General features: G+C 73.1%; 57 protein-coding genes (1 of these 57 cut by a window edge). 29 read left to right on the plus strand and 28 right to left on the minus strand.

The window, feature by feature from the left end; translation table 11 throughout:
* Positions 1–101: 101 nt before the first annotated feature.
* A complete protein-coding gene (locus ASG41_RS12440; protein WP_056295082.1) occupies positions 102–797 on the minus strand; it encodes a DsbA family oxidoreductase in 696 nt (231 codons plus the stop codon).
* A 78-nt stretch (positions 798–875) separates the two neighbouring features.
* On the opposite strand from ASG41_RS12440, the gene ASG41_RS12445 reads away from it, so the two are divergent.
* Positions 876–1,259 carry a VOC family protein gene (locus ASG41_RS12445; protein ID WP_056295086.1) on the plus strand — a complete coding sequence of 128 codons (384 nt, stop codon included), beginning with the start codon at positions 876–878 and terminating at the stop codon, positions 1,257–1,259.
* Here ASG41_RS12445 and ASG41_RS12450 read toward each other — a convergent pair.
* The 3 genes from ASG41_RS12450 to ASG41_RS12460 all read right to left on the minus strand — a co-directional run bounded on the left by ASG41_RS12450 (position 1,256) and on the right by ASG41_RS12460 (position 2,558).
* The gene (locus ASG41_RS12450) at positions 1,256–1,444 is read right to left on the minus strand and encodes a hypothetical protein (RefSeq protein ID WP_056295089.1); all 189 of its coding nucleotides are present in this window, start codon (positions 1,442–1,444) and stop codon (positions 1,256–1,258) included. The genes ASG41_RS12445 and ASG41_RS12450 overlap by 4 nt on opposite strands.
* A gap of 44 nt (positions 1,445–1,488) precedes the next feature.
* Entirely contained in the window at positions 1,489–1,866 is a 378-nt protein-coding gene (locus ASG41_RS12455; protein WP_056295092.1) for an FKBP-type peptidyl-prolyl cis-trans isomerase, read from the minus strand.
* A 74-nt stretch (positions 1,867–1,940) separates the two neighbouring features.
* Positions 1,941–2,558, minus strand: coding sequence for a TetR/AcrR family transcriptional regulator (locus ASG41_RS12460; RefSeq protein WP_235564767.1), 618 nt, complete (start codon positions 2,556–2,558; stop codon positions 1,941–1,943).
* A 188-nt stretch (positions 2,559–2,746) separates the two neighbouring features.
* Here ASG41_RS12460 and ASG41_RS12465 point away from each other — a divergent pair, with 188 nt between their 5' ends.
* From ASG41_RS12465 to ASG41_RS12485, 5 genes are all read left to right on the plus strand, one after another.
* Positions 2,747–3,553 carry an SDR family NAD(P)-dependent oxidoreductase gene (locus ASG41_RS12465; RefSeq protein WP_056295098.1) on the plus strand — a complete coding sequence of 269 codons (807 nt, stop codon included), beginning with the start codon at positions 2,747–2,749 and terminating at the stop codon, positions 3,551–3,553.
* On the plus strand, positions 3,550–4,689 hold the full coding sequence (locus ASG41_RS12470; RefSeq protein ID WP_056295101.1) for a DUF5938 domain-containing protein: 1,140 nt from the start codon (positions 3,550–3,552) through the stop codon (positions 4,687–4,689). Before ASG41_RS12465 ends, ASG41_RS12470 begins: the two co-directional genes overlap by 4 nt.
* The gene (locus tag ASG41_RS12475) at positions 4,689–6,236 is read left to right on the plus strand and encodes an AMP-binding protein (protein WP_056295104.1); all 1,548 of its coding nucleotides are present in this window, start codon (positions 4,689–4,691) and stop codon (positions 6,234–6,236) included. The genes ASG41_RS12470 and ASG41_RS12475 overlap by 1 nt, the downstream gene beginning before the upstream one ends.
* A gap of 210 nt (positions 6,237–6,446) precedes the next feature.
* Positions 6,447–7,442, plus strand: a complete 996-nt coding sequence (locus tag ASG41_RS12480) for a 2-oxoglutarate and iron-dependent oxygenase domain-containing protein (RefSeq protein ID WP_056295107.1) — start codon at positions 6,447–6,449, stop codon at positions 7,440–7,442.
* A gap of 44 nt (positions 7,443–7,486) precedes the next feature.
* Positions 7,487–8,056 carry a hypothetical protein gene (locus ASG41_RS12485; RefSeq protein WP_056295110.1) on the plus strand — a complete coding sequence of 190 codons (570 nt, stop codon included), beginning with the start codon at positions 7,487–7,489 and terminating at the stop codon, positions 8,054–8,056.
* A gap of 28 nt (positions 8,057–8,084) precedes the next feature.
* Here ASG41_RS12485 and ASG41_RS12490 read toward each other — a convergent pair whose 3' ends face one another.
* Positions 8,085–8,954: a LysR family transcriptional regulator ArgP gene (locus tag ASG41_RS12490; RefSeq protein WP_235564768.1), complete on the minus strand. Its 870-nt coding sequence runs from the start codon at positions 8,952–8,954 to the stop codon at positions 8,085–8,087.
* A 70-nt stretch (positions 8,955–9,024) separates the two neighbouring features.
* Between ASG41_RS12490 and ASG41_RS12495 the strand changes: the two genes are divergently transcribed.
* Complete coding sequence (locus ASG41_RS12495) at positions 9,025–9,648, plus strand: LysE/ArgO family amino acid transporter (RefSeq protein WP_056295113.1); 624 nt, start codon at positions 9,025–9,027, stop codon at positions 9,646–9,648.
* On the plus strand, positions 9,645–10,178 hold the full coding sequence (locus ASG41_RS12500; RefSeq protein WP_056295116.1) for a GNAT family N-acetyltransferase: 534 nt from the start codon (positions 9,645–9,647) through the stop codon (positions 10,176–10,178). Before ASG41_RS12495 ends, ASG41_RS12500 begins: the two co-directional genes overlap by 4 nt.
* Here the strand turns inward: ASG41_RS12500 and ASG41_RS12505 are convergent.
* On the minus strand, positions 10,159–11,157 hold the full coding sequence (locus ASG41_RS12505; protein ID WP_157519398.1) for a YafY family protein: 999 nt from the start codon (positions 11,155–11,157) through the stop codon (positions 10,159–10,161). The genes ASG41_RS12500 and ASG41_RS12505 overlap by 20 nt on opposite strands.
* Before the next feature lie 86 nt (positions 11,158–11,243).
* Between ASG41_RS12505 and ASG41_RS12510 the strand changes: the two genes are divergently transcribed.
* Positions 11,244–11,669 carry a VOC family protein gene (locus tag ASG41_RS12510; protein ID WP_056295118.1) on the plus strand — a complete coding sequence of 142 codons (426 nt, stop codon included), beginning with the start codon at positions 11,244–11,246 and terminating at the stop codon, positions 11,667–11,669.
* 170 nt (positions 11,670–11,839) lie between these two features.
* On the opposite strand, the gene ASG41_RS12515 is transcribed toward ASG41_RS12510, so the two are convergent.
* Positions 11,840–13,102: an acyl-CoA dehydrogenase family protein gene (locus tag ASG41_RS12515; protein WP_235564769.1), complete on the minus strand. Its 1,263-nt coding sequence runs from the start codon at positions 13,100–13,102 to the stop codon at positions 11,840–11,842.
* Positions 13,103–13,256: 154 nt separating this feature from the next.
* Complete coding sequence (locus tag ASG41_RS12520) at positions 13,257–15,230, minus strand: acetoacetate--CoA ligase (protein WP_056295123.1); 1,974 nt, start codon at positions 15,228–15,230, stop codon at positions 13,257–13,259.
* 94 nt (positions 15,231–15,324) lie between these two features.
* On the opposite strand from ASG41_RS12520, the gene ASG41_RS12525 reads away from it, so the two are divergent.
* From ASG41_RS12525 to ASG41_RS12545, 5 genes are all read left to right on the plus strand, one after another.
* The gene (locus ASG41_RS12525; protein ID WP_056295126.1) at positions 15,325–17,178 is read left to right on the plus strand and encodes a glycoside hydrolase family 15 protein; all 1,854 of its coding nucleotides are present in this window, start codon (positions 15,325–15,327) and stop codon (positions 17,176–17,178) included.
* Complete coding sequence (locus ASG41_RS12530; RefSeq protein WP_056295130.1) at positions 17,175–18,518, plus strand: glucose-6-phosphate dehydrogenase; 1,344 nt, start codon at positions 17,175–17,177, stop codon at positions 18,516–18,518. Before ASG41_RS12525 ends, ASG41_RS12530 begins: the two co-directional genes overlap by 4 nt.
* On the plus strand, positions 18,515–18,943 hold the full coding sequence (locus tag ASG41_RS12535; protein ID WP_056295133.1) for a DUF2237 family protein: 429 nt from the start codon (positions 18,515–18,517) through the stop codon (positions 18,941–18,943). The genes ASG41_RS12530 and ASG41_RS12535 overlap by 4 nt, the downstream gene beginning before the upstream one ends.
* Positions 18,940–19,437, plus strand: coding sequence for a glutathione peroxidase (locus tag ASG41_RS12540; RefSeq protein WP_056296479.1), 498 nt, complete (start codon positions 18,940–18,942; stop codon positions 19,435–19,437). The genes ASG41_RS12535 and ASG41_RS12540 overlap by 4 nt, the downstream gene beginning before the upstream one ends.
* A gap of 98 nt (positions 19,438–19,535) precedes the next feature.
* Positions 19,536–19,895, plus strand: coding sequence for a PRC-barrel domain-containing protein (locus ASG41_RS12545; protein ID WP_056295137.1), 360 nt, complete (start codon positions 19,536–19,538; stop codon positions 19,893–19,895).
* 28 nt (positions 19,896–19,923) lie between these two features.
* Here ASG41_RS12545 and ASG41_RS12550 read toward each other — a convergent pair whose 3' ends face one another.
* Together ASG41_RS12550 and ASG41_RS12555 are read right to left on the minus strand one after the other, a co-directional pair.
* Positions 19,924–20,325 carry a VOC family protein gene (locus tag ASG41_RS12550; RefSeq protein ID WP_235564828.1) on the minus strand — a complete coding sequence of 134 codons (402 nt, stop codon included), beginning with the start codon at positions 20,323–20,325 and terminating at the stop codon, positions 19,924–19,926.
* Between the two features lie 281 nt (positions 20,326–20,606).
* The gene (locus tag ASG41_RS12555; RefSeq protein WP_056295143.1) at positions 20,607–21,977 is read right to left on the minus strand and encodes an NAD-dependent succinate-semialdehyde dehydrogenase; all 1,371 of its coding nucleotides are present in this window, start codon (positions 21,975–21,977) and stop codon (positions 20,607–20,609) included.
* Positions 21,978–22,145: 168 nt separating this feature from the next.
* Here ASG41_RS12555 and speB point away from each other — a divergent pair, with 168 nt between their 5' ends.
* Both speB and ASG41_RS12565 read left to right on the plus strand, forming a co-directional pair.
* The gene (gene speB / locus ASG41_RS12560; protein WP_056295146.1) at positions 22,146–23,186 is read left to right on the plus strand and encodes an agmatinase; all 1,041 of its coding nucleotides are present in this window, start codon (positions 22,146–22,148) and stop codon (positions 23,184–23,186) included.
* Positions 23,183–25,078, plus strand: a complete 1,896-nt coding sequence (locus tag ASG41_RS12565; RefSeq protein ID WP_056295149.1) for a primary-amine oxidase — start codon at positions 23,183–23,185, stop codon at positions 25,076–25,078. The genes speB and ASG41_RS12565 overlap by 4 nt, the downstream gene beginning before the upstream one ends.
* A gap of 9 nt (positions 25,079–25,087) precedes the next feature.
* Here ASG41_RS12565 and ASG41_RS12570 read toward each other — a convergent pair whose 3' ends face one another.
* Both ASG41_RS12570 and ASG41_RS12575 read right to left on the minus strand, forming a co-directional pair.
* Positions 25,088–25,549 (minus strand): GGDEF domain-containing protein, encoded by a 462-nt coding sequence (locus ASG41_RS12570; protein WP_056295151.1) that lies wholly within the window; start codon positions 25,547–25,549, stop codon positions 25,088–25,090.
* A gap of 81 nt (positions 25,550–25,630) precedes the next feature.
* Positions 25,631–26,500, minus strand: a complete 870-nt coding sequence (locus ASG41_RS12575) for a PP2C family serine/threonine-protein phosphatase (protein ID WP_162245562.1) — start codon at positions 26,498–26,500, stop codon at positions 25,631–25,633.
* A 303-nt stretch (positions 26,501–26,803) separates the two neighbouring features.
* Here ASG41_RS12575 and ASG41_RS12580 point away from each other — a divergent pair, with 303 nt between their 5' ends.
* On the plus strand, positions 26,804–27,217 hold the full coding sequence (locus tag ASG41_RS12580) for a hypothetical protein (RefSeq protein WP_157519399.1): 414 nt from the start codon (positions 26,804–26,806) through the stop codon (positions 27,215–27,217).
* A gap of 59 nt (positions 27,218–27,276) precedes the next feature.
* Here the strand turns inward: ASG41_RS12580 and ASG41_RS12585 are convergent, their stop codons facing one another.
* The 5 genes from ASG41_RS12585 to ASG41_RS12605 form a co-directional block, all read right to left on the minus strand.
* On the minus strand, positions 27,277–28,233 hold the full coding sequence (locus tag ASG41_RS12585; protein ID WP_056295160.1) for a DUF2332 domain-containing protein: 957 nt from the start codon (positions 28,231–28,233) through the stop codon (positions 27,277–27,279).
* Between the two features lies 1 nt (position 28,234).
* Entirely contained in the window at positions 28,235–28,969 is a 735-nt protein-coding gene (locus tag ASG41_RS12590; protein WP_056295163.1) for a VIT family protein, read from the minus strand.
* A gap of 53 nt (positions 28,970–29,022) precedes the next feature.
* Complete coding sequence (locus tag ASG41_RS12595) at positions 29,023–29,499, minus strand: DUF2231 domain-containing protein (protein ID WP_056295165.1); 477 nt, start codon at positions 29,497–29,499, stop codon at positions 29,023–29,025.
* 73 nt (positions 29,500–29,572) lie between these two features.
* Positions 29,573–30,070 carry an Lrp/AsnC family transcriptional regulator gene (locus ASG41_RS12600; RefSeq protein ID WP_056295167.1) on the minus strand — a complete coding sequence of 166 codons (498 nt, stop codon included), beginning with the start codon at positions 30,068–30,070 and terminating at the stop codon, positions 29,573–29,575.
* A gap of 82 nt (positions 30,071–30,152) precedes the next feature.
* Positions 30,153–31,556 carry a threonine/serine exporter ThrE family protein gene (locus ASG41_RS12605; protein ID WP_056295170.1) on the minus strand — a complete coding sequence of 468 codons (1,404 nt, stop codon included), beginning with the start codon at positions 31,554–31,556 and terminating at the stop codon, positions 30,153–30,155.
* A gap of 69 nt (positions 31,557–31,625) precedes the next feature.
* On the opposite strand from ASG41_RS12605, the gene ASG41_RS12610 reads away from it, so the two are divergent.
* Positions 31,626–31,961 (plus strand): hypothetical protein, encoded by a 336-nt coding sequence (locus ASG41_RS12610; RefSeq protein ID WP_157519400.1) that lies wholly within the window; start codon positions 31,626–31,628, stop codon positions 31,959–31,961.
* A gap of 4 nt (positions 31,962–31,965) precedes the next feature.
* Here ASG41_RS12610 and ASG41_RS12615 read toward each other — a convergent pair whose 3' ends face one another.
* From ASG41_RS12615 to ASG41_RS12630, 4 genes are read right to left on the minus strand one after another with little or no spacing between them, the layout of a single operon-like run.
* Entirely contained in the window at positions 31,966–32,802 is an 837-nt protein-coding gene (locus ASG41_RS12615; RefSeq protein ID WP_056295175.1) for a CoA ester lyase, read from the minus strand.
* Positions 32,799–33,962, minus strand: a complete 1,164-nt coding sequence (locus tag ASG41_RS12620; protein ID WP_056295179.1) for an acyl-CoA dehydrogenase family protein — start codon at positions 33,960–33,962, stop codon at positions 32,799–32,801. The genes ASG41_RS12615 and ASG41_RS12620 overlap by 4 nt, the downstream gene beginning before the upstream one ends.
* A gap of 1 nt (position 33,963) precedes the next feature.
* Positions 33,964–35,169, minus strand: coding sequence for a CaiB/BaiF CoA-transferase family protein (locus ASG41_RS12625; RefSeq protein WP_056295182.1), 1,206 nt, complete (start codon positions 35,167–35,169; stop codon positions 33,964–33,966).
* The gene (locus ASG41_RS12630; RefSeq protein ID WP_056295186.1) at positions 35,166–35,690 is read right to left on the minus strand and encodes a MaoC family dehydratase; all 525 of its coding nucleotides are present in this window, start codon (positions 35,688–35,690) and stop codon (positions 35,166–35,168) included. Before ASG41_RS12630 ends, ASG41_RS12625 begins: the two co-directional genes overlap by 4 nt.
* Positions 35,691–35,766: 76 nt before the next feature.
* On the opposite strand from ASG41_RS12630, the gene ASG41_RS12635 reads away from it, so the two are divergent.
* From ASG41_RS12635 to ASG41_RS12645, 3 genes are all read left to right on the plus strand, one after another.
* A complete protein-coding gene (locus tag ASG41_RS12635; protein ID WP_200938856.1) occupies positions 35,767–36,972 on the plus strand; it encodes an amidase in 1,206 nt (401 codons plus the stop codon).
* A gap of 378 nt (positions 36,973–37,350) precedes the next feature.
* A complete protein-coding gene (locus ASG41_RS12640) occupies positions 37,351–37,602 on the plus strand; it encodes a hypothetical protein (RefSeq protein ID WP_056295189.1) in 252 nt (83 codons plus the stop codon).
* 226 nt (positions 37,603–37,828) lie between these two features.
* A complete protein-coding gene (locus ASG41_RS12645) occupies positions 37,829–38,428 on the plus strand; it encodes a hypothetical protein (RefSeq protein ID WP_056295192.1) in 600 nt (199 codons plus the stop codon).
* Between the two features lie 164 nt (positions 38,429–38,592).
* Here the strand turns inward: ASG41_RS12645 and ASG41_RS23640 are convergent, their stop codons facing one another.
* From ASG41_RS23640 to ASG41_RS12660, 4 genes are all read right to left on the minus strand, one after another.
* Positions 38,593–41,436, minus strand: a complete 2,844-nt coding sequence (locus ASG41_RS23640) for a hypothetical protein (RefSeq protein ID WP_157519401.1) — start codon at positions 41,434–41,436, stop codon at positions 38,593–38,595.
* Positions 41,437–41,846: 410 nt separating this feature from the next.
* Positions 41,847–42,176: a type II toxin-antitoxin system PemK/MazF family toxin gene (locus tag ASG41_RS12650; protein WP_056295195.1), complete on the minus strand. Its 330-nt coding sequence runs from the start codon at positions 42,174–42,176 to the stop codon at positions 41,847–41,849.
* Positions 42,163–42,435, minus strand: coding sequence for a ribbon-helix-helix protein, CopG family (locus tag ASG41_RS12655; RefSeq protein WP_056295198.1), 273 nt, complete (start codon positions 42,433–42,435; stop codon positions 42,163–42,165). The genes ASG41_RS12650 and ASG41_RS12655 overlap by 14 nt, the downstream gene beginning before the upstream one ends.
* A gap of 45 nt (positions 42,436–42,480) precedes the next feature.
* Positions 42,481–43,197 (minus strand): FadR/GntR family transcriptional regulator, encoded by a 717-nt coding sequence (locus ASG41_RS12660; RefSeq protein ID WP_056296485.1) that lies wholly within the window; start codon positions 43,195–43,197, stop codon positions 42,481–42,483.
* Between the two features lie 112 nt (positions 43,198–43,309).
* On the opposite strand from ASG41_RS12660, the gene wrbA reads away from it, so the two are divergent.
* The 5 genes from wrbA to ASG41_RS12685 all read left to right on the plus strand — a co-directional run bounded on the left by wrbA (position 43,310) and on the right by ASG41_RS12685 (position 48,039).
* Positions 43,310–43,927, plus strand: a complete 618-nt coding sequence (gene wrbA, locus ASG41_RS12665; RefSeq protein WP_235564770.1) for an NAD(P)H:quinone oxidoreductase — start codon at positions 43,310–43,312, stop codon at positions 43,925–43,927.
* Positions 43,924–44,538 carry an isochorismatase family protein gene (locus ASG41_RS12670; RefSeq protein WP_056295201.1) on the plus strand — a complete coding sequence of 205 codons (615 nt, stop codon included), beginning with the start codon at positions 43,924–43,926 and terminating at the stop codon, positions 44,536–44,538. Before wrbA ends, ASG41_RS12670 begins: the two co-directional genes overlap by 4 nt.
* Positions 44,539–44,588: 50 nt before the next feature.
* Complete coding sequence (locus ASG41_RS12675; protein ID WP_056295203.1) at positions 44,589–45,971, plus strand: MmgE/PrpD family protein; 1,383 nt, start codon at positions 44,589–44,591, stop codon at positions 45,969–45,971.
* A gap of 57 nt (positions 45,972–46,028) precedes the next feature.
* Entirely contained in the window at positions 46,029–47,081 is a 1,053-nt protein-coding gene (gene rutA, locus ASG41_RS12680) for a pyrimidine utilization protein A (RefSeq protein WP_056295206.1), read from the plus strand.
* A 73-nt stretch (positions 47,082–47,154) separates the two neighbouring features.
* The gene (locus tag ASG41_RS12685) at positions 47,155–48,039 is read left to right on the plus strand and encodes an oxaloacetate decarboxylase (protein ID WP_056295210.1); all 885 of its coding nucleotides are present in this window, start codon (positions 47,155–47,157) and stop codon (positions 48,037–48,039) included.
* Positions 48,040–48,086: 47 nt separating this feature from the next.
* Here the strand turns inward: ASG41_RS12685 and ASG41_RS12690 are convergent, their stop codons facing one another.
* Both ASG41_RS12690 and ASG41_RS12695 read right to left on the minus strand, forming a co-directional pair.
* Positions 48,087–48,299, minus strand: coding sequence for a hypothetical protein (locus tag ASG41_RS12690; protein WP_056295214.1), 213 nt, complete (start codon positions 48,297–48,299; stop codon positions 48,087–48,089).
* A 103-nt stretch (positions 48,300–48,402) separates the two neighbouring features.
* Entirely contained in the window at positions 48,403–51,777 is a 3,375-nt protein-coding gene (locus ASG41_RS12695; RefSeq protein WP_056295217.1) for a pyruvate carboxylase, read from the minus strand.
* Positions 51,778–51,841: 64 nt separating this feature from the next.
* On the opposite strand from ASG41_RS12695, the gene ASG41_RS12700 reads away from it, so the two are divergent.
* From ASG41_RS12700 to ilvA, 3 genes are all read left to right on the plus strand, one after another.
* On the plus strand, positions 51,842–52,723 hold the full coding sequence (locus ASG41_RS12700) for an SDR family oxidoreductase (protein WP_200938857.1): 882 nt from the start codon (positions 51,842–51,844) through the stop codon (positions 52,721–52,723).
* Positions 52,724–52,893: 170 nt separating this feature from the next.
* A complete protein-coding gene (locus ASG41_RS12705; RefSeq protein ID WP_056295220.1) occupies positions 52,894–53,820 on the plus strand; it encodes an oxygenase MpaB family protein in 927 nt (308 codons plus the stop codon).
* A gap of 103 nt (positions 53,821–53,923) precedes the next feature.
* Positions 53,924–55,165, plus strand: coding sequence for a threonine ammonia-lyase IlvA (gene ilvA / locus ASG41_RS12710; protein WP_056295223.1), 1,242 nt, complete (start codon positions 53,924–53,926; stop codon positions 55,163–55,165).
* A 19-nt stretch (positions 55,166–55,184) separates the two neighbouring features.
* Here the strand turns inward: ilvA and ASG41_RS12715 are convergent, their stop codons facing one another.
* Positions 55,185–56,653 carry the 3' portion of a pyruvate dehydrogenase gene (locus ASG41_RS12715; protein ID WP_056295226.1) on the minus strand. 853 nt of this gene lie beyond the right edge of the window, so 1,469 of the gene's 2,322 nt are visible here — the last part of the coding sequence; its start codon lies off the right edge, out of view — the gene reads right to left on this strand; it ends in the stop codon at positions 55,185–55,187.

Below are 56,653 nucleotides of genomic sequence, written 5' to 3' on the forward strand. Positions count from 1 at the left end.
GCCCAAGGCCTCAGCAACCTCGAGATCATCCGCTGCCTCAAGCGCTACATCGCCCGCGAGATCCACCACGTCCTGACCACTTGACGAGGCATAGGAGCATCTCAGACGGTGCAGCCGTCGTCGGTGCAGCCCTGCGCCGGCGGCACCGTGGTGAGCACCGGGTGGGTGTCGGCCCAGGCGCGCTCCAGCACGGCGAGCAGCTGCTCCGGGGGCTGGGCACCGGACGCGCCGTAGGTCCGGTCGACGACGAAGAACGGCACGCCGGTGGCGCCCAGGGCGCGGGCGGTGGCGATGTCGTCCTGGACGGCGGGCAGGTGGCGGCGGTCGGTCAGCGCGGCGCGCACCTCGTCGCCGTCCAGACCGACCTCGGTGCCGAGCTCGACCAGCGCGTCGACCTCGAAGACCGAGCGGCGCTCCTCGAAGTGCGCGTGCAGCAGCCGCTCCTTCGCCGCGTCCTGGCGGCCGTGCTCGGCGGCCAGGTGGAGGAGCTGGTGGGCCAGCAGGGTGTTGCCGCTGACGCCGTTGGCCAGGTCGTAGTCCAGGCCCTCCTCGGCGGCGAGCGCGTCGAGCTGGGTCATCTGCGTGCGCATCTCGTCCTCGCTGCGCCCGTACTTGGCGGCCAGCGCGGGCAGGGTGGGGTGCACGTCGCCCTCGGCGACGGAGGGGTCCAGCTGGAAGGACCGCCACACCACCTCGACGTCGTCGGCGTGCTCGAACCGCGACAGCGCGGTCTCGAAGCGGCGCTTGCCGATGTAACACCAGGGACAGACGACGTCGGACCAGATCTCGACCTTCACGCGCGTCGCAACGCCGGGCCACGTCGGGCTGTTCCCGGGGGTTGTCGGGCACGGGTGGGCAGGGCCACACTCGGCCGGGTGCTGGACCACCTGGGGATCCCCTGCGCCGACCCGGACGCCGCGCTGGCGTTCTACGTGACCGCCTTCGCCCCGCTGGGCTTCCGTGAGGCGATGCGCTTCGAGACCCCGGCGGGGCCGGTCATCGGCGTCGCCGACGGGCCGGGTCCCCCGCACTTCTGGCTCTCTCCGGCCGCCCCGGGCACGAGCTACGAGGCGCACGTCGCCTTCAGCGCGCCCGACCGGGCCGCGGTCGACGCGGTGCACGCCGCGGCGGTGGCCGCGGGCTACGAGGTGCTGCACGCACCGCGGGTGTTCCCGGAGTACCACCCGGGCTACTACGGGACGTTCCTGCGCGGCCCCGACGGCAACAACGTCGAGGCCGTGCACCACGCGTCCGGCTAGAGCAGGCCCGGCAGCGCCAGCACGCCGACGACGAGACCGCCCAGCACCTGGTGGGAGACGGTCTTCCGCAGCCCGTTGCGGTGCGCCAGCATCGTCCACTGAGCGTCGACGGCGTCCAGGACGACGTCGGGACCGCCCTCGGCGGGGACGACGGCGTACGGGCTGGACCCGGCCGGCTGGTGCACGCGCGAGGCGGACTGCCAGCCGGCCGGGCCCGGGGTGGGTCCGGTCAGCGGACGCCGACCAGGTCCACCACGAAGACCAGGGTGGCGCCGGGCTTGATGACGCCGCCGGCGCCACGGTCGCCGTAGGCCTTGTGCGCGGGGATGGTGAGCCGGCGGCGGCCGCCGACCTTCATCCCGGCGATGCCCTCGTCCCAGCCGGCGATGACCATGCCGACGCCGAGCTGGAACTCCAGCGGGTCGCCGCGGTCCCACGAGGCGTCGAACTGCTCGCCGCCGTCGTGGGTGACGCCGACGTAGTGGGCGCGGACGAGGCTGCCGTTGGTGGCCTCGGCGCCGTCACCGACGGTGATGTCCTCGATGACCAGGTCGGCGGGGGCCGGGCCGGTCGGCGGCTCGACGTCGGGGCGGGTGGGCTCGGCCACGGGTGCTCCTGGGGGTTCGGTGCCGGGGTGGTCCCGGCGTCCGTCCTCCACCCAACCAGAACCGCGGCGAGCTCTCAGCCCGCGACCGGCTCGCGCTCGAGCGGGACGACCTGGGCGACCACCGAGGTGACCGCGGCCTGCAGGTCGGCGGCGGCGTCGGGGTCGCCGGCGAGCTGGCGGAGCAGGGCCTGCTGGAAGAGGCCGTCGAACAGGGCGTACATCGTGGCGGAGGAGACCCGGGGCGGGGTGTCCAGCAGCTCGGCGAACCGGCTCACCACCCGCCAGACCATCCGCTCCAGGCTGGCGTCGATGGCCGCGACGTCGGCCCGGAAGGACTCCTCGAACATCGACTGGTTGCGCAGGTCGTACCAGAGCCGGTGCATGTGCGGCTCCTCGACGAGGGTCTGCGCGAGCTTGTCCAGGAAGCCGGCCTGCAGCTGGGCCGGGGTGGTGGCGGTGGCCACGACCTGGTCGTAGCGGGTCACGCAGACGGCCTTGTACTCACGCACGCAGTGCGTGATCAGGTCGACCTTGTCCCGGAAGTAGTAGTGCAGGACGCCGTGGCTGAAGTCCGAGTTCTGCGCGATCTCGCGCAGGCTCGTGCGGGCGTAGCCCAGCTCGGACAGCGTCTTCAGGGTCGCCCCGGCCAGCTCGGCACGCCGTGCCGCCGACTTGTCCACCCGCTCGTCCACGTGCCCACCTCCTGTGCCCCGGTGCACCGAGGGTAACCGCGCCGACCCCCGGGAGGTGGGACCTGGACGATCGTCAAGGAAAAGCTTGACAGTCGTCAAGACACGGGACCAGCATGACCGGCGTCACAGGGCGACCGCAGCCAACGTGGGCCGCGGAGCCGGTGACGTGACGACACGGAGGGCAGTCGATGTCCGTCTTCGACCTCGCAGGACGCAAGGCACTGGTCACGGGGGGTGCTCGCGGTCTGGGGCAGGGCATGGCCGAGGCCCTGGCCCGGCACGGCGCGTCGGTGGTCATCGCCGACCTGCTGGACTCCGACGGCAAGGCCGTCGCCGAGCAGATCGCCGAGACCCACGGCGTCACCACCGGGTTCGTGCACCTGGACGTCACCGACGAGGCCAGCTGGGAGGCCGGCACCGCCCAGGCCGCCGAGCTGCTCGGCGGGCTGGACGTGCTGGTCAACAACGCCGGCGTCGAGATCTCCGCGCTGATCAGCGAGTTCCGCCCCGAGGACCTGCGCACCATGCTCGAGGTGAACGTGCTCGGCACGGCGCTGGGCATCAAGCACGGCCTGCGCGCGATGCGCCCGGGCGGCGTCGCCGGGTCCGGCGGCTCGATCGTCAACATCTCCTCGGTCGCCGCGACCATCGCCTTCCCCGGCATCTCCGGGTACTCGGCCACCAAGTCCGCCGTCGACCGGCTCACCCGGGTCGCGGCCGCCGAGTCCGGCAAGCTCGGCTACGGGGTACGGGTCAACTGCGTGTACCCCGGCCTGGTCCCCACCACGATGGGCAACCAGCTGGCCGTGGACATGGCCGAGCTCGGGCTGTTCCCCTCGGTCGAGGAGGCCGTCGGCACCGTCGTCGCCCTGACGCCGTCCGGCCGGCTGGGCGAGGTGGGCGACATGGCCGATGCCGTGGTCTTCCTGGCGTCGGACGCCGCCCGCTTCGTCAACGGCGCGGGCCTGCCCGTGGACGGCGGGATGGGCTCGTGACCGCTCCCGCCACCACGACCACGCCGAAGCCCGTCGTCGTCTACGGCGCCTCGGGGTACACCGGGCGCCTGGTCTGCGAGTACCTGCGCGAGCTCGGCGTGCCCTTCGTCGCCGCCGGCCGGGACGCCGCCCGGGTCCGCGAGGTCGTCGAGAGGATCCCCGGCATCGAGACGGCCTCCTACGAGGTGGTCGAGGTCGAGCACACCGTCGAGGCGCTCACCGAGCTGTTCCGCGGCGCGCAGGTGGTCTGCAACATGGTCGGGCCGTTCATCAACCTGGGCCCGCAGGTGGTCGACGCCTGCCTGGCCGCCGGCGCGCACTACCTGGACACCACCGGCGAGCAGGACTGGGTGCTGGAGTGCCAGCAGCGCTGGGGCACCCGGTTCGCCGAGGCCGGGCTGCTGCTGTCCCCCGGCATCGCGCAGATGTACACGACCGGCGAGATCGCGATCAACATCGCGCTGGAGACCCCGGGCCTGGACACCCTCGACGTCCTGGTGCTGTGGAAGGGCTTCCCGACCACCGCCTCCACCGAGACGATCTTCACCATCCTCAAGGCGGACTGGTTCCACCTGCAGGAGAACTCCTACGTGCAGTTCGAGCCCACCACGACGTTCGACGTCGTCGTGCCCGGCAGCCACGAGCTGGCCCTGGCCGTGCCGTGGGGCGGCACCTCGCACCCGGTCTGGTTCAAGGACGACCCACGGGTGTCGACGGTCAAGGTCGCCGGCGGCGTCATGAACAAGCCGGTCATGGAGGCCGTCGTGGCCACCACCGCGATGGTCGAGAGCGAGATCAAGACCCTGCCCCGCGAGCAGTGGGACGAGAAGCTCGCCGAGATCGCCGCGGCGTGGAGCGCCGGGATGCCGCCGCGGGAGAACCCGCGGCTGAACACCTCGATCGACTCCGTGTACGCCTCGGGTCCGCTGGGCCGCAAGCACGTGGTCATCCACGGCAACAGCAACTACAAGCAGACCGGCCTGCTGCAGGCCTGGGCCGCGATGTCGCTGCTGCAGCAGAAGCCGCTGCGGGCCGGGTTCGCCTCGGGCTGCCAGGCGTTCGGCCACCGGCAGCTGCTCGGCGTCCTGCGCCAGTTCGGCCTCGTGCTCGACCCGGTCGTCACCGAGCACCGCTGATGACGCCGACCTCCGCGGGCCTGACGTCGTGGCTGGACAAGGGCGCCTCGCTCGGCCGGGACGCCCCGTGCCTGACCGCCGGGGACACCACCCACAGCTACGGGGAGGTCCAGGAGGTCAGCTGGCAGGTCGCCCGGGCGCTCGCGCGCTCGGGCGTCCTGCCCGGCCAGACGGTGGCGGTCCTGTCCGCCAACGACCCGGTCGCGTTCTCCTGCGTCTTCGGCATCGCCCGGGCCGGCGCGGTCTGGGCGCCGGTCAACCCGCGCAACCAGGCCGCCGAGAACCAGGAGCTGCTGGAGCTCTTCGGCTGCACCGCGCTGCTCTTCCAGGCCTCCTTCGCCCCCCTGGTGGCCGCGATCCGCGACCGGCTGCCGGCGCTGACCACCCTGGTCTGCCTGGACTCCGACGAGCACGGGGTGCCCTCGCTGGCCCAGTGGCTCGACGGCGTCCCGGCCGAGCCGCTGCAGGTCGAACCCGTGGACGACGTGGTCATGGTGGTCGGCACCGGCGGGACCACCGGGCGCCCCAAGGGCGTGCTGCTCACCGACCGCTCCATCGAGACGATGTCGGCGATCACGCTGATGAGCTACCCCTTCCCCGACCGGCCCGTCTACCTGGCGCTGGCCCCGCTGACCCACGCCGCCGGGGTGCTCTGCTTCCCGGTCATGGCGCTGGGCGGACACGTCGTGGTGCTGCGGACGCCGTCGCTGGACGACCTGCTCGACGCCGTCCCGCGGCACCGGGTGAGCCACGCGTTCCTGCCACCGACGCTGGTCTACATGCTGCTGGACCACCCCCGGCTCGACGCCACGGACCTGTCCTCGCTGCGCTGCTTCTGGTACGGCGCAGCACCGATCTCGGCCGCCCGGCTGGAGGAGGCGCTGCACCGGATCGGCCCGATGGCCCAGCTGTTCGGCCAGTCCGAGGCGCCGATGATGGTGTCCACCATGGCCCCGGCCGACCACTGGCGGGCCGACGGCACGGTCGCGGTGGAGCGGCTCACCTCGGCCGGGCGGCCCTCGCCGCTGGTGACCGTGGCGGTGATGGCCGAGGACGGCACCCTGCTGCCGGCCGGGGAGCGCGGGGAGGTCGTCGTCCGCAGCTCGCTGGTGATGGCCGGCTACCTGGGCGACCCGGCGGCCACCGCGGCGGCCGGGGAGCACGGCTGGCACCACACCGGGGACATCGGCTACCTGGACGCCGACAACTGGCTCTACGTCGTCGACCGGGCCAAGGACATGATCATCTCGGGCGGGTTCAACGTGTACTCCGCCGAGGTGGAGAACGCCCTCATGGCCCACCCCGACGTCGCCGACTGCGCCGTCGTCGGGGTGCCCGACGAGAAGTGGGGCGAGCGGGTCGTCGCCGTCGTGCAGGCCCGGGCCGGGGCGCAGGTCGACACCGCCGCGGTGACGGCGTTCGTCAAGGAGCGCATCGGCAGCGTCAAGGCGCCCAAGGAGGTGTGGGTGTGGGAGGACCTGCCGCGCTCCACCGTCGGCAAGGTGCTCAAGACCGACGTCCGGGCGCGGGTGCTCGCCGCCCGGTGACACAGACCGCCGTCCGGACCGTGGAGACCACGCCGGTCCGGACGGCCTGCCGGCTCGCGGGTCGTCGTGGGGCAGCGGCGACCCGCGACGCCGGTGTCAACACCGTGTGACGTCTGGTCGCAGGGTCTTGCCACCGTCCCGGTGGGGCCACTTGCATGGTGGGCAGAGCCGCGGCGTCTGCCGTGCGGCCTCCCCTCGGGGGACACCACGATGACCACCACCCTGACCGAACTGGACCGCGAGTCCCGGATGGGCGCCGTCGGCACCCTGACCACCGACCGGGAGGTCCGCCGGGTCTCCCTGGCCGACTTCGAGGCCCGCCGGGCCGAGGTCACCGAACAGCTGTGGCAGGCCGCCACGGACATCGGCTTCTTCCAGGTCGTCGACCACGGCATCACCGCGACGGACGTCGATGCCGCCTTCGCCGCCTCGCAGGCCTTCTTCGCCCTGCCCGCGGAGGTGAAGGCGAGGTACCCGATGAAGAAGGGCCTCAACGCCGGCTGGGAGTCCAGGAGCCAGGTGCGGCCCTCGGTCGGCACCCCGGACCAGAAGGAGTCCTGGCAGCTGACCCGGCCCTTCATGGACGGGCTGTGGCCCGCCGAGGAGGAGGTCGCCGGCTTCCGGGACACCCTGCTGGCCTTCGAGTCCCGCTGCTGGGCCGTGGCGATGCAGGTGCTGTCCTGCTTCGCCGACCGGCTCGGCATGGACCGGGACTTCTTCGCCGGCGTGCACGACCCGTCGTCCCCGCAGTACCGGTCGTGCCTGCGGCTGATCCACTACATGGCCTTCCCGGAGGACCTGCTCGACACGCCCGGGACGTGGCGGGCCGGCGCGCACACCGACTTCGACTGCCTGACCCTGCTCTTCCAGCGGGCCGGCCAGGACGGGCTGCAGGTCCTGCCCGGCGCCGAGGCCGCCCGACCCACGGACGAGGGGTACGCGTGGACCCCGGTCCCGGCCTCCGACGAGGCCATCACCTGCAACGTCGGTGACATGCTCATGCGGTGGAGCGACGACCGCCTGCCGTCGAACTTCCACCGGGTGGCAGCACCCGGTCGCGGCGACTCGCTGGCACCCCGGTACTCGATGGCCTTCTTCGCCCAGGCCGACGCCGACGCGCTGATCCAGACCCCGGCGGGCACCCACGAGCCGATGACGGCCGGGGACTTCCTGCTGCAGCGGATCCAGGCCAACTTCCGGGCCTAGCCCGCGGCCTGCTCCTCGCGGCCGCCCTGGGTGCGCTCACCGGGGTGGCCGCGAAGGCCGCCGACGCCTCCGGCGTGGGCTGGCTCGCCGACCTCGGCTCCCACCCCGCGGCCTGGGTGCTGGCCGTGGCACTGCTGGCCCGGGCCGCACCCACGGGCCGGCTGGCAGCCGTGGGCAGCGCCGTCTTCTTCGCGGTGATGAGCCTGGCCTACTACGCCTTCGCCGTCGTCGTGCTGGGGTTCGACCTCCGGGGACAGCTGGTGCTGCTGGCCGCCTGGACGGTCCTCTCGCTGACCGCCGTGCCGCTGTTCGCCGTCGTGGTCCACCTGGCGACCCGCCACCGCGGCGTGCTGCCCGGCGCCGTCCTGGCCGGTGCCGCCGCGCTCGCGCTGGCCGACCGGACGCTGTGGGAGCTCTGGCTGGCCGCCACCGGGGACGCCCCGGGCGTGCTGCACCCGGTCCAGGCGGTGGCCGGGGTCGTCGTCGCGCTGGTGGTGGCCGGGGTGCTGCCCCGGCACGGCCGGACCCGGGCGGTCGCGCTGGTGCTGCTGGCCCCGGCTGCGGTCGCCGCGACGTGGGGCGTGGACCTGCTGTACGGGCTGCTGCCCGGCTGAGGTCTGGGCGTGGTCAGCCCCGACCCGGTCACCCCAGGGCGGCGCGGGCGGCCCGGGCGACGGCGTCGGCGACCAGGTCCAGGCTCGGGGAGCGCAGCTTCCACTGCTGCCACCAGAGCACGACGTCGACCGCGCCGGCCGGGTCCAGGTCGACCAGGTCGTCGTCCGGACCGGTCTGCAGGTCGGGCAGCATGCCCCAGCCGAACCCGAGCCGGACGGCGTCCAGGTAGTCCGCCGAGGACGGCACGTGGTGCGTCGGCGGGTGGACGACGGCGTGGGTGCGGCGCCGCAGGTAGGCCGCCTGCAGGTCGTCGGTCCGGTCGAAGGCCACCAGCGGTGCACGGCGCAGCGCCGCCGCCGTCGGGCCTTCGGGGAACCAGCGCTCGGCGTGCGCGCGGCTGGCCATCGGCCGGTACCGGGCCACGCCCAGCCGGGTCGACGAGCAGCCCGGCACCGGGTCGGCGTCCGCGGTGACGGCGGCCATCACCGTGCCGGCGCGCAGCAGGGCGGCGGTGTGCTCCTGGTCGGCGACCCGGACGTCCAGGCTGACCCGGTCGGCGACCGGGGCCAGCGCGGGCAGGAACCAGGTGGCCAGCGAGTCGGCGTTGACCGCGACCGGGACCACGGGCGGCGCGCCGTCGTCGGTGCCCCCGGCCAGCGTGGCGGTGGTGTCGGCGACCAGCAGCTCGACCTGGCGGGCCAGCCGGAGCACCGCGGCGCCGGCCTCGGTGGGCACGACCGGGCGGCTGCGGACCAGCAGCACCTGCCCGGTGGCGACCTCCAGGGCGCGGATCCGCTGGCTCACCGCGGACGGCGTGACGTGCAGCCGGCCGGCGGCGGCATCGAGGGTGCCGGTCTCGACGGCGGCGACGAGGGCGCGGAGCTGGGCGAGGTCCATCGACAGCACAGCTTACGGTAGGTGCGCATCAACAACGGCGCTGTCGGTCAGGGCGCCTCAGGATGGGTCCGTGGTCCTCTCCGCCGTCCTCTCCGGCCTCGGTCTCGGTCTGTCCCTCATCGTCGCCATCGGCGCCCAGAACGCCTACGTGCTGCGCCAGGGCCTGCGCCGGGAGCACGTGGCCACCGTCGTCGCGGTCTGTGCACTGTCCGACGTGGTGCTGATCCTGGCCGGCGTGGCCGGCACCGGCGCCGTGCTGGAGCGGGTGCCGTGGCTGGTCACCGTCGTCCGGGTCGCGGGCGGGCTGTTCCTGCTCGGCTACGCGGTGCTCGCCGCGCGACGGGCGGTCCGCCCCTCCGCGATGGACACCTCCGCCGGGGGTGCCCGGGTCGGGACGGCCGCCGTCGTCGGCACCTGCCTGGCGCTGACCTGGCTGAACCCGCACGTCTACCTGGACACCGTGCTCCTGCTGGGCTCGGTCGCCGGCACCCACGGCGACCAGCGCTGGTGGTTCGCCGCCGGGGCGTGCGTGGCCAGCGTGCTGTGGTTCACCGGGCTGGGGGTGGGGGCCCGTGCACTGCGCCCGGTGTTCGCCCGGCCGGCCGCCTGGCGGGTGCTCGACGGGGTCATCGCAGTGGTGATGGCAGCCCTGGCCGCGTCGCTGCTGGCGGGAGCTGGTGGGATCGGGGCATGAGCTCCGACCTGTCACTGCGCTGGCTGACCTCCCCCGACGAGGTCACCCCGGCCATGGCCACCGAGCTCGCCACCGTCTGGCGCGAGGTCAGCAACGCCGGCGGCGCCGTCGGCTTCCCCCAGGTCCCGGTCGACGAGGCGACCGTCGCCGCGGCCGCCGACGCCGTCGTCGGTGCGCTGACCCCGGACGAGCGGCTGCTGTGGGTGACCGCCCCCGACGGGTCCCTGGCCGGCTGGCTGGTGCTGGCCCGCAACCCGCAGCCGATCTTCCGGCACTGGGCCACCCTGCGGCGGGTGCAGTCCTCGCTGGGCTCCCGGGGCACGGGCGTCGGGTCGGTGCTGCTCACCGAGGCCGCCCGCTGCGCCCGCGAGCTGGGCCTGGCCCACCTGCACCTCTACGTCCGCGCCGGACAGGGCCTGGAGCCCTTCTACCTGCGGCACGGGTACCGGGAGATCGGCCGCTGGCCGCACGCCCTGCACCTGGGCGACGGCGACTTCCGCGACGAGGTGCTCATGTTCCTGGAGCTCTGAGGCCCCCGCGCGTGGGTCGACGACCCCGGGTCGCGCCGGCTGCGCCCGCCCGCCCGGCGAGGACCGCGAACGCCTCGACCAGCTCCCGGGGCTGCACGTCGGACAGCTCGGCGTCCAGCCGCAGCAGCTCGGCCGCCAGCCCGGTCCACGACCAGGAGCCGGTGGACACCCGGCAGCGCCCCCCGTCCAGTGGCTCGACGGCGCCGTTCCCCACGAAGGGCGCCACCGTCTCCGCCGGGACGGCGAGCACCGCGCGACCCCGGCACGGCCACCCACCGCCGGGGTCCCGCGAGCCGCGGAACAGCGCGGCGACGAAGGCAGCGGGGTCACCGCCGGGCACCTCCCGGGGCGCGAACCGGGCGCCCAGCGGGGTGCGTGGGGCGATCCGGTCCAGCCGGGGAGTGCGCCAGTCGTCCCGGTCGACGTCCCAGGCCAGCAGGTACCAGCGGCCGTCCCGGGCCAGCACGGCGTGCGGCTGCACCCGGCGGGGCACCCCGTCGCCGCCCGGGGCGTCGTAGCGCAGCTCCTGCCGCGCGCGGACCGCCGCGGACACGGCCAGGAGCACCTCGGGGTCGACGTCGACGGCCGGGCGGCCGGGCACCGCCGCCACCTGGACGGCGTCCACCCGGTGCCGCAGCCGCGCGGGCAGCACCTGCCGGACCGTGGCCAGCGCGCGCTCGGCGGCGGCCCCGGTGCCCGTCCCGCCGGCGGCGGCCAGCTGCAGGGCGACGGTGAGCGCGACGGCCTGGTCGTCGTCGAAGAGCAGCGGGGGCAGGTCGGCCCCCGGGGCCAGCCGGTAGCCGCCGTCGGGGCCCATCGACGCCTGCACCGGGTAGCCCAGCTCGCGGAGCCGGTCGACGTCCCGGCGGACAGTGCGCGGGCTGACCTCCAGCCGCTCCGCCAGCAATGAGCCCGGCCAGTCGCGGCGGGACTGCAGCAACGACAGCAGGCTCAGCAACCGTCCCGGCGTCCCGCTCATGCCTCCCAGGATGGCCCACGAGTAGGTCAGGAGCTGACCGTGACCCTCGGCAGAGTGGTCCTCACCCACCGAGCAGAGGAGCCACCATGAGCGTCACCACCACCACCCACCTGAACTTCCGCGGCCAGGCCCGCGCAGCCCTGGAGCACTACGCCGACGTCTTCGGCGGCGAGGTCCAGGCCTTCACCTTCGCCCAGGGCGGCAGCGACCGGGACCGCGCCGACGGCGCCGTCGACGACCAGGTCATCTGGGGCGCGGTGCAGTCGCCCTCCGGGTTCTCGGTCATGGCCTTCGACGTCCCGCCAGGCCGGGCGTACGACCCGGGCACCGACGCGCTCTACGTCTCCGTGCGCGGGGACGACGCCGACGAGATCACCCGCTGCTTCGACGGCCTGGCCCAAGGGGGCACCGTGCGGGCGGCCCTGGGCCCGGCCGGGTTCTCCCCGCACTACGGGATGGTCACCGACCGGTTCGGCGTGACCTGGGTGCTCGACGTCGCCGTCGCCTACTGACGGGCGAGCGTGGATCAGGGTCCCTGATCAGAGTCCGTCCTCCCCCATGAGATGTGGTGTGGGAGGACGGACTCCGGTGAACGCCCCTGATCCACGCTCACGGCGGGGAGGGGCGGGCCGGGGCGGCGGGGCGGGGCGCGGCGGCGGGGCGGCGGGGCGAGGTGCGGGGCTCAGGTCAGGGGCGAGCGGGGCAGCATCCGGTCGGAGATGATCCGCTTCTGGATCTCGCTGGTGCCCTCGAAGATCGTGGTCAGCCGGGCGTCGCGCCAGTGCCGCTCGACCTGGCGCTCGGTGGTGTAGCCGTTGCCACCGTGCAGCTGCATGGCCTGGTTGGTCACCCGCACCGCCATCTCGGTGGCCTGCAGCTTGACCATCGCGGCCTCCCGCTCGCAGGGGACGCCGACGTCGAGCAGGTGCGCGACCTGCCGGTAGAACGACCGGGCCTGCTCGACGTCGGCGGCCATCTCGGCCAGGGCGAAGCGCAGCGCCTGGAAGTCGCCGATCGGGTGACCGAACTGCTCGCGCTCCTGCAGGTAGGTCGTGGTGTCCTCGACCGCGGCGCGGGCCAGGCCCACGGCGCGGGCCGCGGTGTGCACCCGGGCCGTGTTCAGGAAGGCCTGCGCCTCGGCGAACCCGGCCTTGGAACCGCCGTCCCCGTCGGCGTCGCCCGGGGCGACGATCAGGTCGTCGGCCGGGATCCGGACACCGTCGAACTGCAGGTCCCAGGTCAGGAAGCCGTGGTACCCGACCTTGTCGATCGGGTAGCCGCTCAGCCCGGCGGGGAACGAGCCGCGCTCCTTGGCCAGCAGCACGTTGCGCAGCCCGCGCGAGCGGGACTCCCCCGGCTGCGGGTCGCTGACCCGGACCAGCACCTGGATGAAGTCGGCGGCCTTGGCGTTGCCGCACCAGCGCTTGTGCCCGGTGAGCACCCACTCGTCGCCGTCCCGCACGGCGCGGGTCTGCACGTTGGCGAGGTCCGAGCCGGCGTCGGGCTCGGACAGTGCGACGGCGCCGATCCACGAGCCCGCGGCTGACCTCCGCAGCAGGTCGTCCCGGCGGGAGGCGTCGGCGACCGAGGTGCCCATGCCCTGCGAGCGGGCCAGGATCGAGGCGACGCTCATCCAGGCCCGGGCCAGCTCCTCGCTGACCATGCAGTACTCGAAGACGCCGAGGCCCATCCCGCCGTGCTCGCGGTCGATGGTGATGCCGAAGTACCCGAGCTCGCCCAGGCGCTCCAGCAGGTGCTGCGGGATCTCGCCCTTCTGCGGGTCCAGCTCGTCCGCGACCGGCAGGACCTCGTCCATCGCGAAGGCGCGCGCCTGCAGCTGCAGTGCCTCCCGCTCCGGGGTGTGCCACGGCGGCAGCAGGTCGGGACGACGGGGCTCCATCTGCACGGTGCCCGTGGTGGTCTCGTCGGTCTGCGGGGTGCTCACAGCGCTCTCCTGCACGTCGTCGGGCGGGTCGCCGTCCAAGTTACCGGCCGGTAACCGCACCCGCGCCCGGACTGCCCTCCCGCCGCTCGATGTCACATCCAGCGGCATCCCGGCCGGCCGACCCCGCTCGAGGTCACATCGAGCGGGGGGAGCCTCAGCGCACGCCGCGCTCGGCGGCCAGGTCGACGTAGTGCTGCACGACCCCGGCGTCGTCCACCGCGCCCAGGTTGAGCGCCTTCTCCGGGGCCACCCCCTGGAACAGCCGCTTGAGCGGGACCTCCAGGCGCTTGCCGGTGCGGGTGTGCGGCACCCCGGGGACGACGATCACCTCGTCGGGCACGTGCCGCGGGCTGGCGTTGCGCTTCACCGCCTCCCGGATCTCGGTGACCAGGGCGTCGGTGAGCTCGAAACCCTCGGCGAGCTGCACGAACAGCGGCATCCAGTAGCCGCCGTCGCGCTGCTCGACCCCGAGGACGACGCAGTCGGCGATGGCCGGGATGGACTCGACGGCGGCGTACAGGTCGGCGGTGCCCATCCGGACGCCGCCGCGGTTGAGGGTGGAGTCCGAGCGGCCGGTGATGATGCAGCTGCCGGTGGGGGTGATCTCCAGCCAGTCGCCGTGCCGCCACACGCCGGGCCACGGCTCGAAGTAGGCCTCCCGGTAGCGGGAGCCGTCCGGGTCGGCCCAGAAGTACAGCGGCATGGTGGGCATCGGCTCGGTGACGACGAGCTCGCCCAGGTCGCCGAGCACCGGCTGCCCGGCCTCGTCCCAGGAGGCCGCGGCGACGCCGAGCATCGGCCGTTGCAGCTCCCCGGCGACCACCGGCAGCAGCGGCGAGGAACCGATGAACCCGGTGGCGACGTCGGTGCCCCCGGACAGCGAGCCGAGGAACACGTCGGGCACGACGGCGGCGTAGACCCACTCGAACGCGGCCGCGGGCAGCGGGGAACCGGTGGACCCGATCGACCGCAGCGCCGACAGGTCGTGGTCCTCCCCGGGCCGCAGGCCGGCCTTCTCGCAGGCGGTCAGGTAGCCGGCGCTGGTGCCCAGGTAGGTGGTCCCGGTGCGGGCGGCGACGGCGAACTGGGCGTCCAGCGTCGGGTACCCGGGCGCCCCGTCGTAGACGACCAGCGTGGCGCCGGACAGCAACGAGCAGCTGGCGATGTTCCACATGATCCAGGCGGTGGAGGCGTACCAGGAGAACCGGTCGTCGGGCCCGACGTCCAGGTGCAGGCCCAGCTGCTTGAGCTGCTCGACCGCCACGCCGCCGTGCGAGTGCACGATCCCCTTGGGCAGGCCGGTGGTGCCCGAGCTGTAGACGATCCACAGCGGGTGGTCGAAGGGCAGCGGCTGGAAGACCGGCGGCTGCAGGTCCGCGACGGCGTCGGCCCAGGCGAGCGCGCCGTCGGCGACCTCACGGGGGAAGAGCCGGGGCAGCACGACCGTCGTCCGCACCGTGGGCAGCGCGCCCCGCAGCTCGGCGACGACGTCGCGGCGGTCGTGGTCGCGGCCGTTGAACCGGTACCCGTCGACGGCGACCAGCACGACGGGCTCGATCTGGGCGAAGCGGTCCAGCACGCTGCGGGTGCCGAAGTCCGGGGCGCAGGCCGACCAGACGGCGCCGATCGACGCGCAGCCCAGGAACGCCACGACCGCCTCGGGCACGTTGGGCAGGTACCCCGCCACGCGGTCGCCGGCCTGCACGCCCAGCCGGCGCAGGGTGGCGGCGAAGGCGCCGACCTCGCCGCGCAGCCGGGCCCAGGACACCTCCTCGGGCTCGGCGTCCTCGCGGACGCCGATCACCGCCGGCTGGTCCTCCCGGGCGTGCCGCAGCGCGAGCTGGGCCAGGTTGACCTGCCGTTCCGGGAACCAGGTGGCCCCGGGCATCGAGCGGTCGGTGAGCACCTCGTCGTCGCGGACCGGGTCACCGCCCTCGAACACGTCGAACCAGGTGGCGACGTCGGCCCAGAACTGGTCCAGGTGCTCGGTCGACCACGCCCACACGGCGTCGTAGTCCTGCCCCAGGGACGTGCCGCGGCGCTCGTCGACCCAGGCGGCGAAGCGCCCCAGCTGGGACGCCGCGATCGACTCGGGCGTCGGGGACCAGAGCGGGGTGTCGGCCGTCACAGGCCCACCCTGCCAGAAGTCCGCGCCCGGGGGTTCGGGGCAGGGACGAACGGGCAGGTCAGCGGGCACGACGAGCCGACACCCGAGGAGAACCGTGCCGACCCGCCCCCTGACCCGAACCCGTGGTCACCTGCCCATCGAGGACCACGGCCTGATCGGGGACGGCGCCACGTGCGCGCTCGTGGCCCGCGACGGCTCCATCCCGTGGCTGTGCCTGCCCGACTTCGACTCCCCGCCGTTCCTGGCCGGACTGCTGGACGCCGAGCGGGGCGGCGAGTTCTCGATCTCGCTGACCGGGCTGGAGTCCGCCGGGCAGCGGTACCTCGACGACACCGGCGTGCTGCTCACCGAGCTGCAGGGCCCCGACGGCACCGTGGAGATCACCGACTGCCTGACCCTGCGGGCCGGCGCCGACCTCACCGAGCTGGTGCCCGCGGGCCGCTCGGAGCTGCTCCGGCTGGCCCGGGTGGTGTCCGGTTCGGCCGAGCTCACCGTCCGGCTGCGCCCCCGGGACGACGTCCAGGTCCGCCGCGAGGGCGGTGGCTGGGCGCTGTCCTGGCCCGCGCGGCCCGAGCTGCGGCTGACCCTGTGGTCCTCGCACCCGCTCGAGGTCGGCGAGGACGGCTCGCTGGGCGGCACCGTCACCCTGCGCGTCGGCGACCCGCTCACCGTCGCGCTGCACTGGTCGGGCAACACCCGGCTGCAGGACCGCCAGGACCCGGCCGCGCTGGTGCACCAGACCGCCACCGCCTGGCGCGCCTGGGCCGGCCGGATCCGGTACGAGGGGCCGCAGCGCCGGCTGGTCCGTCGCTCGGCGATCACCCTCAAGCTGCTCGACCACGCCCCGACCGGGGCGATCATGGCCGCGGCGACGTCGTCCCTGCCCGAGGAGGTGGGCGGCGTCCGGAACTGGGACTACCGCTACACCTGGGTGCGCGACGCCTCGTTCTCGGTCTACGCGCTGCGCCGCATCGGGCTGACCACCGAGGCCGACTCGTTCCTGGCCTGGACGCTGACCAACGCCGAGCGCGACGGCGGCCCGAAGATCATGTACGCCCTGGACGGCGGGCAGCCGCCCGAGGAGTGGGAGGACCCGGGCCTGTCCGGCTGGCGGGACTCCGGCCCGGTCCGCTGGGGTAACGGCGCCGCGGGGCAGACCCAGCACGACGTCTACGGCGAGCTGATGGACGTCGCACACCAGTGGGCCTCCGACGGCGGCTCGGTCGACGAGCACCTGTGGACCGCGCTGTGCGCGCTGGCCGAGCAGGCCATCGAGATGTGGCAGACACCCGACCAGGGCATCTGGGAGATCCGCGGGGCCGGGCGGCCCTTCACCTACTCGGTGGCGATGTGCCAGGTCGCCGTCGACCGGGCGCTGCGGATCGCCGAGAACTGCTCGCTGGACCACCCGCGGGAGCGCTGGACGCAGGCGTCGCAGGAGATGCGGGCCGCCGTCCTGGAGCGGTCCTGGGACGAGGGGCGCGGCACGTTCACCGAGCACCTGGCCGAGGCCGGTGAGGCCAACGACGGCGGGCTGGACGGCTCGCTGCTGGCCCTGCCGTTGCGTGGCGTCGTCCCCTTCGACGACCCCAAGATGGTCTCCACCGTCGAGGCGGTCCGCGAGCACCTGGACGCCGGGGACGGCCTGCTCTACCGCTACCTGCACTCCGAGTCCGACGACGGTCTGCCCGGTCAGGAGGGTGCGTTCCTGCTGTGCAGCTTCTGGCTGGTGGACAACCTGACCGGCCAGGGCCGCCTCGACGAGGCCGAGGCGCTGTACGACTCGCTGTGCGCCCGGGCCACCCCGCTCGGCCTGCTCAGCGAGGAGATCGACCCCACCGACGGGTCGTTCCTCGGCAACTTCCCGCAGGCGTTCAGCCACCTGGGGGTCATAGCCTCCGGGTACAAGATCGCCCAGGCCCGACGTGCAGAGGCAGGCCGCAAGTGAAGCGTTCGTTCGTCGTCCTCGGCGGTTCCGGTGACCTCACCGGTCGCCTCCTCCTCCCCAGCCTGGCCCAGCTGTACGAGCGCGGGGTGCTCGACGGCGACGTCGAGGTGCTCGCCGTCAGCCAGCAGGACTGGGACGACGAGGCCTACCGGGACTGGGCGCGGGCGCGGCTGACCGCGCACGCCGGCGACCTGCCCGAGGACGCCCGGGAGCGGGTCGTCGCCCAGCTGGGCCACGAGCACGGCGACGTCACCTCCCCCGACGACCTGCGCCGCGCGCTGGCCCGGGTCGACGGCGTCCCGGTGGTCTACCTGGCGCTGCCCAACACCGTCTTCCTGCCCACGCTGACCGCACTGCGCGAGGTCGGGCTGCCCGAGGGCGCCCGCGTCGTGGTGGAGAAGCCCTTCGGCACCGGGATCGCCGACGCCCGCGAGCTGAACGAGGTGCTGCACGGCCTGGTCCCGGAGGAGGGCGTCTTCCGGATCGACCACTTCCTGGCCAAGCAGACCGTGCTCAACGTGCTGGGCCTGCGCTTCGCCAACCGGGTCTTCGAGCCGGTGTGGAACGCCCAGCACGTGGACGCCGTCGACATCGTCTTCGACGAGGACCTGGGGCTGGAGGGCCGGGCCGGCTACTACGACAAGGCCGGCGCACTGCGGGACATGCTGCAGAACCACCTGCTGCAACTGCTCGCCGTCGTCGCCATGGAGCCGCCGCAGTCGCTGGACGCGGCCACCCTGCAGGCCCGCAAGTCCGACGTGCTGCGGGCGGTGCAGCCGGTCGTCGCGCAGAGCGTCCGGGGCCGCTACACCGCCGGCACGATCGAGGGCCGGGAGCTGCCCGACTACGCCTCCGAGGACGGCGTGGACCCCGCGCGGATGACCGAGACCTTCGCCGAGTTCACCGTGACCATCGAGAACTGGCGCTGGTCCGGGGTGCCGTTCCGGCTGCGTACCGGCAAGGCCCTGGGCACCCGGCGCAAGGAGATCGTGGTCCGGTTCAAGCCGGTGCCCCACCTGGCCTTCGCCGACGAGCAGCCCGAGCCCGACGTGCTGCGCCTGCAGCTGTCCCCCGACGGCATCGCCCTGGAGGTCAACCTCAACGGCGCCGGCGACCCCTTCGACCTGGAGCGCGAGGTGCTGCAGACGACCTCGCCGCCGCAGGACCTGCCGGCCTACGGCCTGCTGCTGCGCGAGATGCTCTCCGGGGACCCCACGCTGTCGATCTCCGACGTCGAGGCCGAGCAGGGCTGGCGGATCGTCCAGCCGGTGCTCGACGCCTGGGCCGCCGACGAGATCCCGCTGCAGGACTACCCCGCGGGCTCGGACGGCCCGGCGTGACCGAGCCCGGCGAGCGCAACGTGCTGGGCGGTCCGCTGGAGCTGTGCGGCACCGACCCGGTCACCGGCTTCTACCGGGACGGGCACTGCTCCAGCGGCCCGGACGACGTCGGCAGCCACACCGTGTGCGCGGTGGTGTCCGCGGAGTTCCTGGCCATGCAGGCCGCCCTGGGCAACGACCTGACCACCCCGCGCCCGGAGTACGGCTTCCCCGGCCTGGTGCCCGGGGACCGGTGGTGCGTGGTCGCCGTCCGGTGGCGGCAGGCTTTCGAGGCCGGCGCCCCGGCCGGCGTGGTGCTGGCCGCCACCAACGTGCGGGCGCTGGAGGTCGTGCCGCTGGAGATGCTGCGGGCGCAGGCCGTCGACGTCCCCGACGACCTGTCCGGGTGGCCGGGACCGCCCGGCTCGGGTTCTGTCCAGACGTGAGCACCGACCTGCTGGGCCTGCCCCTGACCACGCTCGACGGGACGCCCACGACCCTGGCCGAGCTGACCGGGGGCGGGCCCGCCCTGGTGGTGAACGTGGCCAGCCGTTGCGGGCTCACCCCGCAGTACGCCCAGCTGCAGGAGCTGCAGCAGGAGTACGGCAGCCGCGGGTTCACCGTCGTCGGCGTGCCCTGCAACCAGTTCGCCGGCCAGGAGCCGGGCACGGCCGAGGAGATCGCGTCCTTCTGCTCGGCGACCTACGACGTCACGTTCCCGCTGACGGCGAAGCTCGACGTCAACGGCCCGCACGCCCACCCGCTGTTCCAGGAGCTGACCGCCGTCCCCGACGTCGCCGGCGAGGCCGGGCCGGTGGCCTGGAACTTCGAGAAGTGGCTGCTGTCGGGCACCGGGGACGTCGTCGCCCGGTTCCGGCCACAGACCCAGCCCGACTCCCCCGAGGTGCGGACGGCGATCGAGGCGCAGCTGACGTCATGAGTCACAGGCCGAGGGACGGTTGCGCACGACCGTTCGTGGGCAACCCCGCGGCGACACGCTCCGAGACCACGGAGCACTGCTCCCCTGGAGGACATCGCATGATCCCGGCAGGCAACATCCGCGACTGGCGCGGCGAGAACGTCGTCGACCCCGACGGCCACAAGATCGGCTCGCTGGAGTCGATCTACGTCGACGTCGTGTCCGACGAGCCCTCGTTCATCGGCGTCGAGGTCGGCGGCCTCATCGGCGGCAAGAGCATTGTCTTCGTGCCCCTCAAGGACGCGACCGTCGGCCCCCGCGAGGTCCGGGTGTCCTACCCCCGGGACCTGGCGAAGGCCGCCCCGAACATCGACACCGACGGCGAGCTCACCGCCGACGAGGAGCCGAAGGTCTTCGCGCACTACCAGCTGCCCTACTCCACCGGCGCCAACGGCGAACGGCAGCTCGCCCGCCGCTGAGCGCACCCGGAGGGGTGGGCCCGTGGGCTCACCCCTCCAGGGCCGACGGGTCCATCCAGACGGCTTCCCAGACGTTGCCCGACGGGTCGGCGAAGCTGGTGCCGTACATGAAGCCGTGGTCCTGCGGGTCGCTGAACCGACGTCCGCCGTGCGCGAGGGCCTTGGCCAGCAGGTCGTCGCACTCCTCGCGGCTGGCTGCCGACAGCGCGTTCATCACCGACACCTGCTGCGCCGGGTCACCGGCGCTGGCCCCGGCGGGGAGGAACCCGGTGAACTTCTCCCGGGTCATCACCATCGCCACGATGTTCTCCTCGATCATGAACGACGCGGTCTCGGCGTCGGAGAACTGCAGGTCCTGCTCGAAGCCCAGACCGGCGTAGAACGCCTTCGCGGCCTCGACGTCGGTCACGGGCAGGTTCACGAAGATCATGCGCACGGGGTGCTCCCTGGGTCTCGGGCCGGCCGTCCCGGCCCCGTCACAGCACAGGACCAGTGTCCGGCCGCAGACTCATCGGCCCCCGTCGCACCCGGTCGCCGCACCCGGCCGCCGCGCCCTCCCGCCCCCGGTGCGCGCCCACGCCGGTCCACTGTCGACGACCCCCGCCTGGGCGCGCACCCGCGCCGGGACCGCGCGCCCACGCCGGGCACCGGGCGGCTGACACGGCACCGGCGCGCACCCAGAGCGTGAGTGCGCGCCGGGGGCCGAGCTGCTCAGCCGATCCGGACCAGCTTCTTGTTGACGAACTCGTCGGCGGCCAGCAGGCCCATCTCGCGCGAGGTGCCGCTGCGCTTGACGCCGCCGAAGGGCAGCTCCGGGGAGTCGGCGAGCACCAGGTTCACGTAGACCATGCCGGCCTCGATCCGGTCGGCGACGCGCTCGCCCTGGGCCGGGTCGGTGGTGAAGACGTAGGAGCCCAGGCCGAAGCCGGTGTCGTTGGCCAGCTCCACGGCGGCGTCCTCGTCGGGCACGGAGTAGACGACGGCGACCGGGCCGAAGAACTCCTCGCCGTAGGCCGGGTTGTCCGGGGTGACGTCGGTGAGGACGGTCGGCTCGAAGAACGCGCCGGTGCGGGTGCCGCCGGCGACCAGGGTGGCGCCGTGGGCGACCGCCCGCTGCACCTGGGCGTCCAGGGTCTCGGCGGCCCGCAGCGAGGACAGCGGGCCCAGCTCCGTCTCGGCCTTCGTCGGGTCCGCCGGCACGATCGCGGTCATCGCCGCGGTCATCTTCGCCAGGAAGTCCTCGTAGAGGTCGGTGTGCACCACGAAGCGCTTGGCGGCGTTGCAGGACTGCCCGCTGTTGTCCATCCGGGCCTCGACGGCGGCGGAGACGGCGCCGTCCAGGTCGTCGGTGGACAGCAGCACGAAGGGGTCGGACCCGCCCAGCTCCAGGGCCACCTTCTTCAGGTGCCGCCCGGCGACCTCGGCGACCGCCGTCCCGGCCCGCTCGGAGCCGGTCAGCGAGACGCCCTGCACGCGGGGGTCGGCGATGATCGTCGCGGCCTGGTCGTTGCTGGCGTAGACGTTGACGTAGGCGCCCTCGGGGAAGCCGGCGTCCAGGAACACCTGCTCGATGGCCGCGGCGGACTCCGGGCACTGCGGGGCGTGCTTGAGGACGATCGTGTTGCCGACCGCCAGGTTCGGGCCGGCGAACCGGGCCACCTGGTAGTACGGGAAGTTCCAGGGCATGACGCCCAGCAGCGGGCCGAGGGAGGCCCGGCGGATCACCGCGGTGCCCTGCGAGCCCTCGACCAGGTCGATCGGCTGGTCGGCGGTCACCGTCTCGGCGTTGTCGGCGTTGTACTCGTAGATGTCGGCGGCGAAGTCGACCTCGCCCTCGGCGGCGGTGACGGTCTTGCCCATCTCGCGGACGATCAGCGCGGCCAGCTCGTCCTTGCGCTCGCGGTGCAGCTCGGCGACGCGGCGCAGCAGCGCGGCCCGCTCCTGCACCGTGGAGGACCGGGACCACCCGCGGTGCGCAGCCGACGCCGCGGCGATCGCCTGCTCGACCTGCTCGTCGGTGGCGGTGGGGTAGCTGGCGACCGTCTCCCCCGTGGCGGGGTCGACGACGGCGTACTCGGTCATGGGTGCTCCGATCTCGGGACGGCGTGTCTCGGGCTGATCATGGCCCGCCGAGCGGCTCCGTGGCGCGTCAGGGCCCACGCAGCAGGACCGGGAGGCCGGAGAGCCTCGACGGATACGGTCGTCGCGGTAGCCTCCACCGACGGATTCCGTCGCCTCAGGAGGACCAGCATGGCCCGCTACGGCGCGCAGTACGGCCCGGACGTCACCTACCTCGGCGTCGACCGGTGCGACCACACCGACCCGGCCTCGATGGCTGGCGCCGACGTCGTCGTCCTGGGGGCCCCGTTCGACGGCGGGACCAGCCACCGGCCGGGCACCCGGTTCGGGCCGCAGGCGATCCGGATGACCGACTACCTGCCGCACGACGGCTCCCGGCCCAGCCTGGCGCTGCGCACCGACGGGCTGCGCGACCTGCGGGTCCTGGACGCCGGCGACGTGGAGATGTACTCCGGGGACATCGAGGTGGCGCTGCCCGCCCTGCGTGCCGCGGTGGCCGACGTCGTCCGGGCCGGTGCGATCCCGGTCGTGCTCGGCGGGGACCACTCGATCGCCTTCGCCGACGCCGGCGGGGTCGCCGACGTGCTCGGCCACGGCCGGGTCTCGATGATCCACTTCGACGCGCACGCCGACACCGGGGACATCGAGTTCGGGTCGCTGTGGGGCCACGGCCAGCCGATGCGCCGGCTGATCGAGTCCGGGGCGCTGCGCGGGGACCGGTTCCTGCAGGTCGGGCTGCGTGGCTACTGGCCACCCCCGGAGACGCTGGACTGGATGGCGGAGCAGCGGATGCGCTCCTACGAGATGACCGAGATCGGGCACCGCGGCCTGGCCGCCTGCCTGGCCGAGGCCTCCACCATCGCCACCGACGACTGCGACGGCGTCTTCCTCTCCGTGGACATCGACGTCTGCGACCCCGGGCACGCGCCGGGCACCGGCACCCCCGAGCCCGGCGGGCTGACCGCCCGCGAGCTGCTGGACTCGGTCCGCCGGCTGTGCCTGGAGCTGCCCGTGGTGGGCATCGACGTCGTCGAGGTGTCCCCGCCCTACGACCACGCCGACATCACCGCCGCCCTGGCCAACCGGGTGGTGCTGGAGGCGCTGTCCGCGATCGCCCGGCGCCGCCGCGACGCCCGCGGGGGCACCCCCTGGGACCCCGCCCTCCCCCTGCTCGCCGATCGACCCGACCGACCCCACGGAGCGACCTCATGACCAGCACGGCCCCCACCGCCCACCCGCTGGACCCGCTGTCCGCCGAGGAGTTCCGCGCGGCCGCCGCCGTGCTGCGCCGCGACAAGGGCGTCGCCGAGGGCTGGCGCTTCGCGAACATCGAGCTCCGCGAGCCCGCCAAGGACGTCGTCCGCAGCTGGCAGCCCGGTGACCCGAACCCGCGGGAGGCGCTGGTCACCTGCTTCGACCGGGCCGCGAACGCCGCCTACAAGGCGGTCGTGTCGCTCACCGACGACGCCGTCCTGGAGTGGACGCCGGTGCCCGGCGAGCAGCCCAACATGACCGTCGACGAGTGGCACGAGGCGCACGTCGCGCTGATCGCCGAGCCCCGCGTCGTCGAGTCGCTGGCCGCTCGCGGCATCACCGACCTGGACCTGGTGCTCATCGACACCTGGGCCTACGGGCACTCGCTGATCCCGCAGCAGTTCGCCGACCGCCGGGTCGGCTGGACCGACGTCTGGGTGCGCGCCACCAAGAACGGCAACCCCTACGCCCACCCGGTCAACGGCCTGCACCACGTGGTGGACCTCAACACCATGGAGCTCCTCGACGTCGAGGACACCTTCTCGGTGGCCGCCCCGACCGGCGCGATGGGCGAGTACGTGCCCGCCCTCGTCCCCGGCCTCGTGCAGCGTCAGGACGTCAAGGCCTTCGAGGTCACCCAGCCCGAGGGCGTCTCCTTCACCCTGGAGGGCAACGAGCTGACCTGGCTGGGCTGGTCGATGCGGATCGGGTTCAACCACCGCGAGGGCCTCGTGCTGCACCGCGTGGGCATCGACGGGCGCTCGGTCGCGCACCGGATGAGCTTCGCCGAGATGGTCGTGCCCTACCGCGACCCCGGTGAGGACCACTACCGCCGCACCGCCTTCGACATCGGCGAGTGGGGCCTGGGCTTCATGACGACGAGCCTGGAGCTGGGCTGCGACTGCCTGGGCGAGATCACCTACGTCGACGCCGTGCTGCACGACAGCCACGCCGAGCCGTACACGATCAAGAACGCGATCTGCATCCACGAGGAGGACGACGGCGTCCTGTGGAAGCACGTCGACGAGAACGCCGGCGCCGAGGTCCGCCGCTCCCGCCGCCTGGTGGTCAGCTTCCACGCGACCGTCGCCAACTACGAGTACCTCGTCTACTGGCGCTTCTACCAGGACGGCCAGATCGAGTGCGAGGTCCGGGCGACCGGGATCATGGTGACCTCGGCGTTCGAGCACACCCCGCCGCCGCACGGCACCGTCGTCGACGACCACACCTACGCCCCGATCCACCAGCACTTCATCGTGGCGCGGCTGGACATGGAGGTCGACGGGCCGGCCAACACCGTCGTCCAGACGCACACCGAGGCGCTGCCGGTCGGCGAGCGGAACCCCTACGGCCTGGCGCTGACCCAGAAGTCGACGCCGATCACCACCGAGGGCGGCTTCGACCCCGACTGGGCCTCGCAGCGGGCCTGGAAGGTGACCAGTGCGGAGAAGACCAACGCCTGGGGCACGCCGACGGCCTACAAGCTGTCCCCCGGGGCGGCGATCCCCGCACTGGCGGGCCCGGAGTCACCGCTGGTGCAGCGCGCCGGTCTCGTCGAGCACGCCGTCTGGGTGACGCCCTACGACCGCGAGGAGCGCTGGCCGGCCGGGGAGTTCTGCAACCAGAGCTCGCGGGACGCCGGACTGCCGGAGTGGACGAAGGCGCAGCGGTCCACCGAGGCCACCGACGTCGTCCTGTGGCACGTGTTCGGCATCCACCACGTGCCGCGGGTGGAGGACTGGCCGGTGATGCCGGTGGACATCGTCCGGTTCGAGCTCAAGCCCAGCGGCTTCTTCGACCGCAACCCCACCCTGGACGTGCCGCCGTCGAAGGGCTCGCACTGCCACTGAGCCGGCGGCTCAGGGGTAGCGGACGGCCCGTCCGGGGGCGCCGACGCGGGCGATGGCCAGGCCGAGCGCGGCCAGCCGGAGCACCTCGACGGCGTCCCGGCCGGGGACGCCGGGGCTGACCCCGGCGGCCGCCGGGACCTCGAGGGCGCCCAGCAGCCGGGTGGCGGCGTCCTCGGGGACGTCGTCGGTGACGACGGCGAACTCGGCCGGCCCGCAGCGGGCCAGCCACTCGCCCTCGAGCAGGACGCCGGCGAGCGCGTCGGAGACGGCGACCAGGGTGCCGGCGCCCAGCGGTGCCGTGTCGCGGACCAGCCCGAGGACCACCAGCCCGGAGACGGCGGACCCGGCGACGGGTCGGCGGAGTGCGAGGACGTCGAGCAGGGCGGCCCGTCCGGGCAGCAGGGTGACGGCGTCGGTGTCGGGGGCCCCGGGCGGGGTCGACGTGCGCGGTCCGTCGAGCAGCGTGGTCACGCGCTCACTGTCGGACCGGTCGGTCCGGACCTGGAGTCGGCGCGCCGGGACCCACCCGCAGGGGTGACGGGTGGGGCGGGATCAGCTGCCGGCGGACCCCGCGGCGCCGGCGACCGGCCGGAAGGCGCCGGTCGAGGGGCCGGGCCAGAGCGCCTCGAGGGCCTCCAGGGTCTCGTCGCGCCCGCTGCCCGCGGCGCCGACGGTGCGGTGCCGGGCCGGCAGGACGGGCCCGGCGACCACGTCGGCGACCACGACGGTGACGTTGTCCGAGGCGGGGGCGGCCAGTGCCGCGCCCAGCAGGGTGGCGGCGGCCTGGTCGGGGTTCTCGGCCAGCGCGAGGTGCTCGGCGATGGTCTGCGGGGAGAGCGCGCCGGACAGGCCGTCGGAGCACACCAGCAGCCGGTCGCCGGGGACGACGTCCACCCAGTGCACCTCGAGGCCCTCGGTGTCGTCGGTGCCGCCGTGCAGGGCGGCGTAGACGGCGGAGCGCTGGGGGTGGACCAGCGCCTCCTCCTCGGTGATGCTGCCGGCGTCGATGAGCGCCTGGACCAGCGTGTGGTCGCGGGTGAGCTGCACCAGCTCGGGGGCGCGGTAGCGGTAGGCCCGGGAGTCGCCGATGTGGGCGAGCACGCCGTGGTCGCCGACGACGCCGATGGCCGACATGGTGGTGGCCATGCCCTCCAGGCGGGGGCGCTGGCCGACGGCGGCGCGGATGCGCTCGTTGGCCCCGGACACCACCTGGGCCAGGCCGCCGTCGGGCTCGTCGTCCAGGGTGCCGCGGCCCAGGGGGGCCAACCAGGACACCACCAGGGACGACGCGACGGCGCCGCCGACGTTGCCGCCGACCCCGTCGGCCACCGCGATCAGGGACGGCGCGGCGAGCCCGGAGTCCTGGTTGTCGGGGCGGGGACCGGTGTGCGAGCGCGCAGCGGCCACGAACGACAGCGCCACACCCACCTCGACCTCGTCATCTCCCTCGGGGAACCCGTGATCAGTAGAACAGCCCGGCCGCTCGTGTGCCCGCCCGAGACGCCGTGACGTGACCCGGGCGGGTGGGTGACGCCCACCTCCTGGACGAGGAGCAGCCGGCAGCCACCCGTGGGCACAGGTGTGCGGTGCAACCACCTCACCTGCACGGACGCGGTGCTCGGACCGTCACCGACTCGTGACCCACCGCGGCGATGCGCTGGTTAGATTCGTCGGGGCGATCCGAGACCGGTGGTCGCCAGAAACGATCACGGGGTGAGTGGCGGCGTGAGCGGTACGTCCTGGGTGGCGTGGGAGGTCGACTGCGCGCAGCGGTCGGGCCGGTGGTCGGCGACGGTCCGGGGGACGGGTCTGCCGGCGTCCACGGGGCACGCGGACCCGGCGGCACTGGTCTTCGCCGCCGTCGACCTGATGACCGCCCGGGCCGGTGTCCACCCGCACCGGATGCGCCTGCACCCGCCGGCCGGGACGACGTTCGGGGCCTGGTTCCCGCCCGGGCGCAGCGACCACCGCACCCGCACCGTCGACGGCCAGGACTGGTCGGACACCTGGACGGCGACGCCGGACCCCGACGCCCCGGCCGCGGTGCTGGTCAGCACCCGCAGCGTCGCAGTGCCCGTTCGCGCCGTCCCCACCCCGCGCCGTCCCGAGCAGGCGCGCAGCACCGACCCGACCCCCTGACCCCCGGCGGGTGCGTCCGGCCGGTCACGGGGCCGGCCGGACGCACCCGTCGGCGCTCGTCAGCCGAGCCAGTCGAGGGAGCCGCCGTGCGGGGCGGTCCAGGCGACCGGCGTCCCGTCGACGGCGAGCAGGAAGCGCTCGTCGGTGGCGGGGTGCGGCGGCACGGCGAGCTCGGTGAACACCTCGGGCCCCTCCTGGGACACCCAGTGCACCGGCAGCGACCGCACCAGCTCGACGAACGCCGACCGGCTGGCCGCGGGCAGGTAGGTCAGCACCGCGGTGTGGAAGACCACCGGCGTCACCCCGGCGGGCAGCGAGGCGACGGCGTCGGGCAGCACCTCGAGCAGGTCCCCAGTGACCATCCGGGCCGGCTCCCGACCGGCGACCGCCGCGGCGGCGGACAGCCGGGCGACCCGCTCGTCGTGGCCGGGACCCGGCCAGACCAGCGCGCGCAGCCAGGCGGCGTCCGCGACCGGGTCCAGCGGGTTCAGGTCGATCCCCACCCGGACGGCGACCTCGGGCAGCCGGGCGGGCAACGGCGGTGCGCCGGTCACCTCGCACCCGATGACCAGCTCGGACTCCCCCAGCCGGCCACCGGGGCGGTAGTCGTAGGCGTACCGGTCCGGGTACAGGCACAGCCCGGCGGAGGCGCCGACCTCGATCAGCGCGAGCGGTCCGGGCAGCCCCGCCAGCGCGGGCAGCAGGGCCGCGCAGCGGGCGGGCTCGTTGGTCTGGGTGGCGCGGGCGAGCACCTCGGTGCGCACCCGGTCGACGTCGTCCAGCACCCAGGCGCGGAGCTCGGCGTCGTCCGCCGGTGGCCGGTCGTGCAGCAGGGTCAGGACGCCGAGCAGCAGGTTGGGCTGGCGCTTGAGCGGAGGCAGGGCGGCCAGGAAGGCGAGCAGGTCCGGGTCGGCAGCGACCCCGGTGGCCAGGGCCGCGTAGTGCGGGGAGCGGACCGGGGCCTCGTGGTCGGCGAAGGCACGCCAGCGCCGGGCGACGGCAGCAGGGTCACCCACGTCAGAGCCCGATCCCGCCGACCAGGGCCCCGATCGCGAAGGTCACCGCCATCGCCAGCGCCCCACCGGCGACCAGCCGGACGACGGCCGGCCGGACCGGTGCACCGCCCAGCCGGGCGCTGAGCACCCCGGTCAGCGCCAGCGCGAGCAGCACGACCACGAAGGTCACCGGCACCCGGGCGCCGGCCGGGGGCAGCAGGATCGCGGCCAGCGGCAGCAGGGAGCCGACGGTGAAGGCCACCGCGGAGGCGCCCGCGGCGTGCCAGGGGTTGGTCAGCTCGTCGGGGTCGATGCCCAGCTCGGCCTCGACGTGCGCGGCGAAGGCGTCCTTGGCGGTCAGCTCCTCGGCGACCGTGCGGGCGGTCTGCGGGGACAGGCCCTTGGACTCGTAGATGGCCGCCAGCTCGGCGAGCTCCTGCTCGGGCATCTCGGCGAGCTCGACCCGCTCCTTGTCCAGCAGCGCCTGCTCGCTGTCGCGCTGGCTGCTGACCGACACGTACTCGCCCAGCGCCATGGAGACCGCCCCGGCGACCGGGCCGGCGACCCCGGCGGTGAGCACCGGCGCGTGGGCGGTGGTCGCCCCCGCGACGCCGACGACCAGCCCGGCGGTCGACACGATCCCGTCGTTGGCGCCCAGGACGCCGGCGCGCAGCCAGTTCAGCCGGGTGCCCAGCGCCCCGGCGTGCGGTTCGGCGGGGTGGGTGCCGACCGGTGCGGCGGGTTCGTCGAGGCTCACGGGGGCGAATGTAGGTCGATCCCCGGGCCCCGACCAGCATGGTCAGGCTGCGCTCAGTCGCCGTCTGCCGTCCCGCCGGAGGACACGTCGGACCAGGTGGCCTCGGCCCCCGAGTGCCCGATCCGGACCACCTGCTGGGTGACACCGACGACCGCGATGACGGCCAGCACCGCGGCGACCAGACCAACGACCCGGCGCGCTCCGGCGGGACGGCGACCGAGCAGGTGGACCACCACGGCCATGACGAACAGCGCCACCATCCAGGGCAGCAGGCCGTCGGCGAGCTCGGAGTGCGCCTCGATGAGCGAACTGCGCCCGACCATCCGCTCCAGGTCCTCCCCGCTCGCCGTCGACAACGGGGTGAGCACCAGGCCGACGAGTGCGACGAGCGGGGTCACGATCCCCAGCCGGCGCCGGGCGGCAGGCCAGAGGGCGTGCAGCAGGACGAGCAGCGCGCCGAGCGGGACGAGCACGACCGTCGCGTGCACGATCAGCGGGTGGGCGGGCAGGCCGAACAGGGTCTCGGGCACGTCGTGTCTCCTCCGGTGAGGAGGTCAGTACGTCACGCCTGCGTGTGCCGGGACTGTGCGCCGCACACCGTCCTCACAGGACGGGCGGGTCCCCACCGTCGGCCCGCCGGGTGCCCCAGGCGTAGGTCTGCTTCCGCAGGCCCAGGTACAGGAAGGTCTCGGTGGACTCGACGCCGTCGACGGCGCGGATCCGGCTGACGGTGTCCAGCAGCTGCTCGTCGTCGGCGCAGACCACCTCGACCAGCAGGTCCAGCGAGCCGGCGGAGATGACCACGTAGTCGACCTCGTCGAAGGCGGCGAGCGCGTCGGCGACGACCCGGGTGTCGCCGAGGGTGCGGATGCCGACCATGGCCTGGCGGGGGAAGCCGACCTGCCGGGGGTCGGTGACGGCGACGATCTGCATGACCCCGGCGTCCAGGAGCCGCTGCACCCGCTGCCGGACGGCGGCCTCGCTCAGCCCCACGGCCTCGGCGATCCGCGCGTAGGGACGGCGACCGTCCTGCTGGAGCTGCTCGATGATGGCCCGCGAGGTGTCGTCCAGCGCCAGCGCAGGGCGTTCCCGAGACGTCATGCGGCCCTCCCCCACGGACACCGTCGCCGGACGGCTGCCGGACGACGAGAAGCGTAGTGCGACGGCGGCCCGCCGGGAACGCTCACTCGCTGAGGGCAGCCCGGCGGCGCACCCGCCGCTCGAACCGGTCCAGCCGCCCGCCCAGCGGTCGGCCCAGGTAGCGGCCGAGCACGACCCCGGCGGCCAGGGCGAGGCCGACGGCGGCGGCACCCACGAGTCCGGAGGCGCCGCCGGCCACGTCGCCGTCCACGACGACGGCGAACAGCCCGCGGTAGATGGCCAGGCCGGGCAGCAGGGGCACGATGCCGCAGACCGCGACCAGCAGGGCCGGGACGCGGAGCCGGTCGCCGAGGGCCTCTCCGCAAAAGCCGACGACCACGGCCGCGGCGGCGCTGGTCACGGCCGCCCCGCCACCGAGCCCGGCGGCGACCGACGACGTCGTCCAGGCCAGCGCACCGGAGAGCACGGCGACGGCGATGGCCCGGGGCCGGGCGTAGGAGGCCAGCGCCCAGGCGCCGCCCATGACGGCCGCGGCGACCAGCGTGATCCCGAAGGGCACGGTCACCGTGGCCGGGTCGACCACCCGCAGCGGCACCTCCCAGCGCTGGGCCAGGTCCAGCACACCCGCGATGCCGACGACGATGCCGGTGGTCAGCGTGACCACCTCGAAGGCCCGGGCGGCCGCGGTGACCGGGAACCCGCTGATCGCGTCCTCCGCGGCGCCGACCAGCGACAGCCCGGCCAGCAGCACGACGATGCCGGCGGCGACCACCAGCGACGCCCGGACGTCGACCCCGGCGACCACGAGCAGCACCGCCGTCCCGGTGGCGATCGCGGCGCCGGCAGCCTGCTGGAAGAACACCGGCAGCCCGCGGCGGTTCAGCGCGCGGATGGTGCGCTCGACGACGGCGGTGGTGACCGCGGCGACCAGGGCCACCAGCCAGTCCCCGCCGAGCAGGAACGCGACGCAGCCGGCGACCCCGGACCAGCCGAGGGCGTGGATCTGCCGCCGGTAGGGGTGCGGGGCGGCCAGCACGTCGTCCAGGCTGCGGTGGGCCTCCTCGAGGTCCAGCCGGTCGCCGGTGACCCGGGCGGCGAGGTCGGTGATGCCCTGCAGCCGGGTGTAGTCGACGCCGCGCGGGCGGACGATGCGCATCAGCACGACCGGGGGGAGGCCGTCGGGGTCGTGCCCGATGGTCAGCGAGGTGAACGTCATGTCCACCTGGCAGTCGGTGAGCCCGTAGGCGGCGGCGACCCGCAGCACGGTGGCGGTGACGTCGGCAGCGGAGGCGCCGACGGCCATCATCGACTCCCCGATCCGCAGCGCCAGGCCCAGCGCGGAGCGCGCGGTCTCGGCGTCGACACCGCTGGGCCGGGCCCGCAGCGCCAACGGCTCGGTGGGCGGTCCGGTGCCGGAGACGGCGCGCCGGGCCTTCTCGGGCAGTCGCCCCCAGCCGTGCCGGGGGACGGCGGGCCGATCGGTCACTGACGCAGGCTACGGACCGCGGCGCCCAGGCCCTTGCTGCCCGTCGGCGCGGCGCCCTAGCCTGCGCGCGTGTCCGATACCACCGTGGCCGGCCCGCCGCAGGTCGGTGCCGCGCGGGTGGCTGCCGTCGTGACGCTGGTGCTGGCTGGTGCGGCGGCGGCCGTGTTCGGTGGCCTGGCGGTCGCCCCGGAGTCGCTGGGGGCCCTGCTGTGGCTGCTGGGCTGGGTGCTGCTGACCTGGGCGGTGCTCGTGGGCAGCGTCTGCGCGATCCAGCTGGGACGCGGGTTGCTCGCCGGTCGTCCGGCCGCCTGGCCCTCCTGGGTGCTGCTCGGCGTGGGCCTCGCGGTGGTCGCCGTGCTCGTCACGGCGCACCCGCTGTGGGGCAGCGGCTCGGGCGTCGGCTGACCGGTCAGGTCGCCAGGGCGAGGGTGCTGCGGGCCTGCCGGGCGACGGCCTCGTCCAGCAGCCTCCCGTCGGCGCCGACCGCCACCCCGGGGGACGCCGCGAGCCGGGCGAGCACGTCGCGGGCAGCGGCGACGTCGTCGGCGCTGGGCCGGCAGACCCGTTCGACGACGGCGACCTGCGCCGGGTGGATGCAGGACCGGCCGCGGAACCCGAGCGCCAGCAGCGCCCGGGTCTGCGCCTCGAAGGCGTCGAGGTCGCGGAACTCGGTGGACACCGCGGCCGGCGGCGGCGCGATGCCGGCGGCGGCCGAGGCGAGGACGACGGTGCTGCGGGCCAGCAGCAGCTCGGCGCCGTCCGGGCCGGGGGTGACGCCGAGGTCGGCGGCCAGGTCGACCTCGCCCAGCTGCAGGCAGCGCACCCGGGGGCCGGCGGCCAGCGCGGGCGCGGCGAGCACGCCGGCTGCGCTCTCCACCAGCGGGCTGACGCCCAGGCTGCACGGGGCGCGGCCGGTGGCGGCCTCGGCGGCGGACAGCTGGTCGTGCACCCGGTCCAGCAGCGCCGGGGACCCGGCCTTGGGCAGCACCACGCCGGTCAGGCGCGGGGTCCGGGCGACGGCGTCGACGTCGTCCCGGCCGCGGCCGCCGGTGTTGACCCGCACCCAGACCTCGCCGTCCCCGGCCTCGCCGCGCAGCCACTCGACGACGGCGTCGCGGGCGGCGTCCTTGCCGGCGGGCGGGACGGCGTCCTCCAGGTCCAGGACGACGGCGGCCCCGGTGCGCACGGCCTTGTCGAACCGGTCGGGCCGGTCGCCGGGCACGTAGAGCCAGCTGCGGACGCTCACCCGACGACGGTGGTGCCGGCGACCAGGGACTTGGCGATGACGGTGCGCAGCACGTCGTTGGTGCCCTCGCCGATGGCCATCAGCGGGGCATCGCGGTAGAGCCGCTCGACGACGAACTCGGTGGAGTAGCCGTAGCCGCCGTGGATCCGCATGGCCTCCAGCGACAACGCCAACGCGGTCTCCGAGGCGAACACCTTGGCCATGCCGGACTCGGCGTCCACCCGCTGGCCGGCGTCGGCCTTGGAGGCGGCCCAGTAGGTGAGCAGCCGGGCGGCCTGCAGCTGGGTGGCCATCTCGGCGAGCTTGAGCGCGATGGCCTGGAACTCCGCGATCGGGTGGCCGAACGCCTCGCGCTCGCCGGCGTACTTCAGCGCGGCGTCGTAGGCGGCCTGCGCGACGCCGACCGAGCGGCCGGCGATGTTGAGCCGGCCGATCTCCAGGCCGCTCAAGGCCTGCTTCATGCCCAGGCCCTCGACGCCGCCGAGCAGGTCGGTGGCCGGCACCCGGACGTCGACCAGGGAGATCTCGCAGGACTCGGTGCCCTTGTAGCCGAGCTTGCCCAGGTCCCGGCTGACCTCGAAGCCCTCCGACGACGTGTCCACCAGCAGCAGGGACATGCCGCGGTGCCGGGGCTCGGCCGCCGGGTCGGTCTTCACCAGGACGGGCAGCACGTCGGCGTGCCGGGCGTTGGTGATCCAGGTCTTGGTGCCGTTGACGACGTAGTGGTCGCCGTCCAGCACCGCCGTCGTCGCGATGCCCTGCAGGTCGGTGCCGGCCCCGGGCTCGGTGAGGCCGACGCCGGTGCGCCACTCGCCGGTGGCCAGCTTGGGCAGGAAGCGCTGCTTCTGCGCCGGCGTCCCGTGCTTGGCGATCATCCAGGCCGACAGGCCGTGGCTGCCGAGGATGCCGGCGATGCCCATCCAGCCGCGGCTGATCTCCTCGTAGACGAGGGTGAAGCTGACCATGTCCAGCGCCAGGCCGCCGAACTCCTCGGGCGTGGTCAGGCCGAACAGGCCCATCGCCTTGAGGTGGTCGACGATCTCGGTCGGGTAGCGGCCGGTGCGCTCCCACTCCGAGGCCACCGGCACGATCTCGCGGTCGACGAAGCGGCGCAGCGCCTGCTGGAAGTCGCGCTGCTCCTCGTTGAGGGTGAAGTCCACGTCAGCTCCTGGTCTCGCCGAAGGCGCCCGCTGCTTCGAGCGCAGCCACCTTCTCGGGTGGGTAGCCGAGCAGGTCGGCGGTGATCTCGTGCTGGTGCTCGTTGCGGTGCGGGGCGCGGCGGTGCTCGGTGTGCTGCTCGCCGAAGCGGACCGGACTGCCGACCTGCCGGACGGTGCCCCAGTGCGGGTGCTCGGTCTCCAGCAGCAGCCCGCGGGCGGCGGCCTGCGGGTCGGCCAGGGCCTGGTGGACGTCGTTGACCGGCGACGACGGCACCCCGGCGGCGGCCAGCAGCGCCAGCCAGTGGGCCACCGGGTGCTTCGCGAACTCCCCGCGCAGCTCGGGCAGCAGCACGGCGCGGTGCACGTCGCGGGCGGTGAAGCTGGCGAACCTCTCGTCGTCCCCCAGGTCGGGTCGGCCGAGGACGGCGACCAGCCGCTGCCAGAACTTCTCCTTGGCACACCCCACGACCAGCCAGCCGTCGCTGGCCGCGAAGGCCTGGAACGGGACGAGCGAGGGGTGCGCGGAGTCGACGGTGCGGACCGGTTCGTACCCGGCGTTGAGCGCCCAGGTGGCCGGGTAGGTCAGCAGCGACATGGCGGTGTCGTAGAGGGAGACGTCGCAGTCGCCACCGACGCCGTCCCGCCTGGCGGCGTGCAGGCCGGCCATCAGCGAGAGCGCGGCGACGAAGCCGCTGGAGAAGTCGACCAGGCTCAGCCCGGTCTTGGTGGGCGGGCCGCCGGGGTCACCGGTGAGGCTCATCCAGCCGGCGATGCCCTGCAGCACGTAGTCGTAGCCGGGTTCGGCGGCGCGCGGGCCGGTCATGCCGAAGCCGGTGAGGCTGCAGCACACGATGGCGGGGTTGAGGTGGGCGAGGTCGGCGTACCGGATGCCGATCTTGGCCGGCACGTCGCCGCGCAGGTTGGACCAGACGGCGTCGCTGGTGCGCACCAGGTCCTCGAACACCTCGCGGCCGGCCGGGGTGGAGATGTCGAGGCTGAGGCTCTGCTTGTTGCGGTTGAACGTCTCGAAGAACAGCGACTCCTCGCCGGCTGCGTAGGGCGGGACGTAGCGGCCGATGTCCCCGCCGGTGCGCGGGTCCTCGATCTTGATGACCTGGGCGCCGAGATCGGCCAGGTGCACGCTCCCGAACGGGCCGGCGCCGTACTGCTCCAGGGCGACGATCCGGACGTCCTCCAGCGGCCTCATGCGGTCAGCGGCCCGGTCTTGGCCTCGGGGAAGTGGCCCTGCCCGATCCCCGACTCCCTCGTGGCGACCATGACCGAGCGCGTGAACGAGATGCACTCGTCGCCCTCGGAGGTCAGCCCGCGGGTCACCATCGACACGATGCCCGCGTACGGCCGGGACTTGCTGGCCCGCAGCCCGGTGCACAGGCTCTCCGCGTAGAGGGTGTCGCCGACGTAGACCGGGTGGGTCAGCCGGACGTCGGTCATCTCCAGGTTCGCCACCGCGTTCTGGCTCATGTCCAGGACGCTCAGGCCCAGCGTCAGGGCGATCGTCAGCCCCGAGTTCACGATGACGCGGCCGCCGGTGATGGGGTTCTGGGCGGCGAGGTGCGCGTTGACGTGCTGCTGGTTGGTGTTCATCGTCAGCATCGTCAGCCAGGTGTTGTCGGCCTCGGAGATCGTGCGGCCGAGCGGGTGCTGGTAGACGTCGCCCACGACGTAGTCCTCGAAGTACCGACCCAGGACGGCTGGGTGTGTGGCCATTGGAGACCTCCCTCGACAGCCGGACGGTAAACGTCTGATGATTAGCCGCGCAAGCCCCCGAACCCGCGGAGGACCCATGGACGACGCCGGCACCAACTCCGTGATCCGCCAGGTGGACCGGCCTGTTCCCGGCCCCGGCCCGCTGTCCGGGGTGCGACTGGGGGTCAAGGACAACATCGACGTCGCCGGGGGTCCGACGACGTGCGCGTCGGCGTTCTTCGCCGATCGGGTGCCCCTCGAGGACGCCGAGGTGGTGCGCCGGCTGACCAGCGCGGGGGCCGACCTGGTGGCGACGCTGAACCTGAGTGAGTTCGCCGTCGGGGTGACCAACCAGAACTCCGCCGCCGGCCCGTGCCGGAACCCGTGGGACCCGTCCCGGGTGCCCGGCGGCTCGTCGGGCGGCTCCGGCGCGGCGGTGGCGGCCGGCATCGTCGACCTGGCGCTGGGCACCGACACCGGCGGCTCGATCCGGCTGCCCGCGTCGGCGTGCGGGGTGGTGGGGCTGCGGCCGACGCACGGCTCGATCCCACTGGACGGCGTCTTCCCGGTCTGCGACGACGTCGACACCGTGGGCCCGCTGGCCCGGGACGTCGCGCTGGTCGCCCGGGCCCAGCGGGTGCTCACCGGCTCCACCGCACCGGTGCCCGCAGCCGCACTCCCCCGCCGCATCGGCCTCCCGGTCCAGCTGCTGACCGACGTGGACCCCGGCGTGCGCGGTGTGGTGGACACGGCCCTGGAGGTCTTCGCGGTGGCCGGGTCGACGGTGGTGCCGGTGCAGGTCGAGGGCCTGCTCGACGCGCAGGACATCGTCTACACGCTGGTCTACGCCGACCTGGCTCGGACCCACGCTGCCCGTCTCGACGCGGAGCCCGAGCGCTTCCACCCGGACACGCTGGTCCGGGTCGGGCTGGGCCGGTCGATCACCGCCGACGAGCGGGCGGCCGCCGTCCTCGCCCGGCAGGCGCTGCAGGGCCGGATCTCGGCTGCGTTGGACGGTGTCGACCTGCTGCTGACGCCCACGATGCCGGTGGACGTGCCCCGCGCGGACCCGGACGACGTGGTGCGGGTGTCCCGGCGGCTCGGGCAGCTCACCTACCCGTGGTCGCTGCACGCCGGGCCGACGCTGGCCCTGCCGGTGGGGAGGCACCCGCGGTCCGGGATGCCGGTGGGGGTGCAGCTGACCGGTCCCGTGGACGGCGAGGACTCGCTCTTCGCGGCCGGGCTGTGGTTCCAGGAGCGGACGGCGTGGCACACCGCGCGGCCGCCGGTGGTCAGCGGCTGAGGCCGAGGACCAGGTCGCGCACCTCGGCGGGCCGCGACAGGAACGGGTGGTGCCCGGCGTCGATCTCCACGACCCGGCCCACCCGCCGCGCGAACCCCCGCTGCCGGTCGGCCGGCGACCTGCGTCTCGCAGCGCGATGGGGTTCTCAGGACCCCGGGCCGACAGGCGCCATGTGTCCGCTTACGACCGTCTACCGGGACACACCCCGGTGGCCTCATGGCTCGCTAATCTGGCGCTGTGGATCGAGACCCGGCACGGCTCAGGGCTGCCGCGGCGCGCGTCGAAGGGGATCTGCAGCGGACAACTGGGGCTTCGTGGGCGCTGACCCTTGGCACCGACCTACGCCTCACTATCAGGAACGGCCGACAGACCGCTCAGGTGGAACTGGACGCGGAGGTGGACGAGGCTCTAGTCGACGGAGTGTCGCCCGCATCGATGAATGCGTCGCTCGATGCCGATGCAGACGACGCAGTCGCCTACGAGGTCAGTGAAGGGCTCGCCGACCTGGGGGTGACCTGGCCGGTCTGCCCGGACCATCAACGGCCCATGGGCGTGTGCTCTGGCCTGTGGTTTTGCGAAGGGAAGCCGTACCACGACCTGGCGGACGTCGGGCACCTCGAGGCTGGGTAGCTCGCTCGCCACAAGCGCCCTATGGGACGACCTGCCCACGACGAGTTCACGCGCTAAGCGGCTTGAACTCCCTCAGCACAGCCGTCCGTGGCCGACCGTCTACCGGGACGAGAGTTCGATCCAGGCGGAGACGAAGGCCGAGCACCGCCGAGCGCGCGCTGCTCAGCCTTGCTGGTGGGCATCAAGCGCGACCCTTGCGGCGAGGACAGGGCCCGTAAGGGCTGGCATGATCGTGATCATGAGCGGGAAACGGAAGAAGCCGCCCCTCGATCAGGATGCGGTGCTGACACGTCTGGCCCGCGCACAGCAGAACCAACTGCTCGTCACCGTTCGACGCTGGGTACCAGACGCCGACCGACTCGAGGGCTTCGTGGTCGGCATCAGCCCCAAGTGGCTAGCGCTTCAGAGATTGTCGGATCGCATTGCATTTGACGGCTGGCACCTGATCCGGGTCAAGGACATCCAAGCGGTATCGCTGGACCCCGACCCTGAATGCTTCGAGGTGAAGGCACTGCAGGCCCGCTCGTTGTGGCCCCCGGCTGCGCCGGAGCTGAGCCTCGGCGATGTAGTCAGCTCCCTCAAATCGGCGTCAGCAATCACGGGCATGGTGTCGGTCTTCGACGAGTTCGCCCGGCCGGACGTCTGCTGGATCGGTGCCGTCACGTCCCTTGACGACTCCAAGCTGCACCTACGCGAGGTCAACACCCGCGGCGGCTGGGCCAGCAAGCCGCACACCTTCGATCCCGCCGATGTCACGCGCATCGACTTCGGCGGCGGATACGAAGAGGCCCTGCGCCTTGTCGCTGGTTCGCCCCCGACCGCGTAGAAAGCTGCCGTCGGCATGAACACCGAGGCTGACCCGAAAGAGGCGGCCGAAACCCGCTGTCCGCTGACGACCGTCTACTGGGACCCGGGGCGCCAGCCACGCGCAGCACCACCATATTCGGCCAGCCCGTGGCAGCTCAGTGGCGCCATGAGGTCGGCCGTCGACTAAATCGCGGACGCTACTTTCGTTGCGGGCGACTGCCGGACCGTCTTTCTCGGCTGGGTTTCCTCGACGCCGGACCCACTTCGTAGGCCACGCCGTCCGCCCTTCGCTTGGCCTGAAGCGACAGCCCAAGCAGTCAGAATTCCGGTTCGCCACGCCCACGTCTGATCGGACCAACTTGCCGACCCGTACCGAGACAGGACCTCCCGCTGCTGCTCGCTCGAAAGCGGGGTCTCTGCAGCAGCGTCCAGCAGACCACGAACATTGGGCTTTGAGAGGCAAACGACAGCGACATCTCGGTCCTGCAGTGGATTCGCCTGAGCCAGGATAGCTCGTCCTTGCGCCGTGGCTCGAACTACCGCTCCATCGTCCTCAATGAGGTCTAATGACCGCGCGTCCCGCATCACCGAACCGACCTGGCTGGGCCCCAATCGCTCCCGCGCGACTGCTCGAGGGATTCCCCCGTCGCGGAGCATCTCTAGAAGCTCCCGAACCTTTCCCGGTCGTACGCTTGGAACGAATACATTAGTTGCGAAATTTCCCAGATTGAAAGCTCGACGAAGCACAAGCTCATCGGAAGCCGACTCCCTTGGCTTAACGTGCTCTCCCTCGACATCAACCATTCCGGCATATCTGAGCCAGTTAATAAGAATACTGGCATAGCTAGTCCAGGTGTTGTCGCTAGCCTCGATGTGCGGCAGTTCCGACCGAAGCAACAACGTTACGTCGCGGAGGTCGACACTGTCTGATCGACTGATGAGGTCAAGCACACTCGACACCAGAGCGTTCGCTCTAAGCGCTTGGCGCAAGAAAGATCCCATCTGATCAGCCTCAAGCGCCGCCTCTGCTTCGGAAGACAGCCGAACCTTACCTACCTCTGGCGCAAGAATCCCGAGGAGTCGGAGTTCTCGAAGTTTGTTATAGGTGGCGGTGGCGTTGCCGCCGAGTCGGCGCGCAAACGTAGCCGTGTCCGCCCCCCCTTCCTCTACGATTGAGGTCAGGAGACCTAGAGCTGGCCCAGGCGTTACACGGAACACATACCGAGCCTGGAACGGAATTCGTCCAGTCAGAAGATAAGACTTAAAGACATCGTTATATGTGTCATAAACATCACCGCTCAAGCGGAGCAACTTTCGACCAAGGAAGTCGTTCAGTTTTACGGTAAGACGCTTAAAGCTCACCTCACCTTCGAGTCGGCGGCTCAACTCTCCGGCATTGTTCGGAAGATGTGCGGCGAGTACGCGGAGTAGCGCCTTATCTGCCTCGTCTAGGCCAGCGAGATCCTCATCGAAAAGATCTTCGGCGCGAAGTCCTCCCCGAGTCAATTCGGTTTGAGTGGCACCAACGCGCGACATGCTCAATACATGCGAACAGACTCTCTTGAGCAGCCAAGGGAAACCCGCAGAAAACGTTAGAAGAGCTTCTGCCAGCTCCTTCGATAGTTTGGCGCCCATCTCAGTTGACAACCGATCCAGGAGAGCTTGCTCCTCGGGAGGTGTGAAGTCCACGAGGTGCACGGGCAAACTCAACTCATTGAGCCGTGCCAAGTCGACGGCCGCACCTTCATCATACGTAGCTGCTAGATCGTTCTTCCGAGCAAGAACCCAAACAAGAGGAAGCGCTCTGTCTGTTGTAGCCGCGACGAGGTCCAAAAAGGTACGAAACACATCTGGACGACCCAGCAGAGCCTCAAACTGATCAATCTGCACTAGGGCAACGCGGGACCTTAGAGCGAGTTCCTGTGCCGCTTTCTCTAGCCCCGTCAAGGCATCTTCCTGACGGCTAGGCACCGGGAGTTCGACTTCGAAGGCATCCTGGACGGTTCGCAACAGCGCAGCTACGACCAGCCGAAGATCGCCGGGCGCAAGCAAGTTTCGCCCGTCCACCGTAGCGCTGACCTGAGTGGTCTCGTCGGAGGAGGCACCAATTTTGAGAAGCAGTGAGCTCTTCCCAACCCCAGACCGGCTTAATATCTGGATAGCCCTGAGGGTTGTGGCGCCCTCGGCCACGGTTTGGATGAATTTTTGTACAGCGGCGATGGCTGTGTCGCGGCCCACGAAGCAGTCGGGCGGGCTCGGGAACTTGTAGTCGAACCAGCCCGCACCCGCTAAGACACCAGGCAGCGATGGCGTGCTGATGTCTGGTGCCGGCATCTCGTCAGGCGGTAGGTAGGTCAAGTTCGAAAGGTCGACAAGCTGTCGACGGAGGCGACGCACATCGTCATTGGTCAAGACGCACCGATGGCCGGCGAGATCGAAGCCCACGAAGTGAGTGGCAGCTGAGGCAGCACTCGGCCCCGCGGACACGATAATGATGTCGCCGCGTCTGCCAAGAACAAGCCACGAGTCGTTGGGGTGCAACCGCGTGTCGGCGGCGAGCGTTCTCTTAATGGACTCTTCCGATGCGCAATGGCCGCGCTCGCTCAAGAATTGGGGAATTTTTTCACCGACGAGTGTCGTGAAAGTCATTCGGAGGCCACTCAAGACTTCAGGGGTGAGATCTCGAAGAAAATCCTCCCCGTCGGGCGTCAACCGACTGGTGCTGATGAATAAACCATCGAGCCCATTCTGGCTCGAATGCGCGAGGGGAACGAGCTTACCGAAAAATGCCGTGACCTCCTTCCCGGAGATCGCGGCCTCGTGCGCTTTGGCTTCACCGTTGAGCTGGCGACCGTTGAGGCTCGATCGCGCTTCAACGTCATACTCGAGGCTAGAACGCTTGACCCGCAAAACAACGTCGCGGTGACCCGTGTACTCGACCAAGCGCTTCGCGAATTGCTCAAAGATGTGCCCTTTTGTCTGGGGACTTATCTCGTCCTCAGTCGGATCGAAGAAGCTGATCTGCATGAGTCCCCCGCGTCATCGCCCCTGGATGCCGTCCAGCCACCCCGTCTAGCAGTGGGCTCGGCCTACCTCACACAGGACGGTAACGGATCTCGAACGTCCGACCGTGGGTCGAGCACTTCGGGTGTCCGGAGACGGCCGTCTGTCGGGACGGAAATGCCTCGCGCCGACGCGCTGACCTGCAGCGTTGTCCAGGTGTCCGATAGACCCGTCCGATTTGGTTTCCCGCAAAGGGGCGTCATACGGCACAGGTTGAGGCGCTGTTGTCAGCCCCTGCCCTCGTCGGCATGATGCAACGCCGAGCGCTTGTCGATGGTCTCGCGCTGGGTCCTGTGGATCACCGGACGGCGCCGAGATCGCCGACCCGCATGGGCTCTGCCCATCAGTCCCACCCCAGCGACGCACCTGCTTCGTCACAGCCCCAGGTACGTGCGCAGCTGGACCGCCAGCCGCTCCACCTCGCTGGGCACCAAGCGTCCGCGCTGGCGCACCAGCGCCGCCCGGTCCACGGGTTGGAGCGCCGTGACGTCCGCGTAGGACTGGTCGTAGCGGGTCAGTCCTGCGTCGGCGGTGAGGGGGATGTGGGTGGCCGGCGGACCGGGTGTGCCGGTGACCGGGACGACTGCCACGTGCCCGAGTCGGCTGTTGAGGGCGTTGACGCTCAGGATGACGGCCGGGTGCAGGCCGAAGTCCGGGAAGTCGACGTCCCAGATCTCTCCGCGAAAGGGCTCAGGAAGGGGCACCGGTGTCAACGACCTCGTCGCGCCGTAGGGCGGGGCGGACGCCGATCGGCAATGGAGCGGGCTGGTCGCCGTAGAAGTCCTCCACGCTGCGGGCCATCCGCTCCTCGGCGGCCCGCTGGTGCAGCAGTTCGAGCGCGGTCCGCACGATCTCGGTGCGCCCCTTGAGCCCCAGGACCGCAGAGTCCTCCCGGAGTGCGGCTGCGAGGTCGGAGTCGATGCGGGCCTGCCAGACCTCGGTTGGCCCCGGTGAAAGCGTCATGCGAATACAGTCTGTCGTACAGATGCCCCTGTCAAGGCGCAGGGCTCAGCCCCGACTCAACCGGTCCATCTGCCGATAGGCCCCGGTCAGGTGGTCCAGGTGCCGCCGCATGGCCACGACTGCCCCGTCCGCATCCCGCGCTGCGACGAGATCGTGCAGCTCCGCGTGGTCGTCGGCGACGCACGCCCAGAACCCGTCCGGCGCGTGATCCCGCCCGAACCGCGTCGACAGCACCCGGAACAGCGGCGCGGTGATGACCTCCAGCAGCGGGTTGCCGGTGGCGCGCAGCAGGACCAGGTGGAAGTCCTGGTTGGCCGAGTAGGTCTCCGGGCCGGACGCCCGCTGGGGGTCGAACTCGGCGCGGCGGAGGTCCTCGAGGTGCTCGTCGGTGCGGTGCAGCGCGGCCTCGCCGGCGGCGGGGACCTCCAGCAGGTGCCGGGTGGTCATCAGCTGCTCCACCGTCACCCGCTCGGCGGCCGCCATCAGCGCCACGCCGGTCTCCAGGTGGGCCGAGAGGTGCGCCGGCGTCGGCACGCTGACGAAACTCCCGCCGGACACCCCGCGCGTGGTCTCGATCAGGTGCTCGCTGGTCAGCGACCGCAGCGCCTCGCGCACCGTGCTGCGCCCGACCCCGAACTCGGCGGACAGCTCCTGCTCGTTGGGCAGCCGGTCCCCCGGGGTCAGCTCGCCCGAGACGATCCGGGCGCGGATCCGCCCGGCCAGCACGGCGTAGGCGGGCCCTGCCGGCTCGGCGCTGGTCACCGGCACAGTCTGCCAGCGGTCCCCCGGTTCACACGGTGTTGACAGCCGAGGCGTTGACGTCGGCAATCGTCTGACACTTGGATGAGGACCCCCGACCCGAGGAGTCCTCCCGGTGCCCGCCACCCCCCGCATCGCCGTCGTCTTCTACTCCTCCACCGGCAACCTGGCCGCCATGGCCGAGGCCATCGGGAAGGGCGCTGAATCCCACGGCGCCGAGGTCCGGCTGCGGATCGTCCCCGAGCTGGCTCCGCCCGCGGCCATCGCGGCCAACCCGAAGTGGCAGGCCTTCGTCGACGCCGCGCGCTACGAGACCGCCACCACCGACGACCTCGACTGGGCCACCGGCTTCGCACTCGGCAGCCCCACCCGCTTCGGCCTCCCCGCCGGTCAGCTCAAGGAGTTCCTGGACACCACCGGCGGCCTCTGGGCCCAGGGCAAGCTCGCCGACAAGGTGGGAACGGCGTTCACCAGCGCCTCCACCGGCCACGGCGGCCTCGAGTCCACGATCCTCGCGATGAACAACGTGCTCTACCACTGGGGCTCGCTGGTCCTCCCCCTCGGCTACGGCGAGCGGCACCTGATGAAGGAGTCCGGCAACCCCTACGGCGGCTCCTTCGTCTCCCGCTCCGGCGCCGAACCCGACGCCGTCGCCCTGGAGGCCTGCCGGCTGCAGGGTGTCCGGCTCGCCCGGTTCGCCGGCTTCGTCGCCGACGGGCTGGCGGGGGCATGAGCAGCGGCGAGGCGGTCCGGGTCGGGATGGGGCGCCTCGCCACCACCGAGCGGCCCGGGCTCGTGCTGGTCGACTGCCAGCGGCTCTTCACCCTGGGCGACGACCCCGCGGTCGCGGCCGCCGCGGAGGGCTGCGGCCGGGCCGCTGCGGCCGCCCGGGAGGCCGGCGTCCCGGTCGTCTGGCTCCGGGTCCTCTTCGACGACGACGACCAGCTCGGCCCGGTCTGGACGGCGAAGGCCCCCGCCCTCAAGCAGCTGCGCCCCGGCGCCGAGCTGTCCGGCTTCGACGACCGCGTCGGGTACGTCGAGGGCGAGCCCGTCGTCACCAAGACCCGTGCCTCGGGCTTCGTCCGCACCGACCTCGACGACCTGCTGCACGACCTGGACGTGCACGCCCTCGCCGTCGCCGGGTTCACCACCGCCGGCTGCGTGCGCGCCACCGTCGTGGACGCCGCCTCGCTGGACTACGCCCCCGTCGTCCTCGCCGACGCCGTCGCCGACCGGTCCGCGGCCATCCACGACGCCGCGCTGGTCGACCTCGACGCCCGGTACGCCGACGTCGTCCCCGACGGTGCTGCCTGGTTCCAGGCGCTCAGGGGTTCCCAGAGCTAAACGTCTGACCTATCGTCGCCGGTGATCGCCGTCACAGACCAGGAGGACCCGTGAGCAGCTCCCCCAGCCTCGCCCGCCAGGTCGCCGACGTGGTCACCGGCCTCGACCTCGACGACGTCCCCGACGCCGTCCAGCAGCGCGCCCGGCACCTCGTCCTGGACGCCGTCGGCCTGGCCTTCGCCGCCACCGCGCACCCCTTCCCCGACGTCGCCGCCCAGGCCCTGGGCACCCTCGGCTCCGGCGACCACCCGGTGCTGGGCACGAAGACCCGGCTCGCCCCGCGCGACGCCGCCGTCCTCAACGGGGTGCTGGTGCACGGCCTGGACTTCGACGACACCCACATCGGCGCCATCACCCACGTGTCCGCCTCCGCCCTGCCCGCCGCGATCTCCGCCGCCGTTGCCGCCGACGCCAGCACCCGCGAGCTGCTGCTGGGCTACGTGCTCGGCGTCGAGGTCGCCGCCCGCGTCGGCCTGGCCGGTGCCGGCGCCTTCCACGACCTGGGCTTCCACCCGACCGCGCTGGCCGGGGCCTTCGGGTCCGCCGTCGCCGCCGGCAGGGTCGCCGGGCTGGACGCCGACCAGCTCGCCGCCGCCCAGGGCGTCGTCGGGTCGATGGCCGCCGGCCTGCTGGAGTTCCTCGAGGACGGCTCCTGGACCAAGCGCCTGCACCCCGGCTGGGCCGCCCAGTGCGGGCTCACCGCCGCCGCGTTCGCCAAGGCCGGCTGGTCCGGGCCGGCCGCGGTCTACGAGGGCCGCTTCGGCCTCTTCAACACCCACCTCGCCGGCCGCGAGGTGCACCCCGAGCTGGTCGCCGAGGGCCTGGGCACCCGGTGGGAGACTGCGCAGACCGCGGTCAAGCCCTACCCGGTCTGCCACTTCGCGCACGCCTTCGCCGACGCCGTCCTCACCCTGCGCACCGAGCACGACCTGCGCCCGGACGACGTCGCCAGCATCCGGTGCGCCATCCACCCGGTGCCCGGCAAGGTCGTCTGCGAGCCCGCCGCCGCCAAGTGGGAACCCAGAGACGAGTACGACGCCAAGTTCTCGCTGCCCTACGTCGTGGCCACCACCCTCGCCCGCGGCCGGTTCACCCTCGCCGAGCTCTCGGACGACGCCCTGCGCGCCCCCGAGGTGCTCGCCCTGGCCCGCAAGGTCGAGGTCGTGCCGGACGACGAGAGCGCCTTCCCGAAGGCCTACTCCGGCTGGGTGCAGATCACCACGACCGACGGCCGGGTGCTCACCCACCGCGAGCAGGTCAACCGCGGGCACGCCGACCGCCCGCTCACCGACGCCGACGTCGTCACCAAGTTCCGGGGGTCCATGGCCCCCGTCGCCGACGAGAGCACGACCGAACGGGTGCTGGACGCCGTCCTCTCCCTCGGCGAGGACCGCCCCGCCCGCGCGTTCGCCGAGGCCTGCGCCGCCGGCTGACCCCCACAGACCCCCGGCAACGACGCCGGAAACCCCCTTCTAGCCACAGGAGCAGGCATGGACTTCGGCGTCTTCATCCCGATCGGCAACAACGGCTGGTTGATCAGCGAGAACGCACCGCAGTACATGCCGAGCTTCGAGCTGAACAAGCGGATCGTCCAGGAGGCCGAGGCGCAGGACTTCGCCTTCGCGCTGTCGATGATCAAGCTGCGCGGGTTCGGTGGGAAGACCGAGTTCTGGGACCACAACCTGGAGTCCTTCACCCTGATGGCGGGCCTCGCTGCCGTCACCGAGAAGATCAAGCTGTACGCGTCGACCGCCGTCCTCACCCTGCCGCCGGCACTGGTCGCCCGGATGGCCACCACCATCGACTCCATCGCCCCGGGCCGGTTCGGCGTCAACATCGTGTCCGGCTGGGCGTCGGGCGAGTACTCGCAGATGGGCCTGTGGCCCGGCGACCAGTACTTCGGCGAGCGCTACGACTACTCCACCGAGTACGTGCAGGTGCTGCGGGCGCTGTGGGAGACCGGCACCTGCGACCTGGACGGGAAGTACTTCCAGATGACGGACTGCAAGCTGTCCCCACAGCCCAGTGCGCCCATCGACATCGTGTGCGCCGGACAGTCCGAGCGCGGGATGCGGTTCTGCGCCGAGCACGGCGACTACAACTTCATCCTCTCCCCGGGCGTGAACACCCCCGAGACCTACCGGGAGCCCACCGAGAAGCTGGCCGCCGCGGCCGCCGCCAGCGGCCGGGACGTCGGCTCGCTGCCGCTGTTCATGGCGATCATGGCCGACACCGACGAGGAGGCGCAGGCCAAGTGGAAGAGCTACCACGACGGTGCTGACCTGGGCGCCCTCGGCTACATGAGCGACGAGGGGTTCAAGGACACCTCCGCCGACTCCGGCGGCACCGCGCGGACGATCAACCTGCCCGAGGGGGCGGTCAACTTCAACATGGCCACCCTGGTCGGCAGCCCGGAGACCGTCGCCCGGCAGATCGACGAGGTCGCCAAGATGCCCGGGGTCAAGGGGATGATGTTCACCTTCGACGACTTCGAGAAGGGCGTGAAGACCTTCGGTGAGAAGGTCCGGCCCCTGCTCGGCTGACGCTCCGCTGGTGGAGTGGGAGGGGCGCGGTTCTCGCGCCCCTCCCGCTCCACCGACACTCGAGAGGACCCCCGTGAGCTCGTTCGTCGCCCCCCGCCCGAACCCGCGTGCCCGGCTGCGTGAGCTGCTGGCAGCCCCCACGCCGCTCATCGCGCCGGGCGCCTACGACGCGTTGAGCGCCCGGCTGGTGCAGCAGGCCGGTTTCGACGTCGTCTACATGACCGGCTTCGGGACGTCGGCGTCCCTGCTCGGGCGCCCGGACGTCGGACTGCTCGGCGGGGCCGAGATGACCGACAACGCCCGCCGGATGGCCCAGGCGGTCGACGTCCCGCTCATCGCCGACGCCGACACCGGCTACGGCAACGCGCTCAACGTCGTCCGCACGGTGCGGGAGTACGAGCAGGCCGGCATCGCCGGGCTGCAGCTGGAGGACCAGGTCTCGCCCAAGCGCTGCGGGCACATGGCCGGCAAGGCCGTCATCGACGTCGAGGAGGCCGTGGCCAAGGTGCGGGCCGCCGTCGCCGCGCGCACCGACCCCGACCTGGTGGTCATCGCCCGCACCGACGTCGCCCAGGTCGAGGGCACCCGCGCCGCGATCGACCGGGCGCTGCGCTTCGCCGACGCCGGCGCCGACGTGCTCTTCGTCGAGGCCCCGCGGACGGCGGAGGACGTCGAGCTGGTCGCCACCGAGCTGGCCGGCCACCACCTGCTCTTCAACTGGGTCGAGGGCGGCCAGACCGAGGGCCTCACCATGGACCGGGTCGCCGAACTGGGGTTCTCCCTGGTGCTCTTCCCGATCAGCACGCTGCTGGCCGCCACGCACGCCATGCAGGCGGCGCTGTCGACGCTGAAGCAGACGTCGTCCACCGCCGGGGCGCCGATGGGCGACTTCGACGGGTTCCTGCAGACCATCGGCCTGCCCGAGCTCCGCGCCGACGAGGCCCGTTTCGCGACCTGAGCGCCTGTGGAGTGGGAGGGCGCGGTTCCCGCGCCCCTCTCACTCCGTCAGCGACGCGAGGCCAGGATCGCCGACACCGTCAGCACGTCCAACCGCAGCGCGTCCGGACGCCCACGCAGCCAGGCCGGCTCGGCCGTCGTCCGGAACCGGTGGACCACCGCCACGGCGGCGTCCTCGGCGGGGGCGCCGGTACCCAGCACGCGCTGGAGCCGGCCGAACACGTGCGTCAGGTGGTCCAGGGGGACTGCGGCTGACGTCATGGGGACACCGTCTCTCGTGTCGTGCCACTCGGTGTGGCACGACACAGCGTGAGGCCTCCGGAACGGAAAAGAACGGATCGCCACGCCGTCCCACCCGGTCGGGCTACCGCAGCACCACCAACAGGTCACCGCCCTCGACCTGCTGCACCGCGCTGATCGCCACCCGGGACACCGTCCCGGCCTGCGGCGCGGTGATGCCGGCCTCCATCTTCATCGCCTCGATGGTGGCGATCGTGTCCCCGGCAGCGACCTGGTCGCCCTCGGCCACCTGCAGGGTCACGACGCCGGCGAACGGCGCGGGCACCTGGCCGGCGTCGGCACGGTCGGCCTTCTCCGCGGCCTTGACCGCCGAGTCCACCGACCGGTCCCGCACGCTCACCGGGCGCAGCTGGCCGTTGAGGGTGCACATGACGGTCCGCATGCCCCGCTCGTCGGCGTCGCTGACCGCCTCGACCCCGATCAGCAGCCGGACCCCGGGCTCCAGGTCGACCGCGTGCTCGGTGCCGCGGCGCAGGCCGTAGAGGAACTCCTTGGACGGCAGCACCGAGGTGTCGCCGTAGGTCTCCCGGTGCGCGTCGAACTCCTTCGTCGGCCCGGGGAAGAGCAGCCGGTTCAGCGTCGGCCGCGGCGTCTCCGCCAGGCCGGCCAGGTCCTCCTCGGACAGCTCCGCCGCGGGCTCGGCGGCGCGCCGGCCCTCCAGCGCGCGGGTGCGGAACGGCTCGGGCCAGCCGCCGGGCGGGTCGCCCAGCTCGCCGCGCAGGAAGCCGACCACCGAGTCCGGGACGTCGAACTTCCCCGGGTCCTCGGCGAACGCGGTGACGTCGACCCCGGCGCCGACCAGCTGCAGCGCCAGGTCGCCCACCACCTTGGACGACGGCGTCACCTTCACCAGGTGCCCGAGCAGCCGGTCGGCCGCGGCGTAGGCGTCCTCGACCTCCTCGAACCGCTGCCCCAGGCCCAGCGCGATCGCCTGCTGGCGCAGGTTGGACAGCTGGCCACCGGGGATCTCGTGGATGTAGACCCGCCCGGTCGGGCTGGGCAGCCCGGACTCGAAGGGCGCGTACACCCGCCGGACGGCCTCCCAGTACGGCTCCAGGTCGTTGACCGCGGTCAGGTCCAGTCCGGTCGCCCGCGGGGTGTGGTCCGTGGCGGCCACGATCGCCGACAGCGGCGGCTGGCTGGTGGTGCCCGCCATCGACGCCACGGCGCCGTCGACGGCGTCCACACCCGCCTGCCAGGCCGCCATCAGGGTGGCCAGCTGGCCGCCGGCGGTGTCGTGGGTGTGCAGGTGCACCGGCAGGTCGAACCGCTCCCGCAGCGCCGTCACCAGGGTGGCCGCGGCCGGCGGGCGCAGCAGACCGGCCATGTCCTTGATCGCCAGCACGTGCGCGCCGGCCTCGACGATCTGCTCGGCCAGCCGCAGGTAGTAGTCCAGCGTGTACAGCTGCTCGGCCGGGTCGGACAGGTCGCCGGTGTAGCAGAGCGCCACCTCCGCCAGCGCCGTCCCGGTCTCCCGGACCGCCTCGATCGCCGGACGCATCTGGGACACGTCGTTGAGGGCGTCGAACACCCGGAACACGTCGATGCCGGTGCGGGCGGCCTCGGCCACGAACGTCGTCGTCACCTGGGTCGGGTAGGGCGTGTAGCCCACCGTGTTCCGCCCGCGCAGCAGCATCTGCAGCGCCACGTTGGGCACCGCCTCGCGCAGCGCTGCCAGCCGCTCCCACGGGTCCTCGTGCAGGAAGCGCAGCGCCACGTCGTACGTCGCCCCGCCCCAGGCCTCCAGGCTCAGCAGCTGCGGCGTCGTCCGGGCCACGTGCGGGGCGACGGCCAGCAGGTCCTTGGTGCGCACCCGGGTCGCCAGCAGCGACTGGTGGGCGTCCCGGAACGTCGTGTCGGTGACGGCGAGGGCCTCCTGGGCGCGCAGCGCCGCCGCGAACCCCTCCGGGCCCAGCTCGGCCAGCCGCTGCCGGGACCCCGCCGGCGGCTCCCCGACCAGCTCGACCGCGGGCAGCTTGGACATCGGGTCCACCAGGTGCGGGCGCTCGCCGTGCGGCTGGTTCACCGTCACGTCGGCCAGGTAGGTCAGCAGCCGGGTGCCGCGGTCGGCGGACTGCCGCGCCGTGAGCAGCTCCGGGCGCTCCTCGATGAACGACGTCGTCACCCGGCCGGCGCGGAAGTCCGGGTCGTCCAGCACGGCCTGCAGGAACGGGATGTTCGTGGACACGCCGCGGATGCGGAACTCGGCGACGGCGCGGCGGGCCCGGGCCACGGCGATGTCGAAGTCCCGGCCGCGGCAGGTCAGCTTCACCAGCATCGAGTCGAAGTGCGCCCCCACCTCGGCGCCCAGGGAGGACCCGCCGTCCAGCCGGACGCCGGCGCCGCCGGGTGAGCGGTAGGCGGTGATCCGGCCGGTGTCCGGGCGGAACCCGTTGGCCGGGTCCTCGGTGGTGATCCGGCACTGCAGGGCCGCCCCGCGCAGCTGCACCGTCTCCTGGCTCAGCCCCAGGTCGGCGAGGGACTCACCGGCGGCGATCCGCAGCTGGGACTGCACCAGGTCGACGTCGGTGACCTCCTCGGTGACCGTGTGCTCCACCTGGATCCGCGGGTTCATCTCGATGAAGACGTAATGGCCGCTCGCGTCGAGCAGGAACTCCACGGTGCCGGCGCAGGTGTAGTCGATGGCCCGGGCGAAGGCGACGGCGTCCGCGCACATCCGCTCCCGCAGCTCCTGGGGCAGGTTCGGCGCGGGCGCCAGCTCGATGACCTTCTGGTGCCGGCGCTGGACGGAACAGTCCCGCTCGAACAGGTGCATGACGTTGCCCTGGGTGTCGGCCAGGATCTGCACCTCGATGTGCCGCGGGTCCACCACCGCCTGCTCGATGAACACCGTGGCGTCGCCGAACGCCGACTCGGCCTCCCGCATCGCGGCCTCGATGGACCCGCGCAGCGCACCCTCGTCGTCCACCTTGCGCATGCCGCGCCCGCCACCGCCGGCGACCGCTTTCACGAACAGCGGGTAGGCCATCTCCCGGGCCTGCTCCAGCAGGGTGTCGACGTCGTCGGTGGGGTCGGTGGAGCCCAGCACCGGCAGCCCGGCGGCCTTCGCCGCGGCGATCGCCCGGGCCTTGTTGCCGGTCAGCTCCAGCACGGCCGCGCTGGGCCCGACGAAGGTGATGCCGGCGTCCGCACAGGCCGCGGCCAGGTCCGGGTTCTCGGACAGGAAGCCGTAGCCGGGGTAGACGGCGTCCGCACCCGCCCGCTGCGCCGCCGCCACCACGGCCGCGACGTCGAGGTAGGCGCGCACCGGGTGCCCGGGCTCGCCGATCTCGTAGGACTCGTCGGCCTTCAGCCGGTGCACCGAGTTCCGGTCCTCGTGCGGGAAGACGGCGACCGTGCCCGCCCCGAGCTCGTAGGCGGCGCGGAACGCCCGGACGGCGATCTCCCCGCGGTTGGCGACCAGGACCTTGGAGAACACGCGTCGACCTCTCAGCAGAGCAACGGGGTGTGGGCACGGTATCGGTCGGGGTAGCTCCGGAGGTGTGGAGACCTCACGCACCGCCCTGATCACCGGCGCCTCCAGCGGCATCGGCCGGGCCACCGCCCTGCTGCTCGCCGAGGAGGGTGCCCGGCTCGTGCTGCTGGCCCGCGACCGCGGCACCCTCGAGGACGCCGCCGCCGAGTGCCGGGCCGCCGGGGCGACCGACGTCGTCGTCGAACCCTGCGACGTCAACGACCGGGCCGGGCTCGGGGACGTCGTCCGCCGCACCGTCGAGCGGTTCGGCAGCCTGGACCTCGTCGTCCACTCGGCGACCGTGATGGCCTACGGCGACGTCGAGGACCTGCGCGCCGAGGTGTTCGAGCAGGTCGTGGACACCGCCATCCACGGCACCGCCAACGTCGCCCGCCCGGTGCTCGCCCAGTTCCGCCGGCAGGGCCGCGGCGACCTCGTCGTCGTCAGCTCGCTGCTGGCCTCGATCACCGCCCCCACGATGGGCGCCTACGCCACCGCCAAGTGGGGCCAGCTCGGGCTGGTGCGTACCCTGCAGCAGGAGACCCGCGACGTCCGCGACATCCACGTCTCCGCCGTCTCGCCGGGTGGCGTCAACACCCCGATCTACTACCAGGCCGCGACAGTGCTGGGGAACACCGGACACCCACCGCCCCCGGTGTACTCCCCCACCCGCGTGGGCCGGGCGATCCTCGCTGTCGCCGAGAACCCGCGCCGGCTCAAGCAGTCCGGCATCGCCAACCCGCTGATCATCGCCGGGTACCGGCTGCTGCCGCCGGTCTTCGACACCCTGGTCGGGCCGCTGCTCAAGGTGTTCGGGATGAGCCGGGACTCCGTGCCCGCCACCGACGGCAACGTCTTCGAGTCCCGCCCGGAGAAGAACGACAAGACCGGCCCCTGGCGCGACATCTGACCCCACGCCAGGCCCCCTCCCGCCAGGCCCCTGCCGCCGGCCCCCTGCCGCCGGTGATCATGGGGTCGTCGCCGGTCGACACGCCGTCCACGGCGTGTCGGATGACGACGACCCCGTGATCACCGCGGGCTGGGCGGGCCCGGGCGGGTGCGAACCCGCACGATGGGTGGGTGTGGAAGCCCAGTGACCTCGCCGACGCCGCGCGGGCGGCGTTCCGCGGCCGGGTGTCCGGCGACCCGACCGGCGCCCCGGACTGGGTGCGTGACATCGCCCGGGTCGGTGAGGGCGACGGCTGGTTCGACCCGGACGGCGTCGTCTGGCGGGTGCACGGGGACCTGTCCACGCTGGTCGGCGGGGTGGCCGCGCTGCTCGGGCAGGGCGCGCACCCGCTCGCACTGGCCGGCGTCCAGCGGCACTCGGCCTACCGCGAGGACCCGTGGAAGCGGCTGGCCGGCACCGCCCGCTGGCTGGTGGTCAGCACCTTCGGCTCCGCGGAGCTCGCCGAGCGGGAGTCCGCCCGGGTCCGCGGCATGCACCGCCGCGTGAAGGGCACCCTGGACGACGGCCGGGCCTACTCCGCCGGCGACCCGGACCTGCTGCGCTGGGTGCACCTGGCCTTCACCGACGCCTTCCTGGCCGCCCAGACCGCCGTCGGCCGGGACATGAGCCGCTTCGGCCCGCGCTGGGGCGACACCTACGTGCACGACTGGGCCCGCACCGCCGAGGCCCTGGGCGCCACCGACCTGCCGCACTCCCGGGACGAGCTGGCCCAGGCCCTCGCGCAGTACGCGCCCACCCTGGAGCCGGTGCCCGCGGACCTGCTGGCGTTCCTGTCCGCACCGCCCGGGCTGTCCGCCCCCGAGCGGGTCGTCTACTCCGGGTTCTCCGGCGGGGCGGCGCTGCTGGTCTCCCCCACCATCGCCCCACTGGCCGGCGTCCCCGGTCGGGCCGTGCGCGGGCTCCGCGAGCGCGGCCAGCTCGCCGTCACCACGGCGCAGCTGCGCGGACTGAACCTGGCCCTGGGCTCGCACAGCCCGTCGGAGGAGGCCGCCCGCTGGCGCCTGGGCACCGGCCCCGCCCCCGCCTGGGCCGCCTGACCCCGTCGACCATCGTGCGGTGGTCGCCCCGACACGCCCTCCCGAGCGCGGCGCGCGACCACCTGACGATGATCAACAGGAAGCGGGCGGGGAGGATGGGCCGGTGACCTCCTCCTTCTCCGCCGAGGTCGGGGCTGCCGTCGGGCGGCTGGCCGGGGTCGCGGTGACCACGCCCGTGCAGCGCAACGACCGGCTGTCGGCCGTCACCGGCGCCGACGTCTGGTTCAAGCGCGAGGACCTGCAGGTCGGCCGCTCCTACAAGGTGCGCGGCGCCTACAACACCATCGCGCAGCTCCCGGCCGGCTCCACCGCGGTGACCGCCAGCGCCGGCAACCACGGCCAGGGCTTCGCGCACGCCTGCCGCACCCTCGGCGTCCGGGGGCACGTGTTCGTGCCCGGGACGACGCCCAGGCAGAAGCGGCAGCGCATCGCCGCCCTCGGTGGGGACGCCGTCACCCTGGTCGTCGAGGGCGACACCTACGACGACGCCGCCCGGGCCGCCGCCGCGCACGCCGCCGGCACCGGGGCGACGCTGGTGCCCGCGTTCGACGCGCTGTCCACCGTCGCCGGGCAGGCCACCGTCGCGGTCGAGGCGCTGTCCCAGCTGCCGTTCGTGCCCGACGTCGTCGTGCTGCCGGTGGGCGGGGGCGGGCTGCTGGCCGGCTGCGCGACCTGGCTGGCCGAGCACGCGCCCGGCACCCGCGTCGTCGGCGTCGAGCCGGTCGGCGCGGCCAACATGGCCGCCGCCCTCGCTGCGGGCGAGCCGGTGACGCTGGCCGACATCGACACCTTCGTCGACGGCGCCGCCGTCCGCCGGGCCGGCGACGTCACCTACCCGCTGGTCCGTGACGCCGGCGTCGAGCTGGTCACCGTGCCCGAGGGCGCCATCTGCACCGAGATGCTCGAGCTGTACCAGGTGGACGGCGTCATCGCCGAGCCCGCCGGGGCACTGGCCAGCGCGGCCCTGACCTCGGGCGCGGTCGTCGTGGAGCCGGGGCAGACCGTGCTGTGCCTGCTGTCCGGGGGCAACAACGACGTCAGCCGGTACGCCGAGGTCGTCGAGCGATCGCTGGTGCACCGCGGGCTCAAGCACTACTTCCTGGTCGAGTTCCCGCAGGAGCCCGGGGCGCTGCGCCGCTTCCTGGACGAGGTCCTCGGCCCGGACGACGACATCGTGCTCTTCGAGTACGTGAAGCGGGACAACCGGGAGACCGGCGCCGCGCTCACCGGCATCGAGCTGGGCAGCGTCGACGGCCTGGCCCCGCTGCTGGGCCGGATCGAGGCCGGGCCGCTCAAGATCGAGCACCTGGCCCCGGGGACGACGGCCTACCGCTTCCTGGTCTGAGGCCGCCGTCGCGGCGTCCTCAGTCCACCAGGTCCAGGGCGGCGCCGACGATGGCGTCGGTGTCGATGCCGTGGTGCCGGTAGATGCTGGCCAGGTCACCGGACTGCCCGAACCGGGTGACGCCCAGGTGCACCGCGGGCACCCGGTGGACGCCGGCCAGGAACGCCAGGGTGTGCGGGTGGCCGTCGAGCACGGTGACCATCGGGACGGCGCGGTCGGCGGGGAACACCTGGTCCAGCACGGCGGTGGCGGCGTCGTCCTGACCGCGGCGGGCCTGCAGCGCACGGAACAGCAGGCCCGGGCTGGTGACGACGACGACGTCGGCCGGGAACCCCAGCCCGCCGAGCCTGTCGGCGGCGGCCAGGCCCTCGGTGACCATCGCGCCCATCGTCACCACGGTGACGGCGGGGGCGGCGACACGGCGCAGCGCGTAGGCCCCGGCCACCACCTGGCGACGGCGGCGCTCCCGGGCAGCCGGGTCCTCGGGCACCGCGGCCAGGGTCTGGTCGACCGGCCGGGTGGACAGCCGCAGGTAGGCCGAGGTGCCGTCGGGGCGGCCCAGCCGGCCCAGCGAGGCCAGCAGGCACCACTCGGTGTCCAGCGCGAACGCCGGCTCGTAGGTGACCACGCCGGGCTGCTCCAGGCCGATGGACGGCGTGGTGATCGACTGGTGCGCGCCACCCTCGCCGGCCAACGTCACCCCGGACGGCGTCCCCACCAGGATCGACTGCCCGCCGGCGTAGACGCCGAAGCTCCAGGGCTCCAGGGCCCGGGAGACGAACGGGTCGTACATGACGCCGATCGGCAGCAGCGGCTGCTGCCACCGGTTCCACGTGGAACCCAGCTCGCCCATCAGCGACACCAGGTTGACCTCGGCGATGCCCAGCTCGATGTGCTGCCCGGACGGGCGCTCCCGCCAGTGCAGGATCGTCTCGGGGTCGTCGGAGAACCAGTCGTGCCGGTCCTCGGCCGACCAGACGCCGACCTTGTTCACCCAGCCGCCCAGGTTGGTGGACGAGGACACGTCCGGGCTGACCGTGACCACCCGGGCGCCGGCCTCGGGGGCGGCCCGGTTGAGGTCCAGCAGGGTGCGGCCCAGCGCAGCCTGGGTGGTCGCCGTCCCCGACGGGGTGCGGCCCAGGTCGCCCGGCACCGACGGCGCCGGGGCACCCTCGTGGTCGGTGCGCCCCAGCCGGTCAGCCGCGGCGGCGAGCAGCCGGCCGCCGGGGGAGCTGGGCTCCAGCCGGGCCCACGGGTCGGCCGGGTCCACGCCCACCCGGGCGGCGAGCTCGTGCAGCTGGGCCTCGGTGAGCAGCGCCGAGTGGTTCTGCGGGTGCCCTTCGGTGGCCAGGCCGTAGCCCTTGAGCGTGTAGGCCAGCACGACGGTGGGGCGGGTGTCGTCGATCTGGGCGAACGCCGTCCGCAGCGCCGTCAGGTCGTGGCCACCCAGGTTGCGGACCGCGGCCAGCAGGTCGGCGTCGGGGACGT

This window comes from Modestobacter sp. Leaf380 (assembly GCF_001424485.1).
Classification (GTDB): Bacteria; Actinomycetota; Actinomycetes; order Mycobacteriales; family Geodermatophilaceae; genus Klenkia.

Coding starts and splice junctions, on each gene's coding strand:
- ASG41_RS12635 (WP_200938856.1), top strand. CDS start 35,767: ATGGACGACGCCGGCACCAACTCCGTGATCCGCCAGGTGGACCGGCCT.
- ASG41_RS12565 (WP_056295149.1), top strand. CDS start 23,183: ATGACCAGCACGGCCCCCACCGCCCACCCGCTGGACCCGCTGTCCGCC.
- ASG41_RS12690 (WP_056295214.1), bottom strand. CDS start 48,299: ATGACGTCAGCCGCAGTCCCCCTGGACCACCTGACGCACGTGTTCGGC.
- ASG41_RS12655 (WP_056295198.1), bottom strand. CDS start 42,435: ATGACGCTTTCACCGGGGCCAACCGAGGTCTGGCAGGCCCGCATCGAC.
- rutA (WP_056295206.1), top strand. CDS start 46,029: ATGGACTTCGGCGTCTTCATCCCGATCGGCAACAACGGCTGGTTGATC.
- ASG41_RS12670 (WP_056295201.1), top strand. CDS start 43,924: ATGAGCAGCGGCGAGGCGGTCCGGGTCGGGATGGGGCGCCTCGCCACC.
- ASG41_RS12545 (WP_056295137.1), top strand. CDS start 19,536: ATGATCCCGGCAGGCAACATCCGCGACTGGCGCGGCGAGAACGTCGTC.
- ASG41_RS12550 (WP_235564828.1), bottom strand. CDS start 20,325: ATGATCTTCGTGAACCTGCCCGTGACCGACGTCGAGGCCGCGAAGGCG.
- ASG41_RS12505 (WP_157519398.1), bottom strand. CDS start 11,157: ATGAGCGGGACGCCGGGACGGTTGCTGAGCCTGCTGTCGTTGCTGCAG.
- speB (WP_056295146.1), top strand. CDS start 22,146: ATGGCCCGCTACGGCGCGCAGTACGGCCCGGACGTCACCTACCTCGGC.
- ASG41_RS12475 (WP_056295104.1), top strand. CDS start 4,689: ATGACGCCGACCTCCGCGGGCCTGACGTCGTGGCTGGACAAGGGCGCC.
- ASG41_RS12555 (WP_056295143.1), bottom strand. CDS start 21,977: ATGACCGAGTACGCCGTCGTCGACCCCGCCACGGGGGAGACGGTCGCC.
- ASG41_RS12490 (WP_235564768.1), bottom strand. CDS start 8,954: ATGGACCTCGCCCAGCTCCGCGCCCTCGTCGCCGCCGTCGAGACCGGC.
- ASG41_RS12625 (WP_056295182.1), bottom strand. CDS start 35,169: ATGAGGCCGCTGGAGGACGTCCGGATCGTCGCCCTGGAGCAGTACGGC.
- ASG41_RS12480 (WP_056295107.1), top strand. CDS start 6,447: ATGACCACCACCCTGACCGAACTGGACCGCGAGTCCCGGATGGGCGCC.
- ASG41_RS23640 (WP_157519401.1), bottom strand. CDS start 41,436: ATGCAGATCAGCTTCTTCGATCCGACTGAGGACGAGATAAGTCCCCAG.
- ASG41_RS12645 (WP_056295192.1), top strand. CDS start 37,829: ATGATCGTGATCATGAGCGGGAAACGGAAGAAGCCGCCCCTCGATCAG.
- ASG41_RS12630 (WP_056295186.1), bottom strand. CDS start 35,690: ATGGCCACACACCCAGCCGTCCTGGGTCGGTACTTCGAGGACTACGTC.
- ASG41_RS12510 (WP_056295118.1), top strand. CDS start 11,244: ATGAGCGTCACCACCACCACCCACCTGAACTTCCGCGGCCAGGCCCGC.
- ASG41_RS12600 (WP_056295167.1), bottom strand. CDS start 30,070: ATGACGTCTCGGGAACGCCCTGCGCTGGCGCTGGACGACACCTCGCGG.
- ASG41_RS12465 (WP_056295098.1), top strand. CDS start 2,747: ATGTCCGTCTTCGACCTCGCAGGACGCAAGGCACTGGTCACGGGGGGT.
- ASG41_RS12500 (WP_056295116.1), top strand. CDS start 9,645: ATGAGCTCCGACCTGTCACTGCGCTGGCTGACCTCCCCCGACGAGGTC.